Raw genomic sequence first — 57,671 nt, forward strand, 5'->3', positions numbered from 1 at the left:
AAAAACAATGAGGCAGGGACTGCCTTTTGAGCCTACCCATATCCATTCCCTCTGTCTGTAAAGACATACGCAGGCAAGGAAGGAGTTCGTAGGAAGCTCGCGACTTGAGTCGTGAGTAGTTCACAGGGTAAATTGCTTCATCCACATGGATCATATTCGCTTCCACCTTTCTGCTTCCATTCATACGAACTTGCGCTCACACAAACAGATGAAGTGGCTAAAATCCATTTCATCTATTTGTGTGAATTAGATGGTATAAGAGTGCACTATCCGGGCGTTTTCTTGGACAAAGCAGGTGCGCCTTTGGGTTGCAAATTGAATTTTGGTACAGTATAATAGCAGACAATGGAATCATGCAATAATAACAATGTTAAAAGAGGCCGCGTGCATTAAGAGTAAAACAATTTGTTTGAAAGGGATGTTCGCCGAAATACAGAGAAAATCTGCATTGGGACTAGGTTAAATAAGCCTAGCACTGTCTGTTCGATTTGCCCAAAATCGTCCGTGAAGTACTTTTAATGTTGTGGGCAGAAGGAAGCTAGATTATAGAGCCTTTTGCTTTATAGTCTATTTTTTGCGTTTCGGGAGAAATTAGGCTGTTATTGGTTCGGTGATCACTATGCTTGGAGGGATGGGGAACGATATAATACGCTGGTTATTTTTTTGATGACATAAAGAAAAATGCATATACTATTAGGAGGAAAAAAGATGACAGGAAAAACATTCAAAAAAACGTTCGCAGTATTGTTTGGCTTATTTGTATTGGCGGGATGCGGAAATGGAGCGACTAAAGACTCATCAGCCACAGCCGGTACAAGCTCCGCTGGTTCGGAAAAGTTTGTCGTAGGTATGGAAGCTGGGTATCCGCCTTTCAACTGGACCCAAAACGATGACAGCAACGGTGCAGTGAAAATCGATGGCGCGGATGGCTATGCCGGTGGTTATGACGTCCAAATGGCTAAAAAAGTTGCTGAAGGACTGGGCAAAAAATTGGTCATCGTCAAGACGGAATGGGACGGATTGGTTCCGGCCTTGGTTTCATCGAAAATCGATGCCATCGTAGCAGGGATGTCTCCGACTGACGCGCGTAAGGAAGCCATTGACTTTACGGATTCTTATTACACGACTGAATTGGTTATGGTTGTGAAATCAGATGGCGCTTATGCCAATGCGACAAAATTATCCGACTTCTCGGGAGCAAAAGTGACTGCCCAATTGAATACATTGCACTACGATGTGATCGATCAGATCAAGGATGTTAAAAAACAACCGGCAATGGATAGCTTCACATCCATGCGTGTAGCCTTGGAATCAGGCACCATCGATGCGTATGTATCAGAACGTCCGGAAGCCTTAAGTGCTTCGGCTGCCAACCCTGCATTTAAAATGATTGAATTGGACAAGGCTGATACTTTTGAATTGGCACCGGCAGATTCGGAAATCGCCATCGGATTGATCAAAGGCAGTGAATTGAAAGACAAAATCAATGCAATCTTGAGCGGCATCACAGCAGAAGAACGCGTTCAAATGATGAAAGATGCTGTTTTGAATCAGCCGTCAGCTAAGTAAGGCAAGCAAAATAGGTCGTTAAGAGGGAGTTTAAGAAATGGATTTTAGTTGGGTTATCCGGATCGTCGAAGAAAACTGGAGACAGTTTTTATCCGGTTCGTGGACAACGTTATATATTGCTTTAACAGGGACAATCATCGGATTGGGTATCGGATTGTTGATTGGTGTCATCCGGACGATTCCGGTTGCGGAATCCGGATGGAAAAAACCTGGATATAAAATCGTTAATTTCCTGTTGTCTTGTTACATCGAGATTTTCCGTGGGACTCCGATGATTGTGCAATCCATGGTCATCTATTACGGAGCCGCATTGGCATTCAATATCGACATGAACCGTATTGTTGCCGCACTTCTGATCGTGTCCATCAATACGGGTGCCTATATGTCTGAAATTGTGCGCGGGGGAATCATTTCGATCGATAAGGGACAATTTGAAGCGGCGCAGGCAATTGGTATGAACCATTTGCAAACTATGAGGAATGTCGTCATGCCCCAAGTGATCCGCAATATTTTACCGGCAACCGGTAATGAATTTGTCATCAACATCAAAGATACATCGGTGCTGAATGTTATTTCCGTTTCGGAATTGTTCTTCACGACTAAATCCATCGCAGGGAATAATTTCCGCTACTTTGAATCATTCTTCGTAGCCTCCCTGATTTATTTCGTCATGACTTTTACGATAACACGCATCTTGCGTGCGCTTGAAAGGAAAATGCAAGGGCCGGACAACTATCTTATGATGGGTGCTGGGCAAGATCAATTGACGACACCGGAATCGTTGGCCGTCAAAAAGCAAGCTGGAAGAGACAGAGCAAATTAATTGGGATAGGAGGGGTAACGCGATGGGAAAAGTAATTGATATACAGCATTTAAAGAAAAACTTCGGTCAGCATGAAGTATTGAAAGATATTGATTTCAGCGTCAATAAAGGGGAAGTCGTGTGTATCATCGGCTCATCCGGTTCCGGGAAATCGACCTTATTGCGGTGCATTAACCTCTTGGAAAAACCGACAGCTGGCGAAATCATCTACAATGGCGAGAATATTTTGGACTCCAAACATGACATTTTTGCGTACCGCAGCAAATTAGGCATGGTTTTCCAACAATTCAACCTATTCAACAACATGGATGTTTTGCATAATTGCACGGTAGGACCTGCCAAAATATTGAAGCAACCTGAGGAGGCAGCGAAGAAAATCGCGATGGGTTATCTCGAACAGGTCGGGATGGAGAATTTCATCAATGCCAAACCAGAACAGTTATCGGGTGGGCAAAAACAACGTGTCGCAATCGCGCGAGCATTGTCAATGAAGCCGGATGCGCTGCTGTTTGATGAGCCGACGTCCGCGTTGGACCCCGAGATGGTGGGGGAAGTATTGAAAGTCATGAAAGATTTGGCGAACAGCGGTTTGACCATGATTGTGGTTACCCATGAAATGGAATTTGCGAAAGAAGTTTCTGACCGCGTGATTTTCATGGACCAAGGAGTCATTCTGGAACAAGGTTCTCCGGATGACATCTTCAATCATCCAAAAGAAGTCCGCACCAAGCAATTCTTGGAAAGATATTTGTCGAAATAGAAAAAAGAAGAACGGATAGGTATTGAAACCCTATCCGTTCTTCTTTTTTTGCATCACTGCTCATTCGATGATGATGACGTCGTCATCGACCGAGAATGGCGATTCTGCGTTGATGTGGTCATAAAACATGATGCCGTTCAAATGATCGATTTCATGCTGGACTACAATCGCATGGTAACCCTTGTAGCGGGCTTTACAGCTATTGCCTTTTTCGTCCTGGAAAGTTACGGTGATCCGGCTATGCCTTACGACAAAACCAGGAACTTCGCGGTCTACAGATAGACAGCCTTCACCGCCTTTTAGACAGGCGCTTTCGATGGCGTGGCTGATGATTTTGGGGTTGAACATCACTTTTTCCAATTCCGGCGGATCGTCTTCGTATTCACCGGGTATCAATAAGGCGATTATGCGTTTTGAAACGTCGATCTGCGGCGCTGCCAATCCAACACCAGCGCGTAAGTCCAGCTCTTCAGCAATTTTTTCATCTTGGCTGTTCCTCAGGAATTGCATCATTTCTTCTGCAACCTTTTTATCAGCATCAGACAACGGGAAAGAAACTTCATCAGCGACTCTTCTTAAAGTCGGATGCCCTTCACGGATAATATCGTCCATGGTAATCATGCGTGCATTACTCCTTTGTATCTTTATAGTAGCGAAATGATTAAACGGACAAACCTTAAAACACTTCATATGTAATAGTACACGTTACGAAAAAAAAAAGCCAGTGACTTATTTCTTGTCAATCCTCACATTAGTGTGTAAAATGAGAAAATGAAAAGAATGGTTATACCGCTATTGGTATTACAGTGCTTTTCTGAAAAATTGATGCCGAAAGAAGAGATGAAAATATGACAGCAGCAAAAAAATATATCGAACAAGTCTACAAAAAGGTAGAAGACAGAGGCCCACACCAAACTGAATTCCTACAAGCAGTAAGAGAGTTATTTGATACCCTTGAACCTGCTTTAGAAAAGAATCCGCAATACATCAAGTGGAATATCCTGGAAAGACTGGTCGAACCAGAGCGCATCATCACATTCCGTATCCCGTGGATGGATGACAAAGGCGAAGTTCAAGTCAATAAAGGATTCCGTGTTCAATTCAACTCGGCAATCGGACCTTACAAAGGCGGCTTGCGTTTCCATCCGACTGTCAATGAGAGTATTTTGAAATTCTTGGGTTTTGAACAAATTTTCAAAAACAGCTTGACCGGATTGCCTATCGGGGGCGGTAAAGGCGGTTCCGACTTCGATCCTAAAGGGAAAACGGATGCTGAGGTTATGCGTTTTTGTCAATCATTCATGACGGAACTGCAAAAACATATCGGGCCGACTATCGATGTTCCAGCCGGCGATATCGGGGTAGGCGGACGCGAAATTGGCTACTTGTATGGCCAATACAAGCGCCTGAACGGTGCCGAAGCGGGTGTATTGACCGGTAAACCGGTTGTTATGAACGGCAGTTTAGCACGTACCGAAGCTACAGGATATGGTCTGGTGTATTACACACAAGAAATGCTGAAAGCGAACGGGAAAGCATTCAAAGATCAAAAAGTTGTTGTTTCAGGAAGCGGCAATGTTGCTATCTACGCAATCGAAAAAGTTCACGAATTTGGCGGCACCGTTGTGGCGTGTTCCGATTCAAACGGATATATCTACGATGAAGCAGGTATCGATGTGGCCTTGTTGCAGGATATCAAAGAAGTTCGTCGGGAACGTCTGACAGCGTATGCTGCTGAAAAAGAGACAGCGACTTACTATGCAGGTAGTGTTTGGGACTTCGATTTGGCATATGATATCGCGTTGCCGTGTGCTACACAAAATGAAATCGGTAAAGAGCAAGCGGAAAGATTGGTTAAGGCAGGCGTTTATTGTGTCAGCGAAGGGGCAAACATGCCGAGTACGCTTGAAGCCGTTCATATCTACGCAGAAAACAACGTCTATTATGGACCGGCTAAAGCGGCCAATGCAGGTGGCGTAGCAACTTCAGCGCTTGAAATGGCGCAAAACAGTGCGCACAGCCACTGGACGTTTGAAGAAGTGGATAATAAGCTGAAAGAGATCATGGAGAACATCTTTAAAACAGCAGAAAAAACAGCTGAAGCATACGGAATGGCAGGGAATTATTTGGCTGGCGCTAATATTGCTGCTTTTGTACAGGTTGCAGATGCTATGATGTATCAAGGATTAGTCTAAAAAAATGATGAGAAAAAGCTATTTCAGTTCTGAAATAGCTTTTTTTTTTCGCCTTTTTTGGGCTTATTTCAATGTTTCATTTTTTTGTAACAATTAATAAGATTGTGATTTCATGAATGAATTAAATTTTTAGGGGGGGGCGGAAAAAAGATGATTGTCTTTATTTTGAAAGTGCGAAAACAGCATGCGTGAATGGGAATGAAATTCAGAAAAAACTGTTATAGCTTTGAAAGCCTATTCTGTCAATCGTTTTAGTTTAAGGTATAATACAGAATATTTCCGTATATAATACAGTTTTATTGGAGTTGATAGATGGATGATAATTGGAAATATAATAGAAACGGATAAATAAGCAGATGATATTGCTGTTCCGGGTTCGTTAAACAATGAGCATTTAAATTAATTGGAGCGCTTACAAATAAGCGGTAATCGATTTTCTGGATGTGGGATGTGAAGCGGAGCTTTTGTCCTTGCATAAATTTCTTTGGCATGGTAAATTGTTCGTGTAATAGCTGAGGGCTGATACAGTTCAACTCAGCTGTATAAACATCATTCGATGGATATGAAATTTTTAAGGAAAAGAGAGGAATGTGTTAGCATGGCTACGAAAAAAACAACTATTGATCTTGACGCATTATTAAGCAGCACAAACACAGATTTTCGCATGGTTCAAATCATGGACGAAGAAGGGAACATTGTAAATCCTGACCTTATGCCAGATTTATCTGATGAACAATTAGTTCAATTCATGACAGATATGGTATGGTCCAGAATTTTACACGAACGTTCAACTGCTTTAAACCGTCAAGGTAGATTAGGGTTCTATGCTCCAACTGCAGGACAGGAAGCTAGTCAATTGGGAAGTATCGCAGCAATCGAAAAGGAAGACGTTTTGCTTCCTGGTTACCGTGATGTTCCGCAATTAATCAAACACGGCTTACCTTTAGCGCAAGCATTCTTATGGTCAAGAGGCCATGTTGATGGAAATAAATATGCAGCAGACCTGCAAGCCTTGCCTCCTCAAATCATCATCGGTGCACAATATGTACAATCTGCTGGTGTAGCTTTAGGATTGAAAAAACGTAACAAGAAAAATGTTGCAATCACTTATACAGGTGACGGCGGTACATCACAAGGGGACTTCTATGAAGGAATCAACTTTGCTGGTGCTTACAAAGCTCCTGGCATCTTCGTTGTCCAAAACAACGGTTGGGCAATTTCGACACCTCGTCACGTGCAAACTGCAGCTCCAACATTGGCTCAAAAGGCTGTGGCTGCCGGTATTCCTGGTATTCAGGTTGACGGTATGGACTTCCTGGCTGTTTATGCTGTTACGAAAAAAGCGAGAGAATATGCTGTGGCCGGAAATGGCCCTGTGTTGATCGAAACAATCACTTACCGTTTTGGACCGCATACTTTATCTGGTGATGATCCAACGCGTTACCGTGACACTGCTGAATTAGAAGGTTGGCAAGCAAAAGACCCTCTAATCCGTATGCGTAAATACTTGACTGCAAAAGGACTTTGGTCTGAAGAGAAAGAAAATGAAGTCATCGAAGCTACTAAAGAAGAAATTAAAGAAGCCATCAAAGAAGCTGACCAAGCACCGAAACAAAAAGTTTCTGATTTCTTGAAGAGTATGTTTGAAGAACCAACGATAACAATCGCAGAACAAATCAAACAGTTTGAAGCAAAGGAGAATAAATAATCATGGCACAACTTACAATGATTCAAGCCATCACTGATGCACTTGCAATTGAACTTGAAAACGATCCTAACGTCCTGATATTTGGGGAAGACGTAGGTAAAAACGGCGGCGTATTCCGCGCCACGCAAGGACTTCAAGAAAAATTCGGTGAGGACCGTGTATTTGATACTCCTTTAGCTGAATCTGGTATCGGCGGATTGGCATTTGGTTTAGCTTTGGAAGGGTTCCGTCCTGTTCCGGAAATCCAATTCTTCGGTTTTGTCTTTGAAGTAATGGATTCAATCGTGGCACAAGCTGCACGTACGCGTTACCGTATGGCTGGAACACGCAATATTCCGATCGTAATCCGTTCACCATTTGGCGGAGGCGTTCATACTCCTGAATTGCACTCGGATAATTTGGAAGGCTTAATGGCTCAATCACCAGGTATCAAAGTTGTTATCCCTTCAAATCCATACGATGCAAAAGGACTATTGATTTCAGCTATCCGTGATAACGATCCGGTTATTTTCTTGGAACATATGAAATTGTACCGTTCATTCCGCGAAGAAGTTCCTGCTGAAGCATACACTGTCCCTCTAGGAAAAGCAGCTATCACAAAAGAAGGTACTGACGTATCTGTCATTACCTATGGCGCTATGGTCCGCGAAGCGATCAAAGCAGCAGAAACGCTTGAAAAAGAAGGTATCTCGGTAGAGGTTGTCGATTTGCGTACAGTATCTCCATTGGATATCGAAACGATCATTGCTTCTGTAGAAAAAACTGGCCGTGTTGTTGTTGTCCAAGAGGCACAACGTCAAGCTGGCGTAGGCGCTATGGTGATGTCTGAAATCGCTGAAAGAGCAGTTCTTTCATTAGAAGCTCCTATCGGTCGTGTGGCTGCTCCAGACACTATCTTCCCGTTTGGCCAAGCAGAAACGCTTTGGTTGCCGAATGCATCAGATATCGAAGCCAAAGTTAGAGAAACTTATAATTTCTAATCATTGAAAGTTCGGACAAATACAATTCCGTGCAATCAGAATTGTATTTGTTCGCTTTCGTATGGGAGAAACCAAAAATAGATATTAATGAAGGGAAGTTAACAAAATGTCTTTTAAATTCAAATTGCCTGCATTGGGCGAAGGTATCATGGAAGGTGAAATCGTTTCTTGGTCAATCAAAGAAGGCGACACAATCAACGAAGATGACACTTTATTAGAAGTACAAAACGACAAATCAGTAGAAGAGATTCCCTCGCCAGTGACTGGCAAAGTCTTGAAAATCGTTGCACCAGTCGGGACGGTAGCCGTTATCGGCGATGTATTGGTGGAAATCGATGCGCCTGGTTATGAATCTGATGCAACTCCAGCGGCAACGCCTGCAGTAGCAACACCTGCAACACCGGCAGCAACACCAGCAGCTACCGGCGGTTACTTCCAATTCAAATTGCCTGCATTGGGCGAAGGCATCATGGAAGGTGAAATCGTTTCTTGGTCTATCAAAGAAGGCGATACAATCAACGAAGATGACACTTTGGTCGAAGTGCAAAACGACAAATCAGTGGAGGAGATCCCATCTCCCGTAACTGGTAAAGTTGTTCGCATCGTTGCACCAGTAGGTACAGTAGCCGTCATCGGTGATGTATTAGTGGAAATCGACGCACCTGGTCATAACGGTCCTGCAGCAGCGGCACCAGCAGCTCAAACAGCCGCAGCGGTTTCAGCAGCACCAATGGTAAGCGGCGTGGTTGCGGCTTCAAACCCTAACAAACAAGTATTGGCTATGCCTTCCGTTCGTCAATATGCGCGTGAAAAAGGCGTTGACATCAGCTTAGTTGTTGCTACCGGCAAAGGTGGGCGTGTCGTTAAAGAAGACATCGATAACTTCGGTTCAGCAGCGCCAGCACAAACACAAGCAGCTGTATCTGCTTCAGCAACAACAGTTGCAGCGGCAACGACTTCGGCTTCAGCAGCACCTGCAGCGCCAGCGCAACCATTCACTTCAACAATGGGCGAAATGGAAACACGTGAAAAAATGTCTCCAACAAGAAAAGCAATTGCAAAAGCAATGGTAAACAGCAAGCATACGGCACCGCATGTAACTTTATTCGATGAAGTTGAAGTTTCTAAACTTTGGGATCACCGTAAGAAATTCAAAGACGTTGCTGCAGCGCAAGGAACAAAACTTACTTTCTTGCCGTACGTCGTTAAAGCGTTGGCGGCTACAGTCCGTGAATTCCCTATCTTGAATGCTTCTATCGATGATGCTGCACAAGAAATCGTCCTTAAAAACTACATCAATATCGGTATCGCAACAGATACGGATAATGGTTTGTATGTCCCTAACGTGAAGAACGCTAATACGAAAGGCATGTTCAAAATCGCTGATGAAATCAACGCAATGGCAGCCCAAGCACATGAAGGCAAATTAGCTGCAGCTGATATGAGAAACGGTTCTGTAACAATCAGTAACATCGGTTCTGTCGGCGGCGGATTCTTTACGCCAGTCATCAATTACCCTGAAGTAGCTATCTTGGGTGTAGGTACCATTGCACAACAAGCTATCGTTAACGCTGAAGGCGAATTAGCAGTTGGTCGCGTAATGAAATTATCATTGAGCTTCGACCACCGTATCGTTGATGGCGCTACAGCCCAGAAGGCAATGAACAACATCAAGAGATTATTGGCTGATCCAGAATTATTATTAATGGAAGGGTGAGGATAAACAATGGTAGTAGGAGATTTCCCGATTGATTTAGATACAGTTGTTGTAGGAGCAGGACCTGGCGGCTATGTGGCTGCCATCCGCGCTGCGCAATTAGGACAAAAAGTAGCGATCATCGAAAGAGAATGGATCGGAGGCGTTTGTTTAAACGTCGGCTGCATCCCTTCTAAAGCCTTGATTTCTGCAGGCCATCATTACCAAGAAGCTTTGGATTCATCTGTTTTCGGTGTGACAACCGAAAATGTGAAACTGGACTTCACAAAAACACAAGAATGGAAAGACAACAAGGTCGTTAAAACATTGACGAACGGCGTTGAATACTTGTTGAAGAAAAACAAAGTTGAAATCATCCGTGGAAATGCTTTCTTCAATGACGGCGAAACATTGCGTGTTTTCACTGCTGATGCAGCACAAACGTATACTTTCAAAAATGCGATCATCGCTACGGGAAGCCGCCCGATCGAAATCAAAGGCTTCAAATTCGGCGGACGCGTCATCGATTCGACTGGCGGGTTGAACTTGACGGAAGTTCCTAAAAAATTGGTCATCGTCGGTGGCGGTGTCATCGGAACTGAACTAGGCGGAGCATACGCTAACCTAGGCGCAGAAGTTACCATTCTGGAAGGCTCTCCACAAATTCTGCCTACATTCGAAAAAGATATGGTTAAATTCGTTGAGAAATCATTCCAAGAAAAAGGCGTTACGGTTGTTACCAAAGCAATGGCTAAAGAAGCCGTTGATAACGGAGACAGCGTAACCGTTAAATATGAAGCAAACGGTAAGGAAGAATCTATCGAAGCTGATTACGTTATGGTTACTGTAGGCCGTCGCCCGAATACGGATGATTTAGGTCTTGAAGTGGTCGGCGTTGAAATGACCGATCGCGGATTGGTCAAAGTCGACAACCAAGGCCGCACAAACGTGAAACATATCTTCGCAATCGGAGACATCGTTCCGGGTGCGGCATTGGCTCATAAAGCCAGCTACGAAGCTAAAATTGCTGCTGAAGCGATTTCTGGACATCCTTCTGCCGTTGATTACCGCGCGATGCCTGGTGTGGCATTCACGGATCCTGAATTAGCTACCATCGGCCTTACTGCAGCTGAAGCGAAAGACAAAGGGCTTGATGTCAAAGCATCTAAATTCCCATTATCCGGAAATGGACGTGCTTTATCATTGAATCAAACGGAAGGCTTCGTCCGTCTTGTTACAACCAAAGAAGGCAACGTTCTGGTTGGTGCACAAGTTGCCGGCGTCAACGCAAGCGAAGTGATCGCTGAACTCGGTTTGGCAATCGAAGCGGGAATGAACGCGGAAGATATCGCATTGACAATCCACGGTCATCCATCATTATCAGAAACGATTATGGATGCTGCTGAATTGGCATTGGGTATGCCTATTCACATCTAATCTCACATTTGAAATATTTAGGAGGGCCCGAAGCTTGTATTCGGGTCTTCTTTTTTTTATACTTAGGATTAATGAGGGAATACAATTGGAGGAAAGAAAATGCAAAACTATGATTATCCATTTGAAGTGGAATGGTCTCAAGAAGAAATAGTCAAAGTCATCAAATTATGGAATGCGGTCGAAGCCGCCTATGAGAAAGGCATCAAAAAAGCTGAGTTCATGCGGGCGTACCGCGAATTCAAAACAGTCCTCCCATCCACCGGCGAAGAGAAGAAATACGGCAATATGTTCGAAAAAGAATCCAGCTATTCGCTTTACAGAGTGCTGCAGGCAGTGAAGAACAGCGGCAAGGATACTATTTTTCTGGGTGAAGACAAAAAATAACGGGAAGGCCCGTTGATAGCCGACTATAGCGAAGGGAGCGGTTTCGTTGGATCGAATCGAAAAAAGAGATGGTCTCATTAAAATGTGGATGAGAGAAGCTGCAGGTTTGCTGAAGGCATCTTTTCATGAAAAATTGGAGATTCAAGAAAAAACTTCCCGCACAGATTTGGTCACGAACATGGATAAGACGATTGAACTGTTTTTATATGAAAAAATCAGTGCCGCTTTTCCTGATGAACGGATTATGGGCGAAGAGACCATAGGGCATGATATAACGGATTTAAAAGGGATTGTCTGGATTGTCGATCCGATCGACGGAACCTTGAATTTTATTAAACAACAATCGAATTTTGCCATCATGATTGGCGTCTATGAGAATGGGGAGGGTCGCCTAGGCTACATCTACGATGTCATGCATGATGAAATGTTTTGGGCAATCAAAGGTAAGGGCGCCTTTTGCAATGGCAAGCGCCTGAAAAAGATAGAAGATATTCCTTTGGCGGAAGGATTAGTGGCGATCAGCCATCGTTTGATCGCCGCTGATGAAGATGAGGCCCGTAAAATCGGGAAAGCGAGCAGCGGTCTGCGCATGGTCGGGTCAGCTGGCTTGGAGACGGCGTTGGTCGCTTCTGGGAAATTGGTGGCCTACATCGCACCTTCGCTGGCTCCGTGGGATATTGCTGCAGGCAAGATCATCGCGGAAGAGGTAGGCCTCGTATACAGACAGTTGAACGGGCAGTCAATCAATCTTTTAAAGAATAATGCGGTGATTGTAGCTACTCCCTTCACTTATCAAGAGATAATGGCCAACTTTTCTGTCGGGCAGTTATGAAATGTATTTTTTGGTTCCGGACAAGAAGAGCGTAATGTTAAATATTGCATTACGTTCTTTTTTGTTATCGCTAGCAATGTTATAAAATCTCGCATTGCATCTTGGATTGATGTTAACAATGCATCCCCCGTTTTTGCGAGCACAAAAAATAATTCACATGAAAATAATGTGAATAATCACAAAATGTGAACAAAATGAATAATTAATGAGAAAAATGAGTAAAAAAATGTGGAGTTAAACGGTTCAAAAAAAGAGGATGATATACGCGGGGAAATTATACAAGAGATGTATTTTTCGCAAATATGACATTAGGATGTGAGGATTTAACTAAAAATTTTTAGATGGATATTGGTAATATTAGCTGAAATGTTTACAATTAAAGGAAATATGAGTATAATTTCCGTATTCAATGAATTTGAAAGATGATAAAACGGGAGGTTATTTTGTGGAAAAGCATAATCAAAATGTATTGGCTTCTTTTAGTTTGGATAATCATCAGTATGATTACTATAAATTAAAAAAATTAGAAATAAATGAGAATATCGAAATCGGGAAATTACCTTTTTCCATACGTGTGTTGCTGGAATCTTTGCTGCGACAAGTTGGAGAAAGTGGCATCAAGCCAGAACATATCGTCAGCCTAGCTAACTGGTCAGCAACTGGGAAAAATGAAGGTGAAATACCTTTTAAACCGGCGCGTGTCATTTTGCAGGATTTCACTGGGGTTCCGGCCGTGGTTGATTTAGCCTCCTTAAGAAAGACGGTTTACGACTTGGGTGGGGATCCTGACTTGATCAACCCTGAAGTTCCGGTTGATTTGGTCATCGACCATTCGGTGCAGGTCGATTCTTACGGATCACCACAAGCCTTATTGGCAAATATGCGTATGGAATTTTTGCGCAATCAAGAACGGTATCAATTCCTGAGCTGGGCTCAAAAAGCATTCGATAACTATCGGGTTGTCCCTCCGGCAACGGGGATTGTCCACCAAGTGAACGTCGAATATTTGGCGTCCGTAGTTACAGAAAAAGAAATCAATGAAAATCAGTCTGTCCTTTATCCGGATACTTTAGTCGGTACAGACTCTCACACAACCATGGTGAATGCTTTAGGTGTCCTTGGTTGGGGTGTGGGTGGTATTGAAGCGGAAGCCAGCATGTTGGGGGAACCTTCTTATTTCCCGATTCCCGAAGTGGTGGGCGTCCGTTTTGTGAATGAGCTTAAAGAAGCGGCGACAGCTACCGACTTGGCTTTGAAAGTAACGCAGACATTGCGTGAATTAAAAGTGGTCGGAAAGTTTGTCGAATTCTTCGGTCCGGGATTGTCTTCCTTGACCTTGGCCGATCGCGCGACCATTGCCAATATGGCGCCTGAATATGGAGCTACTTGCGGTTTCTTCCCGGTCGATGACGAAGTGATCAATTACTTGAGATTGACGGGTAGAGATGAAAAACACATCCATGTTGTGGACGCATATGTTAAAGCAAACGATCTCTATTACAGTGCGGCGGATCCGGAACCGACTTATACGGTCGTGGTTGAGATCGACTTGAGTACAATTGAAGCGAACGTTGCGGGTCCAAAACGTCCGCAGGATCTAGTGCCGGTTTCAAAATTGAAAAAAGATTTCCAAACCGTTTTGCGGGCTCCAAAAGGAAATGCGGGATTCGGTTTGAATCAAGAAGAAATCGATAAGGTCGTTTCATTTGCCATCAATGATGAAACGGTCCAAATGAAGACTGGTGATATAGCCATAGCGGCCATCACCAGCTGTACAAACACCTCGAACCCTTATGTCATGTTAAGCGCCGGACTTTTGGCCAAACGTGCTGTTGAATTGGGCTTGACTGTCCCTAAATTTGTGAAGACGTCATTAGCGCCAGGGTCAAAAGTTGTGACGGCCTATTTGGATAATGCTGGGTTGTTGCCTTATTTGGAAAAACTTGGATTTGATATCGTAGGTTATGGCTGCACGACCTGCATCGGGAATTCCGGACCGTTATTGCCGGAAATAGAAGAGGCCATCAAAGCAAATGATCTGTTGGTTTCATCAGTCTTAAGCGGGAACCGGAATTTTGAAGGGCGCATTCACGCAGCAGTAAAAGCGAATTATTTGGCTTCGCCGCCATTGGTCGTAGCCTATGCTTTGGCCGGCACGATGGACATCGATTTGAAGACGGAACCGTTGGGACACAATCAGGATGGGCAACCCGTCTATCTTTCGGACCTATGGCCGGAAAGAAAAGCGGTTGAAGAGATGATTCAAGAATTTGTAACACCTGCATTGTTTAAAGAAGAATATTTGCATGTGTTTGATGATAACGCGGAATGGAATGCCATCGAAACGAATGACGATGCCTTGTACCAATGGGATGAGGAATCAACCTATATTGCCAATCCGCCATTCTTTGAAAATCTGTCACCCACTCCTGAACCAATAGAGGGATTAAAAGAACTGGCTATCTTAGCTAAATTTGGTGATTCGGTAACGACTGACCATATTTCGCCAGCCGGGTATATCGATGGCAGCACGCCAGCCGGTAAATATTTGTCTTCTAAAGGGTTGGGCGTTCGTGACTTCAACTCATATGGATCCAGAAGAGGAAACCATGAAGTGATGATGCGCGGTACGTTAGCGAATATCCGCATCCGCAACCAACTGGTTCCATCAAAAGAAGGCGGATTTACCGTCTACTGGCCGACGATGGAAGAGACGAGCATCTATGATGCATCAGAAAAATATCGTAATGACGGCACTGGTTTGGTCATTTTGGCTGGGGACGATTACGGGATGGGTTCTTCCCGCGACTGGGCAGCTAAAGGCGTAAAACTGTTGGGCGTTCAAGCTGTAATCGCGAAAAGCTATGAACGGATCCACCGCTCCAACTTGGTCATGATGGGAGTCTTGCCTTTGCAATTCAAAGAAGGCGAAGATGCGGATAGTTTAGGTCTGACAGGTTCAGAGAAAATTAATATTGCGTTACATGATGCTATCGGGATTCATGAGGAAGTTACCGTAGTAGCCGTGAAAGACAACGGGGAAGAGATTCGCTTCCAGACCGTTGCGCGTTTTGATTCTGAAGTGGATATGACGTATTATCGCCACGGCGGCATTTTGCCGATGGTTATTCGTAAAAAATTGGGTCATACAGTCTAAAGTGTATCCCTGAGCAGACGCTTATATTTTTTTTTGGAAGGGGAGTCAGACTATGGAAGTACATAAAGGGTTAGCGGACGTTGTTGTATCGGAAACGTCTCTGAGTGCCATTGTTGAGGGTAACTTATCTTATGTAGGATATAATATTGATGAATTAGTAGAAAAGAATGTTACTTTTGAAGAAATCGTGTTTTTATTATGGAACTTGCGGATGCCGACGCGTAAAGAATATGACCAGTTGTGTGAAGATTTACATGAACATATGGCCCTTTCGGAAAGCGTCGTTGCCTGTTTGAAAATTCAATGCCGCCAAAATCTTCATCCGATGAGTGTGCTGAGAACGACAGTTTCTCTGCTGGGAGTTTTTGATCCCTATGCAGAAGATACCGATAAACGATCGGTCTATATTCAAGCCGTATCGATTCAGGCGAAAATTCCGACAATCATCGCTGCGTTTGCACGTTTGCGCAGAGGGTTAGATCCGATAGCCCCACGCAAAGATTTATCCTTTGTCGCTAATTTTCTATACATGATGACGGGCGAAGAGGCGAATCCAGAACTTATCGAAGCTTTTAACCATGTCATGGTTCTGCATGCTGACCATGATTTGAATGCATCGACCTTTACTGCACGAGTTGCGGCATCCACGCTTACGGATGTGTATTCATGCATCACAGGCGCTATCGGCGCCTTAAAAGGCCCTTTGCACGGTGGAGCCAACGAACGCGTTTTTGATATGCTTTCGGAAATTTCCGAGTCGGATCCAATCGATGTTCCAGGCTATTTAAAGAAAAAACTGGACAACAAAGAAAAAATCATGGGCTTCGGGCACCGTGTCTACAAAACGGAAGATCCGCGCAAGAAACATTTGAAGCGCATGGCGGAACAATTATCAAAAGATTTCGGCAAAGAAGCATTGTATAGCTTATCGTGTGAAGTGGAAGAATATTTATTGAAAGAAAAAGGCTTGATCCCGAATGTCGATTTCTATTCCGCCACCGTGTACCATTGCTTTGGTATTGAACATGATTTATTTACTTTGCTATTCGCCATGAGCCGGGTATCGGGTTGGTTAGGACACGTTTTTGAACAACAACGCGAAGACACGCTGATTCGCCCGCGTTCAAAATATGTGGGACCGACCAATCTCTCATATACCCCGATGGATGAAGAAGAACATATTGGAGGAGATAGAAAATGACCGTTGGTGAAAAAATTATTCAGAGTGAGACGGGACTGCAAGTACCTGCTTTCCCGGTCATTCCATTCATAGAAGGGGACGGCATCGGCCCTGAAATTTGGCAAGCATCCAAGAAAGTATTTGAAGCGGCTGTCGAAAAGGCTTACGGAGACAAACGGAAAGTGGTTTGGACAGAAGTATTGGCCGGAGGGAAAGCTTTCGATACGACCGGTTCATGGTTGCCGGATGAAACGATGGATACCATCAGAGAATATTTAGTGGCCATTAAGGGGCCTTTGACGACACCAATCGGCGGGGGGATCCGTTCGTTGAATGTTGCATTGAGACAAACCTTGGATCTGTATGTATGCCAACGTCCGGTCCGTTATTTCAACGGCGTTCCTTCACCTTTGAAGCACCCGGAAAAAACAGATATGGTCATCTTTAGAGAAAACACGGAAGATTGCTATGCCGGAATTGAATTCGAAGCGCAAAGCGAAGAAGCGAACCGCTTGATCGAAATTCTGCAGACACAATTCGGGGTGAACAAGATTCGTTTCCCTGAAACATCGGCAATCGGCGTCAAACCGGTATCCATTGAGGGATCCCAACGTTTGATCCGCAGCGCAATCGAGTATGCGTTAGAAAACAACCGTACTTCGGTGACGTTGGTCCATAAAGGCAATATCATGAAGTTTACCGAAGGCGGATTTAAAAAATGGGGCTACGCTTTGGCGGAAGAAGAGTTTGGCGACAAGGTCTTCACCTGGAACCAATACGATGCCGAGAAGGCAACCAACGGGCGAGCAGCAGCCGATGCGTTGTACCAAAAAGCGGTTGACGAAGGCAAGTTGATCATCAAAGACCGTATCGCAGACATCTTCCTTCAGGAAATTTTGATGAATCCGGAAAATTATGATGTCATTGCCACCTTGAATTTGAATGGCGACTATATTTCGGATGCTTTGGCAGCTCAAGTCGGTGGTATTGGAATCGCACCGGGAGCCAACATCAATCCGGATACCGGGCATGCCATTTTTGAGGCGACACATGGAACTGCACCGGAATTTGCCGGGCTGGATGAATTGAATCCCTCTTCCTTATTGCTCTCTGGAGCGATGATGTTCGATTATCTCGGCTGGAATGAAGTCAGCGCTTCCATTGTAGCCGGCATTGAGAAAACGATCGCGAACAAGACAGTCACCCGTGATTTTTATTATTTGATGGATGATGAAAAAGCGCAAAAAGTCAGCTGTTCGAAATTCGCTGATTTAGTCGTTGAGAATATGTAAGGTAAATTGGATAGAACAAGGTAGAGAGTGAGATAAAAAGCGTTTAGATCCGCATCACTGGAGCGCATAAGCGGAGGTTGGTCACGGACCACCTGAGCATTATGCGTGAAGTGACGTCGGGTCTGCTTCTTGGAACACGTTTTTGATTAATTGCCAGGAAATAAGAACGAGTCTGGGACAAAAGCGTCCTGGACTCTATTTTTTTGGGGAATAGCATGAATTTGAATTTTTTCGCGGGATGATAGGGAAAATAAGGGTTTTACTTGATTTCGGAAAGAACGAGTATCCCGCCGCTTAGAACAGACATAAAAAACTTTTGAAAGAAAGCCGTTTCATAAAACATTTTTCTTTTCAAACTGTCGGATAGGTGATAGACTGGACAAGTTGATAGTTGTCTTCATGAGTTTTCAATGTATTTTCATTATGAATGCTGCGAAACTTATGAGAAGTCCAAGTACAGTATCGGGATTTAATATGTAGTAATATATGATGGCGTATCAAAGTAGCCCTGAAATAACAAGAAGAATTTTGGAGGAAAACAACAAATGAAATTTAGAAAAGATATTCGCAATGTTGCAATCATCGCCCACGTCGACCATGGTAAAACAACATTAGTGGATGAGTTATTGAAACAATCAGACACACTGAATGCTAGAACTGAGCTTATGGAACGTGCAATGGACTCCAATGATATCGAAAAAGAACGCGGCATCACTATTTTAGCGAAGAATACAGCTGTGCAATACAAAGGTACACGCGTAAACATCATGGACACACCAGGCCATGCTGACTTCGGTGGAGAAGTAGAACGTATCATGCGTATGGTTGATGGCGTAGTTCTTGTAGTCGATGCTTACGAAGGCACAATGCCACAAACGCGTTTTGTATTGAAAAAAGCGTTAGAACAAAAACTAATCCCAATCGTTGTCGTTAATAAAATCGATAAAGATACTGCAAGACCTCAAGAAGTAGTCGATGAAGTTCTTGAATTATTTATCGAACTTGGTGCCGATGATGAACAGTTGGAATTCCCAGTAGTTTATGCTTCCGCTATGAACGGAACATCTAGCTTATCAGATGATCCAAGCAAGCAAGAAGCAACGATGGATTACGTCTTTGATACAATCATTGAACATATCCCAGCTCCAATCGATAACTCAGATGAACCATTACAATTCCAAGTAGCTTTACTTGATTACAACGACTTCGTTGGACGTATCGGTATCGGCCGTGTGTTCCGCGGAACAATCAAAGTCGGCGACAATGTATCTCTACTTAAATTAGATGGATCAGTTAAAAACTTCCGCGTAACAAAATTATTTGGTTTCTTCGGCTTAGACCGTGTGGAAATCGATGAAGCTAAAGCAGGGGATTTGATCGCCTTGTCAGGTATGGAAGATATCTTCGTTGGGGAAACTGTTACACCAGTTGACCATCAAGAAGCATTGCCGATCCTACATATCGACGAACCTACTTTACAAATGACATTCTTGACAAATAACTCACCGTTCGCAGGACGCGAAGGTAAATGGGTTACTTCTCGTAAAATCGAAGAACGTTTGATGAAACAATTGCACACAGACGTATCTTTGCTTGTTGATCCTACCGACTCTCCTGATGCTTGGATCGTTTCCGGCCGTGGGGAATTGCATTTGGCGATCTTGATCGAAAACATGCGTCGTGAAGGCTATGAATTGCAAGTATCTCGTCCAGAAGTTATCATCAAAGTTATTGATGGCGTAAGATGCGAACCGTTTGAACGCGTTCAAATCGATACCCCTGAAGAATACATGGGTTCTGTAATCGAATCGATCAGCCAAAGAAAAGCTGAAATGCAAGATATGCAGAACAATGGAAATGGCCAAGTTCGTTTGATCTTCCTAGTACCTTCTCGTGGATTGATCGGCTATTCAACAGAATTCCTTTCTCAAACACGTGGTTATGGTATCATGTCTCATACTTTCGAATCTTACTTGCCTGAATTGACTGGTAAAATCGGTGGCCGTAGTAAAGGTGCGCTTGTTTCTACTGAAACGGGCAAAACAACAACTTACGGTATCATGGGTGTTGAAGACCGCGGAACAATCTTTATTGAACCAGGTGTGGAAATCTACGAAGGTATGGTTGTCGGTGAAAATGCTCGCGACAGCGACATCGCAGTTAATATTACAAGAGCTAAACAAATGACCAACATCCGTTCAGCCAACAAAGATTCAACCAACGTAATCAAACGTCCGCGCACGTTGACCCTAGAAGAATCAATCGAATTCATGGGTGAGGATGAGTATTGCGAAATCACGCCGAAAAGCATCCGTTTGCGTAAACAAATTTTGGATAAAAATGAACGTGAAAAATTTGCAAAACGCAAGAAAAAAGCAGAATAATTAACAGGATAGGTTCCATTGCTTAACAGGGGTCCGGGGGTAAACATCCCCGGGCCTTTTTTGGTTAAGCGGGCAGACCAATACTTTCGGCGGCTTTTAAAACCGGTTTGTTTTGTGTTATAATGAAATAACTTTTTAGGGGAGGAATAACAATGGAAAGCATTAATAAAACGGCTGCCTTAGAAATCCTGATGAAGGATGCTGAGAAAATTTATACATTGATCAACAGTCAAAAAAAACATCTATGCTTTGCAAGCTGTCCCGCATTTGAAGACGTTGTGGATACGCAGATGTATGGTTTTTCACGTGAAGTCGCCTTTGCAGTCAAATTGGATATCATTTCCGAAGAAGCGGGTCAGAAGATTCTGAGCGACCTGGAGTCTTCTTTGAATGTCATGTACAATGATTTCTTTGATCAGACAAAGAATGATTCCTCTAATAAAGGGGTTTAATGGTTCATATGATTAAGAAAAAACTGGCTCATATGGATTGGAAACTGCTTATCCCCTATTTCATCCTTTCGGGAATCGGGATATTGATGGTCTACAGTTCAAGCAGCTATCGCGCTATGACGGAGTATAACAATTCGGAGCACTTCTTCTATAGGCAAATCGTTTTTGCCGTCTTAGGAATGTTCAGCATGTTTTTTATATCTCTGCTATCGAATCGTTTTTTTAAACGGAAAAATATAATACATGCAGCCCTAGTGCTTTTGTTTTTGGTCATGTTTTATCTGATTGTGGCGGGCACTTCGACGAAAGGTGCGCGAGGGTGGATATACATATCATCCTTTGGCTTTCAGCCTGCAGAATTCATTAAAGTTGTGTTGATTATGTACTTAGCACTCTTTATTTCGGGTAATCAAGCCAAAATAAAGGATGATTTTTGGCAGACGATAAAGAAACCCGGCATCGTATCGCTTTTGGCCATTGCTCTTATTTTTATCCAACCGGATCTTGGCGGAGCCGCCATCATCTCATTCATCTGTTTGGTTTTGTTTTTGCATAGCGGTATCCCGTTGAAGTATGGGGTAGGGGTTCTCGGCTTCATTATGGCAAGCTATTTTTCGCTCATCGCACTTGTGAAGGCTTTCGGGGACAGCATTCCGCTTTTCCAGTCATACCAGATGGCACGGATTACTTCCTTCATCAATCCCTTTGCCGATAGCCAGAACTCGGGCTATCAAGTGGTCAACTCTTATTATGCATTGAGCAGGGGTGGACTTTTTGGCGTCGGAATCGGTGAGAGCATCCAGAAATCAGGCTATTTGCCCGAAGCCCATACAGACTTTATCTTATCCATTATTGGCGAAGAACTGGGGTTGCTCGCCATCATCGTCGTTTTGTCGATCTTTTTCTACATGGTCTACAGAATGTTCAGGAATGGTCTGAAAATGAAAGATCCGTTTGCGCAACTTGTCTGCATCGGGACAGGGACGATGTTTTTGATCCAAGGAGTCATCAACATCGGCGGGGCAACTGGAGTGATGCCCTTAACCGGGGTGACCTTCCCTTTTGTCAGTTATGGCGGTTCAAGTATGCTGGTATCAGCCGTATCGATCGGTATCGTCAACAACATGTACATCAATGATCAGGTAGCGAAAGAAGAAAGATTAAAAAAATGATTAATGAGAGGGGAGAGGCAATATTTTTGTTTCTCCTTTTTTTTAAATATTAAAATATGACAGTATAATGGAATCGTCACGCTAGGGGATCAGTCAGGTGGCGGGAAGGGGAACGGTTGATGAAATTTTTTTGGAAGATAGCCTTATCATTTTGCATCCTTATTGTTGTTGCCTATTCTTTGCCGGTTGTATTAAACCCTGCGGAAAAGATTCATCAGCAGCCGGGATTCCCGAATCCCGAAGCTAGCTCCACTGATGCCGAAAAAGGGTATCCGTTGCCTGTAACGGGCTATGAATTTTATATAGGGCAACCGATCGAAGCCTATACAGCAAAACATGGAGAACCCTTGAGGAAAGGGACTGCCTATGGCGGCAGTGAGTGGTGGACGTTTGGGGACACTGCCCAAGACTTCATTCAAGTAGGTGTAAAGGATGGCGTCATCCGGTCGCTGTTCATTTTAGGCGATAGAATCGATACGGGAATGTTTACGATCGGAATGAATCGGGACAACATATTGGATGAAGGCTATTTGGCTAAAGATTTCCATCTATCCGTCGGGAAGCAAGAGTATGCGTTGGAGGTAACGGACCAGCAGCAAATGTTGACGCCGTTGCTCCAATTTGAAAATGATAGTTTTTTGATGCTCCTGTTTGATGTCCAGACGCAGACGGTATACGGCATGTATTTCCTCTCGAATGAGGCTTTGATGGATATGGAATATTACCCTGTCAGTTCAGACAAGAAATACGAAGTGAAGAAACAGGAGTGGTTAAGGGACGCCGCCAGCGATGCCGAAAACGCACTTCAAATAAAGGCTGCTTTAGCGGTGATGCGCACGCACCACGGGGTGGAACCGTTGCAAGCCAATGAAGAACTGCAGGCTGTCGCGGATCAGATTATCCCGCGCAATGAGGAAATCAATGATTTTACGGCCAAATTCGCCCTTTCAGAACAGCGTATTTCCAATAAAATAAGCGAACTGCTTCCGGATAAAACCGTCTATTTCCTGTTCAATGAACCGTTCTATGATGTGCCGCAATTATTCATTGCAATGATGCAGGATGAAAAAATTTATCCGTTCCTGCAGGACGAGCGGATAAAAAACAGCGCTGTTGCCTGCAACCGGCAGTATCACCTCATTGTTTTCGGTGGACAACCGGAATGAAAAAGTATTGAGTCCGTAACAAATTAAAGCTATACTGAATGGTAGGCAACGCCAAAAAGATAAAGCAGGGGATCGTATGATTATCAATGAAGAGTATTTTGCGTTAGAAAATCAAGCTTATCGGTTGGCAAATGCAATTTGCGCCAGTAAGGTCATGCAGACGTATTTGGATGCAAAAAAAAATCTGAATGAGAATGCAACTGCTCAAGATAAAATCAGGAAATTCAAAGAAGCAAAAGCCGGATACGCGGGAGTCGAGGCTTATGAAGCGTATGCTCCGGACTTCCAGGAACTAAAGCAAGCCGCTTACCGAGCGAAGCGAGCAATGGATCTGGATGAAACGGTCTATCGATTCCGAAAGGCTGAGCGGGATCTGCAATTGCTTCTGGATAGTGTTTCAGACAAAATCGCGCATGCCATTTCTCCGAATATTTTAGTGTCTGCCGGGGATCCGTTCTTTCAAACGGGGGAGGCCGCTTTGCCGGCAGCCTGCCAGACGCACATTTTAAGTAGGGAGGTCATCAAATGAGTCTAGAACTGACAAAAAGACAGGGAATCATCGTCTGGGTCTACACGTTAAGACAGATAAAAAACTTGAAGCGATTTGGCTATATCCATTATGTTTCCAACAGGTTAAAATATGTCGTTCTGTACGTTGATCAAGAGGATGCACAAGAAACAGTCGATAAATTAAACGGACTTCATTTTGTCCGTAAAGTTGAATTGTCCTACCGTCCGGATATTGACATGACTTTCGCACATGCCTTGCCGGATAAAAAAGGGGACTCCTTTGATCCAAATGAATTTGGAGTACATTCTTTCGAAGAAAAAACATATACTTTTTAAGAAGCGCTGAGGGTAGCTGTAAAAATATACTATAGGATATATGGGTGATGTCAGATGCGGGTTATCGCAGGAGAATACAAAGGCCGCAGGTTAAAAAGCGTCCCAGGAAGCAATACACGTCCGACAACGGATAAAGTGAAAGAATCATTATTTAATATCATAGGACCATTTTTTGATGGTGGCGTCAGTTTGGACATGTTTGCCGGCAGCGGCGGCTTATCGATTGAAGCCGTCTCGAGAGGGATAGGCAGAGCAGTCTTGTTTGAAAAAAATCGCAAGGCGATCGACACCATCAAAGAGAACATCGCCATCACAAAAGAGGGTGGTAAATTCACAATCTATCCCGGGGATGCGCGCAGAAATCTGCAGGTATTCGCCGCGGAAAACCCCGGCGTCCAATTTGCTTTGGTTTTCTTGGATCCTCCTTATGCGGAAGCAAAATATGTAGCCGATATTGAAGCGATGATCGGCCTAAAACTAGCCAATGAAGATACAGTCTTTGTCTGTGAAATGGCGAAGGAAAATGAGCTGCCTGAAACCATACAGCATTACGGAAAAATAAGACGGGCGACATATGGAACCATTGCAATAGAAATATTTGAGTTCCAAACTGAGGAGTGATTGGATGAAGAGAGTGGCCCTGTTCGCCGGTAGCTTCGACCCATTGACGAATGGACATGTAGATACAATCAAACGTGCCCTGATCGTCTTTGATGAAGTTATTTTGGCGGTATCGACGAATACGACAAAACAGTCCTTGTTCGATGGGGATGAACGCATTTCTTTAACGGAAGAGGCTCTGAAGGATATCCCGTCTGTCCGGGTGGTCAAACATACCGGCGGCCTGACGATTGATATGGCGAGAGAACTGGGAGCTTGTGCTTTGCTGCGTGGCGTCCGCAATGTAAAGGACTTTGAATATGAGCACAACATCGCCTCCATGAACAAACTGCAGGCGCCTGATTTAGAAACGGTCATCCTTTTGTCCTCCGAAAACTATCGGTATCTCAGCTCCAGCCTGATAAAGGAAGTGGCGATGTTTGGGGGCAATGTTTCCACGCTGGTTCCGACAGTCGTAAATGAGGCTATCGTAAAAAAATATCAGGACAGCGCCTATCTGAAGAAAAAATGAATAGTTGAATTCTGAGAAGTTTCCTTGAGATGAAAATCCTAGGAGGCTTTTTTTGCTTATAGGAATTTATAAAATATTTTAATCTCAGTAGTGCATCACCGGAGGTGTTTCACACATTTGTAAAATGTTCCACGTATCAAAAGGGTTGGCTAGCTTCACGGGTTAGCCCTTCGGAAAAGGGATTAAGGGTCCTCTTGGCTCTACGAGCCAAGACATACTGTTCGACTTGTCATGGTTCTTGTCATCTTTGCTATCTAAAGAAGATTCCAAGAAGCACCTCAAACGTCGCACTGTGACGTTTGAGTAACTGACCGGTACGGTCACGTTGATTCCTTTATTTTTGGAAGTCTCTCAGCAATTGCGCTCTACGATGCTCATTTGCATGGGACTCTTAGGGATTCATCCCTTAGAGCCCCAGTATAAGGTGAACGTAGGGGAAGTTGCAGGGCACGATTTCCTAAATTGTCATGATTCTTGCGATTTCAATCGCTTAGTCCTGTCAACTGGATATCCAAAATATATAGCAGTAAGGCCCTCTGATGTCGCACTGTGACATCAGAGTACTTGACCGACTAGGTCACAGTGTTTCCTTAATCAGGGCTGAACGAACCCGTTCAGCTTTTCTTGCTTCCGTAAATGAAATCATCCGATTATGGCGTATTTTAGAGATAGGTGCAGAAAGGGGTGATGGTTTGCTTTTTTTCAAGGATTGGATAAGGATTCACCAAAAACTAGCGTTGCTTTTGGTCACGGGCGTTCTTCTGCTGTTCGGCATCCTTGGCTTCGCCCTGCTTGCGATGGGAAGCGAGGGGGAGGATGACGCTGAAGAATTATTGTTGGACCAGACTTATTTAGCGGAAAGCGGGAAGAAGGCTGTTGCTGATACAACAGCCTCCCTTCCAGGTGAAGGGATTGATTCTGGTACAGACGTAATCGTGGTGGTGGACATCAAGGGGGCCGTACAAAACCCTGGCGTTTATCAGGGAGATGAAAATATGCGTGTCGTGGACATGATTGCTTTGGCAGGTGGGCTGCTCGAAACAGCTGATGACAGGGCGGTCAACTTGGCGCAAAGGATTACTGATCAGATGGTCATTTACATCCCGACAATCGGGGAAGATCCGGGTACGGTTGCCGACGGAAATGAAGTTTCCCAACAATATACGGGAACGGAAGGCGAAACCGGGTCGGAAAAAGTGAACATAAATACTGCCGACGCTGCCCAACTGCAGACACTGACAGGCATCGGCGAGAAAAAAGCGGAATTGATCATTGCCTATCGCAAGGAGAATGGCTCTTTTCAGACGATTGAGGATATCATGGAAGTTTCAGGAATTGGAGAAAAAACGTTCGAGGGTTTCAAAGAGGCGATAACGGTCGGTTCAAAATAAAATTGAAACAGCGGGGAGGCTCTTGTATACTTATTTTATAAATAGGTGGAGGTTAGCGCATGGAAAGAATTCCTTGGAATCAATATTTTATGGCACAAAGCGTACTATTGTCATTAAGAAGTACCTGTAAACGGCTGGAAGTCGGTGCCACAATAGTCAGAGATAAGCGCATCATAGCGGGGGGGTACAACGGCAGTGTTTCCGGAGATGTCCATTGCATCGACGACGGCTGCTATATGGTGGACGGCCATTGTGTCCGGACGATACATGCAGAAATGAACGCCATCCTGCAGTGTGCGAAATTCGGTGTCCAAACACAGGATTCTGAAATATACGTTACCCATTTTCCTTGTTTGCAGTGCACAAAAATGATTCTGCAGGCCGGCGTCAAGAAAATCTATTATCTGGAAGATTACCACAATGACCCGTATGCCCTACACTTATTAGAGACAATGAATATACCCTACGAACAGGTACCGTTAGATCCGGATTATTTTTTCCAATTGTTGAAACATAAAAAACGAAATGATGATGGTGAGCATAAACATACCGACCAGTGTGAACATCATCATGATGGCTAACCATTAAGGGGTATTTACTTTTACCCGCCTTGATCGTCTTTCCGATCACCACGCTCAGCGACAGTCCCGGAGATGGAATGGCCTGGCTGATGTTGGGGTTATTGGTGTTGCGGCTAGTGATGTTCCGCTCCAAACAAGGACTGGCCATCGCCTGCGGCATCGTCTTGATCAGTTTAGGCAGCCTGCGATTCCATCATCTGACAACTGTATCTGAATTTGATGCGGCAAGCGCCGCTGAACCGAAAACCGTCCTGTTGGAGATTGATCCCAATCGGATGCGGATCAACGGCGATCTGCTTTCGGGTGATGCGATGCTGCGGTGGCATGATGCCGAAGAAAAAGTCGTCTATTATTATAAATTGAAGACCGAAGAAGAAAAAATACAGTGGGAGCAGTCGGCGGTTCCGCAAAAACTTGTCGCAAAAGTGGCATTTGAGAAACCGGAAGGAGAAAGCAATCTTTTTCAGTTCGACTATGCGGACTATCTTGAACAAAAAAAGGTCCATTGGATCGTAAACATCCAAACCATCGAGCATAGGGCAGAGGACCGTTCAGTCTGGAAGGCTGTTTCCATTCTGCGCAGGAAGATCATTCTCCTGTTGGAAAAATTGCCGTCGCCAAAAGCGGCCGATTATATCCAGACTATGCTGTTTAATCAACAACATACGATTGCCGCAGAGGCCTTGGACAATTATAGGGAAATCGGATTATTGCACTTGTTTTCCATTTCGGGGATGCATATCCAATTGTTGCTGGTTCAGATCGGCTATATCCTTTTAAGACTTCAGGTGACGCATGAAACGACAAATAAATTATTGGTGGTCTTTTTGATCGGTTATGGGCTTCTGACCGGTTGGGGAGTCGGGATTTTCAGGGCCATCTGCACGCACTTTATTTTATTGTTCGGCAGGATCTTTCATCAACAGCTAGAAGCCAAGGATGCTTTTGCGATAACGATCTTATTGGCGGTCTGGATGAATCCTGCAACGATTTACACAGCCAGTTTCCAATTAAGCTATCTGTTATCCGGTGTGCTGTATTTCATTGCGCCGGCCTGCAGCAATTGGAAAATGCAACCTGTCCTAAAAGATATTTTGCTCACGCTCATCATGACGGTTGTATCCTTTCCGATTTTGAGTTACCATTTCTTTGAAGTATCCTGGATGGGTGTTTTTGTGAACGTGGTTTTCTCCTTCTGTTTCTCGTGGGTGCTTTTCCCTTTGTTTTGGGTGCTTTTCAGCGCACTTCTGTTCTTCCCTGGGACGGAGCTTCTGAGGTTCTTCGCAGGGGTAACAGACGCTGTTTTGACTGTTCTGGAGGACTTTTCCGGTTGGTGCGGCGATTTCCGGGTGTCTCAAACGATAACAGGCCGACCGGCCATGCTGTATTTTGTCATGGTCGGATTATTCATCCTTATTTTATTGGTTCAGATTGAACAGAATCGAAGAGGGTATAAGGCGGTTGCTGGAACAGCTTTGGCGATTCTCATCTTTTCATCATCCGTGCATCTGAATCCGTTTGGGAAAGTCGTCATGTTGGATGTGGCCCAGGGGGATTCCTTCCTGTTCATAACCCCTTACCAAAGGAAGACGGTTTTGATCGACACGGGCGGAACCGTCGCGTTTAAAAAGGAAGAGTGGCAAATCAGGGATGAGACCGCCACTGCCGGAAAAAAACTTCTTTCCGCCATAAAAGCCGAGGGGGTAAAGAAATTGGACAGGGTCTTTTTGACGCATGCGGATAGCGACCATGTCGGTTCTTTGCTGGAATTGTCCCAAGGGATAAAGGTTGATGAACTTTATTTTCCAAAAGGGACGGAGCAAAGTGCGGAGCTCAACAAGGTATTGCTGAAACTTCAAAAAGCTGACGTACGGCTGTATCCGATCATAGGGAAAAAAGATATAATCATAGAGGCAGATATGACCCTTCAGGTTTTGGCGCCCCTCGAAAAGGGGGAAGGCGGTAATGAGGACTCAATGGTCATCTTCACCGAAATCGCTGGCTTCAGGTGGCTGTTTACCGGTGATCTGGGCGAAGCGGGGGAGAAGAAGTTGCTTGCGGCCTACCCCTTGCTGGAAGCGGACGTTTTAAAAATCGGCCATCACGGCAGTTCCTCTTCCAGTTCGGAAATGTTTCTTAACCGCCTAAAACCTAGGATTGCGCTTATTTCAGTGGGGGACAACAACGCTTATGGTCACCCCGATGCTACCGTGTTGGGCAGGCTTGATGGGCGTAATATACGCATATTCAGAACGGATCAGCAAGGTGCAATCCATTTTACGTATGGGCCAGGGAAGTCCGAATGGCAGACGATAATGACGAATCAAAAATTTGAGTAACGGATTGTGGTGTGAATTTGAATTATACAGTTGAAATGACAAAAATAAAAAAAGGCGAATTTCAGCAAGTTTATTTGTTTTTGGGAAAAGAAGATTATTTTATAGAGGAAGCAAAGCAGACATTGCTGAAGTCGGTTGTGGATGAAGCGGACCAAGAATTGAATACCGGCATTTTCAACATGGAGGAAGTTCCGTTGGACCGAGCCTTGGAGGATGCGGAATCGCTGCCTTTTTTTGGGGACCGGAGGCTGGTGATCATCGAGAACCCCTATTTTTTAACGGCGGAAAAGTCAAAAAATACGCTTGAACATGACGTGGCATGGTTGGAAAACTATTTGGATCATCCTTCAGAATTCACCGTTTTGGCCATCTTCGCGCCGTACGAAAAATTGGACAGCCGGAAAAAAATATCCAAATTGCTGAAAAAAGCGGCTGTGACGGTCGATGTTTCTCCCTTGGAAGAAAAGGACGCCCGTAAATTTTTAGCGGAAATGATCAAGAACGAAGGGTACCAAATCAATCGGGAAACCCAGGAACTGTTCTTTGGACGCGTGGATAATCAATTATCACGCGGGATAAGGGAGCTGCCGAAACTATTCCTGGCAGGGGCGGAGGAGAAGAAAATCACCAAACAGATGGTGGTCGATCTGGTGTCCCGGAATCTGGAACAAAACATTTTTGAATTGGTGACGCAAGTGCTGCAACGCGATACGTATCAGGCTATTCAAATCTATCGTGATCTGTTGCTTCAAAAAGAGGAACCCATCAAAATTAACGCCATATTATTGGGACAGTTCCGTCTGTTGCTGCAGGCCAAATTGCTGTTGAAAAAAGGGTACCAGCAGACCGATATCTCAAAGGTGCTGAAGGTGCATCCTTACCGGGTGAAATTGGCCGTACAACAAGTCCGGAATCTCTCGGAAAGCGTTTTGGCGGATGCTTTCCAGGGGTTGGTGGAGACGGAATATAAAATGAAAACGGGACAGGGTCTGAAGGAAATCCAATTTGAATTGTTTTTGATCCAATTCGCGAATGCGGCCCAAAGAAAATAGCGCGGAAAGACCCGTTTCATCGGCGAATACGGAAACAACAAAACAAAAAAGTGCAGTGCCTGATAAGTCAGGAACTGCACTTTTTATTCTTTTAAAATAGTTCATTTCAAAGGAATTATTTAGCTAATTTTTTAACTAAACGTGATTTGTCGCGAGCTGCTTTGTTTTTGTGAATTAAACCTTTAGAAGCTGCTACATCGACAGCTTTAACTGCTGCTTTTAATAATTCTTCGCTGTTTTCAGCGCTTTCTGCTGCAGCTGCTTCAAATTTCTTGATAGCTGAACGCATAGCACTCTTTTGAGCGTTGTTTTGTAGGTTAGCTTTTTCGCTAGTACGAACACGTTTGACTGCTGAATCGATATTTGGCATTGGGTTCACCCCTCTTTCCGTATTTCTGTGACTATCAGGCAGATTTGCCAACACGCCATATTATACATAACTTTGAAACATTATGCAATAAAAATTCAAACAGTTTATTTTTAGCGACGGAAATGTTGTCACCATGAGAGCGGAAGTCTGCAAAGTGTACGAAAGTATGTTTGGGTGATAGAATAGTGATATAAGTAAGCAAAGAGGAGCAGCAGAGACCTATGATAAACGATCATTTTGAATTAGTTTCCCATTACCAGCCGAGCGGCGATCAACCGGAAGCCATCTTGCAGCTTGTCAATCGCTTGAATCAAGGGGAACGCGCCCAAACGCTGTTGGGCGCCACCGGTACTGGAAAAACCTTTACGATTGCCAATGTCATCCAACAAGTCAATAAGCCCACCTTGGTCATCGCCCACAACAAAACGTTGGCCGGCCAACTGTATGGTGAGCTGAAAGAATTTTTCCCCAACAACGCAGTCGAGTATTTCGTGAGCTACTATGACTATTACCAACCGGAAGCCTATGTCCCATCCAGTGATACCTATATCGAAAAAGAATCCAGTGTGAATGATGAAATCGACAAATTGCGCCACTCAGCCACCAGCTCCTTGCTGGAACGCAGGGACGTCATTGTGGTAGCCTCCGTTTCATGTATCTATGGGTTGGTCAACCCGCTGGATTATAAGGAACACGTGCTATCGATCCGGCAAGGCATGGAGATGGACCGCAATGAATTGCTGCGCCGTCTGGTGGACATGCAATTCGAAAGGAATGACATCGACTTCCAGCGGGGAAGGTTCCGTGTGCGGGGGGATGTCGTCGAAATTTTCTTGGCTTCCCGGGATAGTGAAGCGATACGCGTCGAATTTTTTGGGGATGAAATCGACAGAATCCGTGAAGTGGATGTCCTGACCGGCGAAATCAAGAACGATGTGGAGCATTTCCCGATTTTTCCGGCGACCCACTTCGTTGCGAACGAAGAAAAAACCTTGCACGCCATCGACACCATCCGCGCAGAACTAAAGGAGCGTCTGAAGGTGTTGCGCGAAGAGAATAAACTATTGGAGGCCCAAAGATTGGAGCAACGGACCAATTATGATCTGGAGATGCTGATGGAGATGGGGTATTGCAATGGGATCGAAAACTATTCCAGGCATATGGATGGCCGCGAACCGGGTGAGCCGCCTTACACCTTGCTGGATTTCTTCCCGGATGATTATCTGACTGTGGTCGACGAATCCCATATCACCATGTCCCAAATACGCGGGATGTATAATGGTGACAGGGCTCGAAAAGAGCATCTGGTCGCATATGGTTTCCGATTACCGAGTACATTGGATAACAGACCGCTGATGCTCTCGGAATTTGAAGAGAGGGTCAACCAGATCATCTATGTTTCAGCGACTCCGGGACCGTATGAATACGAACAGAGCCCTCTTATTGCGCAGCAAATTATCCGGCCGACCGGGTTACTGGACCCTATCATTGAGGTGCGTCCAATCAAGGGGCAAATCGATGATTTGATCAGCGAAATAAATATCCGTTCCGAGCGCAATGAGCGGGTATTCATCACGACCCTTACGAAAAAGATGTCGGAGGATTTGACCGATTATTTGAAGGAAGTCGGCATCAAAGTGAAATACCTGCACAGCGACATCAAAACGCTGGAAAGGAGCGAAATCCTTCGGCAACTTAGGTTAGGCGAATTCGATGTCCTGATCGGAATCAACCTGTTGCGGGAAGGCCTGGATGTGCCGGAAGTATCGTTGGTCGCCATTTTGGATGCGGATAAAGAAGGCTTCTTGCGCAGCGAGCGGTCACTGGTGCAGACAATCGGACGGGCAGCCCGAAACGAAAACGGGCGAGTGATCATGTATGCCGACAGGATAACCGATTCAATGGCGCGGGCCATCGAGGAAACGAATCGGCGCCGCACCATCCAAGAGGCCTATAACAAAGAGCACGGCATCGTGCCGAAAACGATCATCAAGGAAATCCGTGACCGCATCAGCATCAGCCATGCCGCCGAAGGCATCGAAGCCGAAGCCAGTACCGTAGATGTATACAAAAAGATGACGATGGAACAACGCCGGGCTGTCGTCGAGGAGCTGGACAAAGAAATGCGTGTGGCGGCCAGGGACCTGAACTTCGAAAGAGCGGCTGAAATCCGTGATATCGTATTGGAATTGAAAGCAGAGTACAAAGGTTTGTAAGCAGTCGGCAAAAACAAGAATTAAGCCTTGCAATCTTACAAAAAATACGTTACTATTTATTTTGTATTAGACATACGACCTTCAACTTGGTTAAACGATTCACCAACGTTTTACTCAGTACAAGGTAACTATAAGAAAGAGGTGAAGAAAATGGCAATTTCAAAAGAACTTAAGAATGAAATCATCAAAGAATACGCTGTTCATGAAGGAGATACTGGATCCCCAGAAGTGCAAATCGCAGTTCTTACGCATGAAATCAATCACTTAAATGAACACGCACGCGTTCACAAAAAAGACCACCATTCATACCGTGGTTTAATGAAAAAAGTTGGTCACCGTCGTAACTTGTTAGCTTACTTACGTAACAAAGATGTTGCACGTTACCGTGAATTAATCCAAAGATTAGGCTTACGCCGTTAATTTCGTCGCTAAGACTGTTAAAGCGAGATTCCTAGGTGAATCTCGCTTTTTTTTTTAGAATTTTTTTGAATATATGCAAAAAATGAGTGCAATCAGATATAATAGGTAGTGGCTCCCGCTCTACAAACCACTACTATGCAAATGTGAGTTTATTAAACCGGTAAATTGACATTTGTTTAGTAGTAGGTAGATGGGAAGCATTTTAAAAGGAGATTGATAATATGTCAGAAAAAAAAGTATTCCAAATGGACTGGGCAGGACGATTACTGCAAGTTGAAATTGGACAAATGGCAAAACAAGCTAACGGTTCCGTTTTAGTAAGATACGGGGATACGGTCGTGTTGACAGCGGCGGTAGGATCAAAAGAACCGAAAGATACAGACTTCTTCCCATTGACAGTGAACTATGAAGAAAAAATGTACTCCGTCGGTAAGATTCCGGGAGGATTCATCAAGCGGGAAGGACGCCCGAGCGAAAATGCAACGTTGACAGCGCGTCTGATCGACCGTCCGATCCGTCCTATGTTCCAAGAAGGATTCCGCAATGAAGTACAGATCACAAACATCGTCATGTCCGTAGAACAAGACTGCTCACCAGAATTAGCCGCTATGTTCGGTTCATCCCTTTCATTGGCCATTTCCGATATTCCTTTCGCAGGACCAATCGCTGGTGTAAACGTAGGACGTGTAGACGGCGAATACGTGTTGAACCCAACGCCGGCGCAAAATGAAGTTTCGGATATCGAATTGACCGTTGCCGGTTCAAATGATGCCATCAACATGGTCGAAAGCAGCGCGGCGATGGTCAATGAAGAAGATATGCTGGGAGCATTGATGTTTGGCCATAGAGCTATCCAAGAATTATGCGCATTCCAAAATAAAATCGTTGCTGAAGTCGGCAAAGAGAAAATGGAGATTAAGCTGCTAGCTTTAAATCCAGAATTAGTTGCAGAAATAAACGCTGCCTATGCCGAAAAAATGAAGGCAGCCATCCTGACGGAAGAAAAATTAGCGCGCGAAGATGCTATCGAAGCCGTCAAACAGGAAGCAAATGAGTTCTTCACCGAAAAATATATGGATTCTGAAACAATCGTTCCAGTCGTGAAAGAAATCCGCCAAATCGTTGAAAACATGGAAAAAGATGAAGTCCGTAGTCTGATTACGGTGGATAAAATCCGCCCAGACGGACGTAAGGTCGACGAAATCCGCCCCTTGGCATCTGAAGTCGGATTATTGCCACGCGTTCACGGATCCGGTTTATTCACTCGTGGACAAACACAGGCCCTATCAGCATGTACTTTGGCACCGTTGGGAGAACATCAAATCATTGATGGCTTAGGCTTGGATGAAAGCAAACGGTTCATCCATCACTATAACTTCCCGCAATTCTCCGTTGGGAGCACAGGTAGAGCAGGCAGCCCGGGACGTCGTGAAATTGGTCACGGTGCTTTAGGCGAGCGCGCATTGAAACAGGTCATTCCTACTGAAGCGGAATTCCCATATACAATCCGTTTGGTTGCGGAAGTGTTGGAATCAAATGGTTCTTCTTCGCAAGCCAGTATTTGTGCTGGCACCTTAGCCTTGATGGATGCTGGTGTTCCAATCAAAGCGCCAGTAGCCGGCATCGCAATGGGCTTGGTTATGGAAGGCGAAAACTATACGGTATTGACAGACATCCAAGGCCTTGAAGACCACCTGGGCGATATGGACTTTAAAGTTGCCGGTACAAGCGAAGGTATCACTGCGCTGCAAATGGACATCAAAATCCAAGGCATCACTGAGCAGATCCTGACAGAAGCATTGATGCAAGCGAAGAAAGCACGTATGGAAATCCTTGCGGAATTGACAAACACCATACCTGCTCCACGCGAAGAGTTATCTCAATATGCACCTAAGATCGAAATGATGCAAATCAAACCAGAAAAAATCAAAGTCGTTATCGGTAAAGGCGGAGACACAATCAACAGTATCATCGACGAAACAGGCGTTAAGATCGATATCGATCAAGAAGGTAACGTCAGCATCGCCTCAGCTGACGCAGCGATGATTGCGCGCGCAAAACAAATCATCGAGGAATTGACTCGTGAAATCAAAATCGGCGAAATTTATGAAGGCACTGTAAAACGCATCGAAAAATTCGGAGCTTTTGTTGAAATCGCCAAAGGTAAAGATGGGATGGTCCACATCTCTGAATTGGCGAATGAACGCGTCAAAGAAGTTGAAGATGTTTTGGCCATCGGAGATAAAGTCAAAGTCAAAGTCATTGAAATCGACAGACAGGGCAGAATTAATCTTTCCCGCAAAGCACTATTGAATGCGGACGAAAAAGGAAATGCTGTTCAATAATAATGAAGTTAAGCGAGGATGGCGCATAATCATGCAAAATGATTATGCGCCATCCTTGTTTTTTCTGCATCTGAAAACATAGCTGGTAAAATATTTTTGGTATGCTGACCTATTTGAAACTTTATTGATTGAATTGCAGATTTTGATAGAATATGAATGAATTTTTTCGTAAAAAGGTTTATCATAAGGTAAGGGTTTACGCGCTTGGGGTCTCCTGGCTTTCTTTGACGGCAGGGCACGTTAATAAAAGACATTCCATACAGCAGGAAATGCAAGCGCTTTCTTATGTGGGGGAGCTTCGTTATTTTAAGCTGGATAAAGGAATAACGGTTTATTATTCCTACTGTAATCAGATTGGTGGAGGGGTGCAGGGAAATGAGCTTATTTGGTTGGTTTCAAAAAAAAGAAAATAGACAGCAAACGACAAATCCAGTCGAAGCGGCATATGAACAAAAAAATGATCCTGATCGTTCGGAAATCAGTGAAGCAAACAGACTCGTGTTTTTGGTCCCTGTCAGCGAAGAAGAAAAAGAACTTGTATCCGTTATAGCATCGGGCATAGCCGCCGGTGATCATCCAGATTCAAAAATCAGAGTGAAAAACGTAATGGCCGTCGATGCTGAAAAGGAAATCGTTGCTGTCATCGCAGCTGCGCTAGCGGCAGAAGACTATCCGAATTCACATTTTCACTTAAAGAGCATCAAACGAATAAATTAGACAGAGAAAAGGGGGACTACATATGTTAAGAAAATTCCGCATCAAAATCAATGAAAAAGAGTACATGGTGGAAATGGAGGAATTAGGGGTTGAGAGGGGAACGCCCGCTTCGGCTCCCTTAGCAGGGCCGGTTCAAGCTGCAGCATCCGTTCAGGCTCCGGTTCCGACAAGTGCACCTGTTCCGGTACGTGGTGAAGGGGATCCTGTGACAGCACCAATGCCGGGCACCATTCTGGACATCAAAGTCAGTGTGGGTGATGTGGTCAAGGAGAACCAAGTGTTGGCGGTTCTGGAAGCGATGAAGATGGAAAATGAAATTGTGGCTCCTAGGGCAGGCACCATTACGGCAATCCCTGCGATGAAAGGTGCACCAATCGATGTCGGCAAAACGATCGTAGTAATCAAATAAGGATTTTTGGGAGGCGTTGATAATTGGAAACTATCGTTCAAGGGATAACATCAGTTACACCCGGACAACTGATTATGATGGCAATTGGCGGTTTACTCATGTACTTAGGCATCAAAAAGGAGTACGAGCCGACGTTGCTGGTTCCGATGGGCCTTGGGGCAATCTTGGTCAATTTCCCCAATTCGGGATTGGTGACGCAAGCCGGAAGCACGACAGAAGGCGTATTAAGCGTCCTCTTCAAAGCGGGGATTGAGACGGAATTATTTCCATTATTAATTTTCATCGGTATCGGCGCAATGATCGATTTTGGCCCGTTGTTGCAAAATCCGTTCATGTTCCTTTTTGGTGCTGCCGCCCAATTCGGTATATTCTTCACGATCATTTTGGCGGTATTATTTGGATTTACCTTAGAGCAGGCCGCTTCCATCGGTATCATTGGTGCAGCAGATGGCCCGACCTCGATTTTCGTAGCAAACGCATTGGCTCCGGAACTGTTGGGGCCCATAACGGTTGCCGCTTATTCCTATATGGCCTTGGTGCCGATCATTCAGCCGTTCGCAATAAAATTGGTGACGACAGAAAAAGAGCGGAAAATAAGGATGCCCTATAAAGCAGCGCAAGTATCGCATCTGACGCTTATCTTCTTCCCGATAATCGTAACCATCGTTTCCGGCTTTATTGCACCGGCATCTTTACCTTTGGTAGGCTTTTTGATGTTCGGGAATCTGTTGAGGGAATGCGGCGTATTGAACCGCCTGAGTCAGACCGCCCAAAATGAATTAGTGAATCTGATTTCTATTCTTTTGGGATTGACGATTGCCGTAAAAATGACGGCCGATCAATTCTTGAATGTAAAGACTTTGATGATCATTGCATTCGGTTTAATCGCATTTATCATGGATACGATCGGCGGAGTCTTATTCGCCAAATTACTGAACCTCTTCCGCAAGGAGAAAATCAATCCGATGATCGGGGCGGCCGGTATATCGGCATTTCCGATGTCAGCGCGGGTTGTTCAAAAATTGGCGGTTGAAGCTGATCCTCAGAATTTCGTCCTGCACTATTCCATCGGCGCGAATGTCGCCGGGCAAGTGGCGTCCGTTATCGCCGGAGGATTGATTTTATCATACTTCGTATAGCTATACGAAGGTATGCTTGGAGAGGAGAATCATAATGACAGTTGACTTAGCAGCATTGAAAGGAGCATTCGAAATATTGGCATTTGGATGGGCGGGGGTATTTTTAGTCTTATTTATCCTCTATTTAACCAGCATGGCACTGCTTAAGTTCTTGCCCGTCAAGAACGAGCAATGAGAGCCAGAAGTTCGCAAAACAAACATTCCGGGATAGCGTCAACCACCTACCTCTGCATTCACGTGTATCCACACTTACCTCTGTTGAAATGAAAAAATCCATAAGAATAAAAGCAGTAAAAATGACATAGACAAAGGAATGAGTTTTTATGGGAACAGAATCATTTTTTTTACAAGGTCAAATGCCGACACTCAGGGAAGTGCTGGCATCCAGAGAGCAACGTGCTTTTTTTGAAGAGGAAATCAGCAAAGCGAATGTCAACCAAACTTTGGTATCTTTAAAATGCAATATTCCTGGTCCCGTCAAATACAATTCCATCGTGAAACAAATCGCTGATATCGGGGTACAGGAAGTCAAGAATGCGATTGCGCATAATGGGTGGCAAATCACCTATGAAAAATTAATGGATTTAGCAACGGGGCCTGAGTATTTTGTGGTGGTGGATACGTATCCGACCGCAGTGAAACAGGCCACTATCCTGATCGAAGACAGCACACCCATGGGGCAGCTATTCATCATCGATGTATTCTATCTGGAGGAAGGGAAGATGATAGAAGTCCAACGCTCTGAACTAGGTTATGAACCTCGCAAATGCCTGGTCTGCGGAAAGGATGACGATGAAGAGTGTGAAAATGAAGAGACGCATAGCGTGCAGGAAAGGTTCAAAATGATCGAGAAAATTTTACGGGAAGATGGGCGAGTGAAGCTAACATGACAAAAAAAGTCCAATTCATGGATACTGTCCTTCGGGATGCGCACCAAAGTTTGATTGCAACAAGAATGTCCACAGAGCAAATGACACCCATTTTGGAGACCATGGATGGTGCCGGCTATTTTTCATTGGAGGTTTGGGGCGGAGCGACCTTCGATGCTTGTCTACGCTACCTGGATGAGGACCCATGGGAACGTCTGAGGACGATCCGAAGACATGTGAAGAAGACAAAACTGCAAATGCTGCTGCGCGGCCAAAACCTATTGGGATATAAACACTATCCGGATGATGTAGTCGAAAGTTTCATTGAAAAATCAATCGAAAATGGCATTGACGTCATCCGTGTGTTTGATGCCTTGAACGATTTGCGCAACCTGATAACATCCGTCAAAGCGATCAAAAAATATGGCGGCCACTGCCAATGCTGCATTTGCTACACAATAAGCGACATCCATACAAATGAGTATTATGTGGAACTCGTGAAAGGTATGGACAAGATGGGGGCCGATTCCATCGCGATCAAGGATATGGCCGGCATCTTGACTCCGGCCCATGCCTACTCCTTGATCAAAGCAATCAAGGAGGTGACGGATTTGCCGATTCAAGTACATACGCATACGACCAGTGGCATCGCCGAAATGACCTACTTGAAGGCCGTTGAGGCGGGGGCCGATATCATCGACTGTGCCATCTCCCCCTTCTCTGGAGGCACCAGCCAACCGGCTACGGAATCCGTGGCAATCGCCTTGGAAGAATTGGGTTATGATACGGGTCTGGATTTGGAGAAGCTGAAAGAAATCGCGGACTATTTCCGTCCCATCAAGGAGGAATTCCGCGGCAACGGCCTTTTGAATCCAAAGGTGATGGATGTTGAGCCGAACACATTGCTGTATCAAGTGCCGGGCGGCATGTTATCCAACCTGCTCGCGCAGTTGAAAGAAGCACACAAAGAAGATAGATACGAAGAGGTGCTGAAGGAAGTGCCGATTGTAAGGGCAGAGCTGGGGTATCCGCCTTTGGTGACGCCGCTATCACAGATGGTGGGGACACAGGCGTTGATGAACGTCATCAGCGGTGAACGCTACAAGATGGTGCCCAAGGAAATAAAAGACTACGTCAAAGGTTTGTACGGCCAATCACCAGGCCCGATTTCTGAAGAAATAAAAGAAAAAATCATCGGTGATGAGGAAGTGTTGACGGTTCGTCCGGCTGATCTGCTGGAACCGAAAATGCAGGATTTTGCTGATGAATTGGGCGATCTGGCTGAATCGACGGAGGATGTATTGATGTATGCCTTGTTCCCGCAACTGGCCGTGCCTTTCTTGAAGAAACGCAAAGACCCGTTCTATGATGTGCCGGTTCAAATGGTTACGGTAACCTATGCGTAGACTATGGCGAAGAGGGAACCGTCTTTACGCTGGGGGAATGATTTCCCTTCGGAAAACCGATAATGAGAGCTGCCCTGAATCGAGCGTAAACGTGTTCCAAAAAGCAGACCCGACGTCACTTCACGAATAATGCTCAGATGGTCTGCGACCATCCTACGCGTATTCGCTCCAGTGATTCGGGTCTAAACGCTTTTTGTCACACTCTCTTTCTTTTTCCAGCCACGATATTTTCGGTAATCCGTTTCAATGGGATTTCCTTGCCGGAAAGTGCCGCGTTCCGTATTGCAAAACAGGTGCTTATCGAGTATGATAGCTAAAATATAATAAATGTCTCGGTCAAGGGGATGAATCGGCTGCCAAGGCAATGACGGAAGCATTTTCTGAACGATTAGAGCATTTTTTTATTTTTAAAGGAAACAAATTGAAAAAAGATTAAAACTTTCTAATGAAATGTGGTAAAATGTTTTTGGAAAACATAGGAGCAATCCTATATAAAGATAAACTATATAAATAATTGAGCGAGGGATTATGGATGAAAGAATATAATGTTGCGATTGTCGGAGCTACAGGTGCGGTTGGAGAAAAAATGTTAGGGCTATTGGAAAATGCTTCTTTTCCGATCAAAAGTTTGAAATTGTTGGCATCTAAACGATCTGTCGGAAAAACAAAAACATTCCGGGGGCAAGAATTGGTCGTTGAAGAAACGACCGATGCCTCATTTGAGGGTGTAGACATTGCTTTGTTCAGTGCCGGCGGCGGCATTACAAAACAATTCTCGCCTGCAGCCATCAAAGCTGGCGCCATCGTCATTGATAATACGAGCGCGTTCCGCATGGATCCTGAAACGCCTCTTGTCGTACCGGAAGTTAACCCGGAAGACTTGAGAAAAAATCACGGACTTATCGCAAATCCGAACTGTTCCACGATCCAGATGGTGGTCGCTTTACAGCCGATCCGTGAAAAATTCGGCTTGGATCGTATCATTGTTTCGACTTATCAAGCAGTAAGCGGAGCTGGGTTGCACGCATTGGAAGAACTGAAAACGCAAGCACAAGCAATCTTGGACGGAGAAGAACCCGTTGCGAACATCCTGCCTTCTGGCGCGGATAAGAAACATTTCCCAATCGCATTCAATGCCTTGCCGCAAATCGATGTGTTCAGTGAAGGCGGCTATACCTACGAAGAATGGAAAATGATCAACGAAACGAAAAAAATCATGGGTGATCAAACCATCAAAGTGAGCGCAACATGTGTGCGTATCCCTGTAATGTCAGGCCATTCGGAATCGGTTTACTTTGAAGTGGACGATAAAGACGTGACAGTGGAAGATATCTGGGAAGTCTTGAAGGACGCGCCAGGCGTCATCCTTCAAGATGATACTGCAAACCAAGTCTATCCGACCGCTTTAACTTCCGTAGGTAAGAAGGAGACATTTGTCGGACGTATCCGCAAAGATGTGGATGTCGAAAACGGGTTCCATATGTGGGTCGTATCGGACAATTTATTAAAAGGCGCAGCTTGGAACTCAATTCAGATTGCTGAAAAAATGATTGAAATGGGATTAATCTAAAACTTGCTATCCTGTTGTCGGATAGTAACCGATAAAAGCAAATAGTGATTTTGTGAACAACGGATCTGTTCCTAAAAAATGGTATGATTAAGAAATAGAAATATATTCCTAAAAAGGGTATAATGAACTGTCTATTTCATTTCTCGTATTGTTATTTTGGGAAGGATCCGTTTTTTAATGGATGCGATTTAAATCTCTTGGGCAGTGGTTGTGTATAGGGAATGCGCTGCTGTTGCAACAGATTTGAACGCAGAAACGGCATAACGGCAGGATGTTTCAGTAAATAGTACAAATTTGGCAATAATCATGTATAATGTATCTGATGGAACATCCGTAAAGCCTTCGTTTGGCGAAGCCATCGTATGTTGGCTGATTTCGGATATTGTTGCAACTTAGTCCTTGACGCGTTGCAAATAATCGATATAAAAAAAGAAGAATGTTTGACAGCAGGCAATGGCAGAAAACATACATATCCATAGGGGCCTTCTTCCAGATGCTGAAGAGGAGTTCGCCTGGATTCGTTGTGTCTACCATCAGCCTCCTGAAAAAATAAATGAATGACAGCAAGATAATGCTGAATAATAAGAGGTGGTACAATGAGTAAAGTTAAAATTATTTCTCTTGGAGGTGTAAGGGAAAACGGGAAGAATATGTACTTAGTCGAAGTAGATGACATGATTTTTGTGTTGGACTGCGGACTTTTATACCCTGAAAATGAATTGTTGGGTATCGATGTAGTTATTCCTGATTTCACTTACCTTGAAGAGAATAAGAACAAAATTGCAGGTGTTTTCTTAACCCACGGGCATGCGGATGCAGTAGGGGCATTGCCTTACCTATTGCAAAACATCGATGTTCCTGTTTTTGGCACGGAATTGACGATTGCATTAGCAAAATTATCGGTAGAATCAGCAGGATTGGCTGTAGGCTTCAATGACTATCACGTCATTGATGAAAATACGGAAATCGAATTTGATAAGGTGGTGGTGCGTTTCTTCAGGACAACCCACACGATACCTGATTCCGTAGGGATCTGTGTCGTGACCGAAGAAGGCAGTGTCGTTTACACCGGGGATTTCAAATTTGATCAAAGCGCTTCGCCGATGTACAGAACCGATTACGGTAAAATTACCGATATCGGCGAAAATAAAGTATTGGCGCTTTTAAGCGATTCCGGCGATGCCGAATCGACAGTCGAAAATGTAAGTGACCGCAAAGTAGCGGAGGAAATGTTCGATACATTCAAAAATGCTGAAGGCCGCATTATTGTTTCCTGTGTTGCAAGTAATATTCTGCGTATTCAACAAGTTTTCGATGTGGCACAGCAGGCGGATCGGAAAATCTTTTTGACCGGTCCCACATTGGTGGAGACCGTTGATGTTGCGATGAAATTAGGCAAGCTTGTGTTGCCGGATCCGGATTTATTGGTCAGCATCAAAAATATCAATTCATACCGTGACGACCAAGTCATCATTCTGGAAACAGGGAACAGCGGGGAACCGTTGGAATCGCTGCAAAGAATGTCAAAAGGGAAACATAAGCAAGTCAACTTAAAAGAGGGTGACTTGGTTTACATCACAACAACCCCTTCGACGGCGATGGAAACAACCGTTGCAAAAACAAAGAACATGATTTACCGTGCCGGTGCTTCCGTAAAAGAAATTTCGGGCACATTTAAGGCCTCAGGGCATGCTTCGCCAAATGACTTGAAGTTGATGATCAATTTGTTGCGCCCAACTTACTTTATACCCGTTCAAGGGGAATATCGGATGCAGGCTGCTCATGCGAGATTGGCGAATGAAGTCGGCATTCCGTTCAAAAACATCTTCATCCCAGGTAAGGGTGATGTCATTGAATATGCAAAAGGACGTATGCATATGACCGGACAGGTGACTGCAGGGAATGTCTTGATCGATGGCATTGGCGTCGGCGATATCGGCAATATTGTATTGCGCGACCGTAAGTTGTTATCAGAAGACGGCATTTTCGTGGTGGTCGTAACGATTTCAAGAAGATTGAACAAAATATTGTCCGGTCCAGAAATTGTTTCCCGCGGTTTTGTCTATATGAAAGCCAGCGAAGATCTAGTAAATGAGAGTTCCGCAATCGTCAAAGAAGTTGTGGAAGCAAATCTGAATACGAAAGATTTTGACTGGGCCAAATTAAAACAAGAGATTCGTGATTCTCTGAGCCGTTATCTCTTCGAACAGACGAAACGTAAACCCGTAATCCTTCCGATCATAATGGAAGCATCAAACTATCAAAAGAAAAATTGATGCTTGGATAGCGATGTTTAGCGTAACGTTTTAAAGCGTAAAGGGGAGATTTATTCATATGGGTTCAAATAATGTCAAAGCTTGGGGCGAGGCCGTACTGTTTTCAGTGCTTGCATTTGCATTAACGTATGTGACCATCCCTGCAGGAGGCTACGCCATCGCATTAGCGATGCTTCCGCTTGTTTTCTTTTCTCTTCGCAGAGGGATACTGCTGGGGCTAGTGGCAGGGATCGTTGCAGGCGTTGTTCAGTTTTTTGTAGCTTCAGGCGGTTCGGATATCCTTGAAAATATCGTGACGAATATAGCGCCCTTTGCATTTGTCGGAATTTCAGGATTTTTTGCAAAGTTTACGCAAAGAACATTGAACAATAAACGTTTTTCTAATGCTGCACTGAATATCGTAACGGCTTCCTTCTTCGGCACAATCGTTTATTTTGTATGGAAATTGGTCATCGATCTATTCTTTCAAGAAGCTGCGGCGACTGGACAAGGGTCGGCATTCGAGCATTACTTTAGGCAGGACGGCATTTCATTTTTGATGACATTCGCCGTTACTGCTGTGGTCCTATTGATTGTGGCTAAAGTTGCGCCTAAAGCGTTCATTCCAAGAGACAGCCGTTTCCTGAGCAGAAAAGAAAAATCAAAACTATTGAATGACTGATGGTTTGCTGAAGAGGCTGGGACAAAAGTCCTAGCCTCTTTCCCATTTCCTAACAATTAATCGTAAACGTGTTCCAAAAAGAAGACCCGACGTCACGTCACGAATAATACTCAGATGGTCCGTGACGTGACAATCCTCCGCTTATTCGCTCCAGTGATTCGGGTCTAAATGTGTTTTGAATCCCAGAAATCTCCGCCTAAGTTGACTATCACACGCGGACAGAAAGCGTCCGCTTTGTGTTAGTCCTCTTAGTGCTCGATTTCTAAACGGGATTCATCGCACTCTATTTAAACGCTTTTTGTTGCACTCTCTTTTTTGTTATACTCGGGTGAGGTATGTTATGATTGCATTTAAAGGTTAAATGCCATTTTATTTTGAATTGAGGTGACAAGGTGAGTATTTGGGCCATGATTATTTTAGGCATCATCATTATGAATACAATCGGAGCAATCATTACGGTCTTCAAAGAAAAACGCGACGTCGCGGCAACTTGGGCATGGCTATTGACGTTGATCCTTTTGCCGGTGGCAGGATTTATCATCTATCTGTTCGTCGGTAAAAAGATATCCAAGGATAATATTTATGACTTGAAGACGCAGAAGAGTTTGGGGATGTCGCAATTGGCCGAAGCCCAGATAGAGATGCTGGAGGAAGAGGAACGGATACCGGGTATGGTTGAAACGGATTACGTCAAGAATACAGCCATCCTGTTTCTGGAGAGTGATGAGTCGATTTTGACGAAAGGCAACAAAATCGATATCATCAAAGATGGCGTGACGAAGTTCAACTCCTTCATCAACGATATCTACAAAGCGCAGAACCATATCCATCTGCTTTACTATACATTTCGTTCAGATGAGTTGGGCAAAAGAGTTCTCGAAGCCCTGGAAAATCGTGCGGCTGCAGGGGTGGAAGTTCTTATCATCTACGATGCTTTAGGATGCAGAGGGAATGACCCCAGATTCTTCCGCAAGCTCGAAAAGCTAGGCGGAAAGACGCAAGTGTTTTTTGGATCAAAACTGCCGTTCGTCAATTTGCGCACGAACAACCGCAATCACCGGAAAATTTTGGTCGTTGATGGAGAAATCGCCTATCTAGGTGGCTTCAACATCGGGAACGAATATCTCGGTCAAGGTAAATTGGGCTATTGGCGCGATACCCACATGCGGATTGAAGGGAATGCTGTGCTCACGCTGCAAAGTCGTTTCTTCATGGATTGGAATGCCGCAGCCAAAAAAGCGGACCGGAAAGATTATGCAGATCGCTATTTTCCCATTTCGGATAAGAAGGGGAATACCTCCATGCAAATTGTCTCGAGCGGGCCGGATGATGAAAATCAGACAATCAAGATGGGTTTCATTAAAATGATCAGCCAGGCAAAAGAATCCATCTATATCCAAACACCCTATTTCATACCGGATGAAAGTTTGCACGAAATGATCAAAATTGCCGCTTTATCCGGTATTTCCGTGAAAATCATGATACCGTCGAAACCGGATCATCCGTTTGTCTATCGTGCTACCGAATATTTCGCAAAAGATATCATTGAATATGGGGTAGAAGTGTATATGTATCAGAATGGTTTCCTGCATTCAAAAGTGGTGGTCATCGACAATGAAGTAGCTTCAGTGGGAACAGCCAATATGGATGTGCGCAGCTTCAAACTAAATTTTGAAATCAATGCCTTCATTTATGACCGTCAGGTTGCTCAGGAATTGATCGATAATTTTGAAGAAGATCAAAAAAAATGTATCCGTGCGACGCATGACTATTTTGCGAAACAGTCAAGAGGCCGCAAATTTAAGCAAACCGTATCAAGGTTGCTCTCTCCGATCCTTTGAAGTGGAACGAACATCAGAAAAAGCCGATTTCCAATGGTTTGGAAATCGGCTTTTTAATTGGGTTGAAGAGTCTCTGTATGTGAGTTGCTAAGCTTCTGTTTACTAAGCTAGTTGTATGGCTAAGATTTGGTCGATAATCAACAAGTAAGTCATTTTTTTATCTGATGAAGTGAACATAATTTGCCTGTTGGTGTTGACTCCGGTTTTGAAGGCTCCGGTAACGGCAGACCTTGTATAGGCTTTTGGCCCCATTTTTTGTTCGATCACAATGCAAACGGTCTTGTTTTTTTCGAATGCTTGATTTGCGAAACGAATGACTTGATGCACCGGCATCACTTTATCTAAAATTCTTTTATTGGCAGCAGGAACAGCTTTAACAGGATTCAAGAAAAATTTTTTCTTGTCAGAAGCGGGGGATTGATAGTTTTCCATTTTCTTTACCTCCGAACGTTTGTTTGCTCACTACCCATTATAAGAACGCACGTTCTTTTTTGCAAGAGTTTTATCTTATTTATGTCCAGAATAAGAAAATTGTTTTTATTTTTCTTCCTATTAAGTATGATAACGTGATTGTATCAATATAGTGAAACCGATTGGGAATACATTTGAATGGCGCTTCCAATAACGGTATAATAATAACACTGATGCATGAAAAGCATTTCTGTGAATCAGAAATGACAAACGATCGGAGGTGTAATGGGGAATGCATGTAATAGACGAAGTAAAGAAAATCGAGCGGGATGCAGTCAACTTGGAAGTGGACTACCAAAATAAGCTGCACAAGCTGGAACAAAATACGCAAGACAAGATTGCGGAAATGAAAAGAAACATAGAAAAGGAATTAGCAACCTTCCAATCAGATGAAATGGCAAAGAAAAAGGAACTGCTTGCTGTCCTGAAAAAAGAATCTTCTGAGAACGAAGCGCAAGAAATCGCGAAATTGCAAGCCCGTTTTGCAGCACGAAAAGACGATCTTGTAAATGCAGTGATTCAGGAGGTGATGAGAAAATATGGCAATAGCTAAAATGAAAAAAATTACACTCATTTCTTTTCACGAAAAAAGGGAACAGCTATTGATGGCTATTCAGACATTGCAAAGTTGGGAAGTCATTGATTTGCCATCAGCGACAGATACTCGCACAGCTTCATCGCCGAAAGAACGCGAATTAATCGAGCAAAGTATCAAAAAATTGGATGCTCAGCTTGAAAGCGCCGATGAAGCGTTGGCTTTCCTGCAACCGTATTTGGAGAAAGATTCGATGCGCAAAAAGCTTACGACCAAGAAACAAGAATTGTCACTTGATGAATTGGAAAAAGCTGCCCTTGCACTTTCACCTGAAACGGTAATCGCGGAAGTTTCCGGATTGAAAGATGAATTGAAAAAATTGGAAGATTCAAAGAAACGGTTGTACGAAGAGGAATCCTTCCTTTCTCAATGGAGAAATCTTTCCTTCAACCCAAATGAAACAAGGAAATTCGAGCATATAGCCGTAAAAGTCGGCACAGTCCCCCAATCAGTCACGAACGAATATAGTGAGCTGTTGAAGGCAAGCCCATTTGCGTATGTCGAAGAAGTTTTTCAAAACAAAGAATCGGTTGGGGTCATGCTCATTTTTGAGCCGGCTGCAGAGGCCGATGTGAACCAACTGTTGGAAAAAACGCATTTCCAACCGCTGGCTTACAATTATGCAAAGGCACCGAAAGAAATGCTTGAGGATGTGCAGGCTGCCATTCAGCAAAATAATGAGCTGAATGTGCAGACCCGAAAAAATCTATCAACCATGAAGACAGAAGAGTGGCAACTTATGCTGCTTTCTGAATACTACTATGCTAAATTGCAACGCGTGAAGAGTCAGCTCATGTTTTTGAATGAAAAACATTTATTTGTTATGCAAGGCTGGCTCGAAGAGGATAGGGTTGAGGGAATCAAAGCCACTTTAGCGAAGGAATTCCCAATCGATACCTATGCCTTGCTGGTCGAGGATGTCCAAGAGGATGAAATCAAGGACGTTCCGACAGTATTGAAAAACAATAAAATCGTTGCGCCTTTCGAGTCGGTTACCGCCATGTACAGTATGCCAAAATACGATGAAATCGACCCTACACCTCTGCTGACGCCATTCTATTTATTGTTTTTTGGAATGATGGTAGCGGATTTCGGGTATGGCCTGTTGCTTTTCATAGGGACATTCATTGCGTTAAAATTCTTGCAGGTCGGCAAAGGCATGCGCAATAATCTTAAATTTTTCCATCTCTTGTCATATCCGTCGATGTTATGGGGATTGGTCTATGGTTCATTCTTCGGTATCGAGATGCCTGTTGTCCTGTTATCGACAAGCAATGATGCCAACACTATCTTACTGATTTCTGTCATCTTTGGAATCATCCAAATCATGTTCGGTTTGGGCATCAAGGCTTATCTGCTTTTGCGGGACAAAAACGCTTTGGGCGCCATTTCCGACAGCATCGGTTGGTTGGGTATCCTGCTAGGGATCATCCTGCTTTTAATCGGCAAGATGATCTTGCCGAGCCAGATCCTGTCCACCGTCGGAGCAGCATTGGCGATCACAAGTGCTGTCGGCATTGTCCTGGCTACGGCGATGGCTTCGGACAATAAGGCGTTAGGATTTGGTGCTGGCCTGTACAATTTGTACGGCATCACCAGTTACATCGGCGATATCGTCAGCTACACAAGGCTGATGGCATTGGGTGTTTCAGGCGGCAGTATCGCAGTCGCCTTTAACCTGATCATCGATTTTATGCCGGCATGGGCAAAATTCACAATCGGTGCCGTTTTATTCGTCGTTCTGCATTCGATCAATTTCGGTCTATCGATGTTGAGCGGCTACGTTCACGGAGCCCGTCTGACATTCGTCGAATTCTTCGGGAAGTTTTATGAGGGCGGCGGAAGAGCCTTGAATCCGCTCAAAGCTACTGAAAAATATATTGATATTAAGAAATAAAAAAGAAACGCAGACATAGGAGGAATTATTAAATGGAAAACATGACTTGGATACAATATTTCATCGAAAATAACGGAGGAATGATCTTCGCTGCTTTAGGGGTCGCTTTAGCAGTCGGAATGGCTGGTACAGGTTCAGCAAAAGGAGTCGGGATGGTAGGGGAAGCTGCTGCAGCACTTATCAAAGAGCAACCCGAAAAATTTGGTAAAACGTTGATTCTGCAATTACTTCCAGGTACACAAGGCCTTTACGGCTTCGTTATCGGTTTTTTGATTTATTTGAATATGTCACCGGATATGCCTCTATCACAAGGTATGTATTACCTGATGGCCGGTCTGCCGATCGCCATCACAGGTTTGACTTCAGGAATCGCACAAGGACGCGCGTCTACAGCAGGGCTACAAATCCTGGCTAAGAGAGAAGAACACAATACAAAAGGGATCATATACGCAGCCATGGTTGAGACGTACGCTATCCTAGGCTTCGTTACATCCTTCTTACTCGTTCTGAAAGGCTGATTATCTTGCGTTTAAAATAAGCGATTAGGTGAGGAGATGAGAGAACGTGGAAGATTTACAAAATTTGTCTGAAAAAATATTGACGCAGACAAAGGAAAAAGGGCAGATCAAACTGGAAGAAGCTGAAAAAAATTCGGTCGCAAAAATCGAAGAAAGCAGATTGAAATTGGTTGAGCAACAAAAGAACCGCAAGCAAACCATTTTGAAAAAAAGCGCAGATGACTTTGACCGTGAACGCCAAACTTTGAAGAATAAGGAACGCAATGCGGTATTGAGCGAAAAACAAGTGATTTTGAACGCCATTTTTTCAGAGGCAGCAGAAAAAATGAAGCAATGGGATATGGATCAATTCAATAAGTTTTTGGATGACGTCCTATCTCAGCTGGATGCTTCCAAAGAGCATTCGGTGGTGCCAGGAGACAAATCCCTCAGCCATTTCCAAGGTGAACAACTGAAAAGGCTAAACAAAAAATTCCCGGATATCCAGATATCAAAAGAAACAATCCCGAATCAATCAGGCTTCATCATTGAAGAGGGCGGCGTTGATTACAATTACTGCTTTGATGCGTTAATCGCAGAAGTGAAAATGGAGTATGCTGCAAAATTGGCATCTTTAGCATTCCGTGAGGCAGAGTAAGAGGAGGGGGAGAATATGCAAGATATTGATTATAAAGGCGTCAATACCCTTCTAAGGACTTATGAACTTCAGTTGCTGACGGAAGCGGATTACGAGCGTATGTTAAAGGCTCCTTCTTTGAAAGAGGCCTTGGATGTCCTGAAAGGCACGGGTTATCAATTTGATGCCAAGGAAGTATTGGTAGACAAAGCATTCGAAAAGTTTTTAATGCGCAATTTGGCGGAAATGTACGAGGAGCTGTTCATGGCTACCCCTGAGGTGGAGGTCGTTGAGATATTCTCGCTCCGCTACACGTACCACAATTTGAAGGTCTTGTTGAAGCAACGTTTTTCTGGTGAAAATCTGGAGCACCTCCTGATTCCGATCGGAAAGTATTCACTTGAAAGCTTGAAGAAATTGGTTGATACGGGCGAAGGCGACGACGAGGACCCGATATTGATTGAAGGCGTCCAGGAATCCATTCGTGATTTCGAGGAAGCACACAGGCTGGAAGCTGCGACTGTCTTTATGGATACGTACTATTTCAAACACCTGCGAGCCATCAGCACCAGAGTCAATAATCCTACCATAACAACAATTACGGATGAAATGGTTGATCTGTATAACCTTTCGACGATCGTCAGAAGTCTGAAACAAAAGAAACCGAGGGGCTTCCTTTATACAGTCTTATCCAGTTCCGGAACCATTCCGAAACAGGATTTGATCGAAGAGGCAAAAAATGGTTCGGCAGCTGTGATCCGCAAGTATTTCATGGGTAAGACATACAGTTCCCGTCTGGCCGATTTGATATCGGATTCCAGCAATGAAATCGATGCGCTTCAATTGGATAAATTGATGGATGCCTTGACCTATGAGCAGGTTGCGGCAGGATTGTACCAACCGTTCGGCCCGCTCCCGCTATTGGGGTATTTATTTGCAAAAGAAAAAGAAGTAACGAATATCCGATTGATCTTGGTCGGCAAAGACAATCAGATTTCAGAAGAAATCTTAAGAGAGAGGATGCGTCCCGTATATGGCTCATAATATAGCAGTAGTAGGAGACAAAGATTCCATCCTTCCTTTCAAAATTTTGGGATTTGAAGTCTTTGCCTGTCACAATGCAGCGGCTGCCCGCGAGACGGTCGATCGCTTAGCCGCCCAGAACTATGGCATCATTTATTTGACCGAAGCGATGGCGAAAGAAATTCCGGATACAGTGAAAAGATATGATTCAAGAGTTCAACCGGCTATTATTCTCATTCCGAATCACAAAGGTTCGTTGAATATAGGCAAAAATCGTATCCAACAAAATGTAGAAAAAGCGGTTGGACAGAATATTTTATAAGAGGAGGGGACTTGTTTGAAAAATGGAAAGATAATAAAAGTTTCCGGTCCTTTAGTTATGGCGGAAGGTATGGAGGAAGCCAATATCCAGGATATTTGCCGTGTCGGGGAATTGGGATTGATTGGTGAAATCATTGAGATGCGCAGAGACGTCGCATCCATTCAAGTATACGAAGAAACTTCCGGCATTGGACCGGGTGAACCGGTCGTTACAACCGGTGAAGCTTTATCGGTTGAATTAGGACCTGGCATCATCTCGCAAATGTTCGATGGCATTCAACGTCCATTGGATACATTCCGTGAAGTAACACAAAGTAATTACTTAGTAAGGGGAACAAATATCCCCGCTCTTAACAGAACGAACAAATGGGATTTCAAAGCAACCAAAAACGTTGGCGATTACGTCCAAGCCGGTGATATTGTAGGGACGGTCAAAGAAACAAAGGTAATCGAACACCGCATCATGGTTCCTTTTGGCGTATCAGGCAAACTTACGTCCATTCAAGACGGTAGCTTTACTTTAGACGAAACGGTTTACGTCATTGAAACGGAGAACGGCTCAAAAGAATTGACGCTGCTGCAAAAATGGCCGGTCCGCCAAGGCCGTCCCTTCAAGAAGAAAATGAATCCACATACTCCGATGGCGACCGGTCAACGCGTCATCGATACCTTCTTCCCGATCACAAAAGGCGGAGCCGCTGCGGTTCCGGGTCCTTTCGGCGCAGGGAAAACCGTTGTGCAACACCAAATCGCGAAATATAGCGATGTGGATATCGTCGTCTATGTTGGCTGCGGTGAACGCGGAAACGAAATGACGGATGTTCTGAACGAGTTTCCGGAACTTGTTGACCCAAGCACCGGCGAATCAATCATGGAACGGACTATCCTGATCGCCAACACCTCAAACATGCCCGTAGCGGCACGTGAAGCATCCATCTATACAGGAATCACCATTGCGGAATATTTCCGTGATATGGGCTACAGCGTTGCAATCATGGCCGACTCGACTTCCCGTTGGGCTGAGGCATTGCGTGAAATGTCCGGTCGTCTGGAAGAAATGCCCGGCGATGAAGGGTATCCTGCGTACTTAGGAAGCCGCGTAGCGGAATATTACGAACGTGCAGGCCGTGTCTTGGCTTTGGGTTCGGAAGACCGCGAAGGCAGCATCACCGCAATTGGAGCGGTATCCCCACCAGGCGGAGACACCTCGGAGCCGGTTACCCAAAATACGTTGCGCGTCGTTAAGGTATTCTGGGCGTTGGATGCCACTTTAGCGCAAAAAAGACATTTTCCTTCCATGAACTGGCTATCTTCTTATTCGCTTTACAGCACAGAAGTCGGCGAATACATGAATGATTTTCTGCAAACGAATTGGTCAGAAATGGTGCAACATGCGATGAATCTCCTGCAGGAAGAATCGGAATTGGAAGAAATCGTCCGTCTGGTCGGTGTCGAATCATTATCCGAAAAAGACCGCATGACGATGTCCATTGCAGAGTCCATCCGTGAAGATTATCTGCAGCAAAATGCCTTTGACGATGTGGATACATACACTTCCCGCAACAAACAACTGGCTATGTTGGACTTGATCCTGAGTCTGGAGACGGAAGCCCGCGAAGCGATGCGTTTGGGTGCCTATTACCAAGAAATCATCGATGGCACGGTTGAACTAAGAGACCGCATCGCGAGAAGCAAATACATTCCGGAAAGCAACCTTGCCGAAATAGAAAACATCAAAAATGACATGAAGAAAAGAATGCACGAAATCGTTGCTGAAGGAGGTATGACGAAAAATGCTTAAGGAATATAAAACAGTAAGTGAAGTCGTTGGACCTCTTATGGCAGTGGAGGGCATCGAAGGCGTCAAATTCGATGAACTCGTGGAAATCCAGATGCAGAATGGCGAAATCCGTCACGGACAAGTCCTGGAAATCAGCAAAGACAAAGCCTTGGTCCAAATCTTTGAAGGCCCGAGCGGCATCAACATCAAAGATACGAAAGTGCGTTTCAGAGGAAAACCTCTTTCCATCGCTGTATCGGAAGATATGGTCGGCCGTGTATTTGACGGAATGGGCAACCCGATCGATGATGGTCCGGCAATCATTCCTGAAATGGATCTGGATGTCAACGGACAAGCAATCAATCCTGTTTCCCGTGATTATCCGGATGAATTCATCCAAACCGGCATTTCAGCGATCGACCATTTGAACACCTTGGTAAGGGGACAAAAACTGCCGGTGTTCTCCGGCTCCGGATTGCCGCATAAAGAATTGGCAGCGCAAATTGCCCGCCAAGCGACAGTTTTGAACAGCGATGAAAAATTCGCGGTCGTTTTCGCGGCCATGGGCATCACTTTCGAAGAAAAAGAATACTTCATGGAAGATTTCCGTAAAACGGGCGCCATCGATCGTTCCGTCATGTTCATCAACTTGGCGAACGACCCTGCCATCGAACGTATCGCAACACCGAAGATGGCGTTGACGGTTGCGGAATATCTTGCTTATGAAAAAGACATGCACGTATTGGTCATCATGACGGATATGACAAACTATTGTGAAGCGTTACGTGAAATTTCCGCTGCCCGCCGGGAAGTGCCTGGCCGTCGCGGCTATCCCGGGTACTTGTATACAAACTTGTCTACCCTGTACGAACGTGCGGGACGTCTGAAAGGTAAAAAAGGATCGGTAACTCAGATTCCGATCCTTTCGATGCCTGAAGATGATATTACCCACCCGATTCCCGATTTAACAGGTTACATCACCGAAGGGCAAATCATTTTATCGCGTGAACTGAATAATTCGGGCATCAAACCGCCGATCAATGTGTTGCCGTCCTTGTCCCGTCTGAAAGACAAAGGGACAGGCGAAGGCAAAACAAGAAAAGACCATGCGCCGACGATGAACCAACTCTTTGCAGCCTATGCAAAAGGGAAACAGGCAAAAGAACTGGCGGTCATCTTAGGGGAATCGGCTCTTTCGCCAACCGACAAATTGTACGTGAAATTTACGAAGCGTTTCGAAGAAGAATACATCAATCAAGGCTTCTATACGAACCGCAGCATTGAGGAGACTTTGACCTTAGGTTGGGAATTGCTTTCCATCCTGCCTAGAACCGAACTTAAGCGAATCAAGAACGACATGATCGACGAGTTTATGCCGAAGGGAGAGTGATCGTCCATGGCTAGATTAAATGTTAAGCCGACACGGATGGAACTATCCAATTTAAAGTCACGTTTAGTCCTATCGACGCGTGGCCATAAACTATTGAAAGATAAGCAAGATGAGTTGATGCGTCAGTTCATCAGTTTAATTCGTGAGAACAACGTGCTGAGAGATGAAGTAGAAAAAGAACTGACACAAGCTATGCAATCTTTCGTAGTGGCAAAATCACTTTTAAATGAAGCCTTCATCGAAGAACTGTTTGCGGTGCCGAGTACTGCAGTTGCATTGGATATTCAGGAAAAGAATATCATGAGCGTAGTCGTGCCCCAAATGAACTTCTCGATCGTGGCTGAAGGTGAAAAATCATCAGATTTGCAATACGGTTATCTTAACTCAAATAGTGAATTGGATGATTCTATTAGCAGCATTGAAGAGATTTTACCGAAACTTTTGAAGCTTACTGAAATCGAAAAAACATGCCAACTACTTGCCGACGAAATCGAAAAGACAAGAAGACGTGTAAACGCATTGGAATACAACATGATTCCTCAGTTGGAAGAGACGATTCGTTATATCCAAATGAAGTTGGAAGAAAATGAACGTTCCGGCATCGTTCGGATGATGAAAGTGAAAGATATGGGTGGATCCAAATAAAGTGCCAAAGGAAAGGCGGGGACAACAATCCCTGCCTTTCTTTGGTTCTCTAAGGATTTTGGCGGATTATCCCCCATTGAAAACATATTGCGTAAAAAGCCTGAAGGGTTTTATCCTTGAGGAAATTGTGTTAAACTATGGAATAATAAACAGAACGGCGCATGTGGATGTACTTTACTGTAAAAATATAAATGGATGGTGGGCATTAAATGACTGAAAAAGGATTGTTGATTGTCTTATCTGGACCTTCGGGAGTTGGAAAAGGCACAGTCAGACAAGCAATTTTTTCCCGTGGTGAACGAGAGTTCACGTATTCAATTTCAGCGACTACCCGCAATCCCCGCGAGGGCGAAGTGGATGGAGTAGATTATTTTTTCAAAGGAAGAGAAGAATTTGAAGAAATGATTGCTGAAGACGGACTGTTGGAATATACCGAGTATGTTGGCAACTACTATGGCACTCCAATCGATTATGTCAGAAAGACATTGGATTCCGGAAAAGACATTTTCTTGGAGATAGAAGTCCAAGGTGCGATGCAAGTGAAGGAACGGATGCCGGAAGGAATATTTATTTTCTTGACACCTCCTGATATGACGGAATTGGAATCACGTATCGTGAACCGCGGCACAGATGAGTCCCCCATTATTAAGCAAAGAATGGAAAAGGCTATTGAAGAGCTCAGTTTAATGCGGTATTATGATTATGCGGTTGAAAACGACACAGTGGAGAATGCAGTTCAAAAGGTGCTTGGCATCATTCAAAGTGAACATTTGAAGGTTTCGCGTATTCTGGATACCATTTGTGTAGACGAAAGGGAGTAAAATATTATGATGTTATATCCTTCGATTGATAAACTATTAGAACAAATAGATTCAAAATATTCAATGGTCATTCTTTCCAGCAAAAGAGCACATGAATTGCATGAGCATTCCCAACCCTTATTGGATGAATACCAATCATTCAAAAATGTAGGACGTGCCTTGGAAGAAGTCGTTGCCGGAGAATTGGAAATCGATCCGGATTCAATCATTCCAGAAAGATAATAAAATAGCCAGCACAGATAGACTACTGTTTTTGAATTTCAAAATCAGTAGTTTTATTTTTTTTTGAGTCTTCCGTAAATGGAAAGTACTGCAAGACTTTCCCCATTTAATTTAGTAAAATATAGCGTAGAACCAGAAAGGGAGGGCTGTTGTTGATGCAAGTAGCAAAAGTGATTGTTGATATACCTGCCATGCAGACAAATCGTCCCTTTGATTATGCGATACCTCCCGAGATGAATGAAAAATTAGGGAAAGGGATGCGTGTGGAGGTTCCTTTTAACACTCGGGTCATACAAGGCTTCATAACCGATATACAAGATCATTCAGATTTCGAGGGCGAATTGAAAGAAATCATCCAGCCGCTGGACATCGAACCGGCGCTGACCGAAGAATTGATAGCGCTCGGCGAAGATATGGCCGAAAAAATATTCTCCTACCGCATCCATTGCTATCAGACCATGCTTCCGACCATGTTGAAAGCCAAGTATGATAAGGAAATAAAGATTGTGGATGAAGTGAGCGAGGACATTTTTTTCGACCTTTTTCATGGGAAAGATACGCTGAGCTGGGATGAAGCTGTTTCGAGAGGGATCCTTCCGAAGTTG

General features: G+C 44.3%; 51 protein-coding genes, 1 pseudogene and 1 riboswitch (1 of these 53 running past the window's edge). Of the genes and pseudogenes, 49 read left to right on the plus strand and 3 right to left on the minus strand.

What is annotated here, in order from left to right; genetic code table 11:
- The first annotated feature begins 366 nt into the window (after positions 1 to 366).
- Positions 367 to 523: riboswitch (Lysine riboswitch) on the plus strand.
- 185 nt (positions 524 to 708) lie between these two features.
- Positions 709 to 2,392, plus strand: a pseudogene (locus BM101_RS14335) (ABC transporter permease subunit).
- A 22-nt stretch (positions 2,393 to 2,414) separates the two neighbouring features.
- Positions 2,415 to 3,152 (plus strand): amino acid ABC transporter ATP-binding protein, encoded by a 738-nt coding sequence (locus BM101_RS02580; RefSeq protein WP_087030343.1) that lies wholly within the window; start codon positions 2,415 to 2,417, stop codon positions 3,150 to 3,152.
- Positions 3,153 to 3,212: 60 nt separating this feature from the next.
- Here the strand turns inward: BM101_RS02580 and def are convergent, their stop codons facing one another.
- Positions 3,213 to 3,773 (minus strand): peptide deformylase, encoded by a 561-nt coding sequence (gene def / locus BM101_RS02585; protein WP_087030346.1) that lies wholly within the window; start codon positions 3,771 to 3,773, stop codon positions 3,213 to 3,215.
- A gap of 227 nt (positions 3,774 to 4,000) precedes the next feature.
- On the opposite strand from def, the gene gdhA reads away from it, so the two are divergent.
- The 22 genes from gdhA (at position 4,001) to holA (ending at position 30,528) form a co-directional block, all read left to right on the plus strand.
- Positions 4,001 to 5,347, plus strand: a complete 1,347-nt coding sequence (gdhA, locus tag BM101_RS02590) for an NADP-specific glutamate dehydrogenase (RefSeq protein WP_087030349.1) — start codon at positions 4,001 to 4,003, stop codon at positions 5,345 to 5,347.
- A 598-nt stretch (positions 5,348 to 5,945) separates the two neighbouring features.
- Positions 5,946 to 7,055, plus strand: a complete 1,110-nt coding sequence (gene pdhA, locus BM101_RS02595) for a pyruvate dehydrogenase (acetyl-transferring) E1 component subunit alpha (RefSeq protein ID WP_087030351.1) — start codon at positions 5,946 to 5,948, stop codon at positions 7,053 to 7,055.
- A gap of 2 nt (positions 7,056 to 7,057) precedes the next feature.
- The gene (locus BM101_RS02600; protein ID WP_087030354.1) at positions 7,058 to 8,035 is read left to right on the plus strand and encodes an alpha-ketoacid dehydrogenase subunit beta; all 978 of its coding nucleotides are present in this window, start codon (positions 7,058 to 7,060) and stop codon (positions 8,033 to 8,035) included.
- A gap of 106 nt (positions 8,036 to 8,141) precedes the next feature.
- Entirely contained in the window at positions 8,142 to 9,752 is a 1,611-nt protein-coding gene (locus tag BM101_RS02605; protein ID WP_087030357.1) for a 2-oxo acid dehydrogenase subunit E2, read from the plus strand.
- A 9-nt stretch (positions 9,753 to 9,761) separates the two neighbouring features.
- Positions 9,762 to 11,168: a dihydrolipoyl dehydrogenase gene (gene lpdA / locus BM101_RS02610; protein WP_087030360.1), complete on the plus strand. Its 1,407-nt coding sequence runs from the start codon at positions 9,762 to 9,764 to the stop codon at positions 11,166 to 11,168.
- Between the two features lie 99 nt (positions 11,169 to 11,267).
- Complete coding sequence (locus BM101_RS02615) at positions 11,268 to 11,552, plus strand: UPF0223 family protein (RefSeq protein ID WP_087030363.1); 285 nt, start codon at positions 11,268 to 11,270, stop codon at positions 11,550 to 11,552.
- Positions 11,553 to 11,598: 46 nt separating this feature from the next.
- The gene (locus BM101_RS02620; protein WP_245825574.1) at positions 11,599 to 12,384 is read left to right on the plus strand and encodes an inositol monophosphatase family protein; all 786 of its coding nucleotides are present in this window, start codon (positions 11,599 to 11,601) and stop codon (positions 12,382 to 12,384) included.
- A gap of 445 nt (positions 12,385 to 12,829) precedes the next feature.
- The gene (gene acnA, locus BM101_RS02625; RefSeq protein ID WP_409373489.1) at positions 12,830 to 15,541 is read left to right on the plus strand and encodes an aconitate hydratase AcnA; all 2,712 of its coding nucleotides are present in this window, start codon (positions 12,830 to 12,832) and stop codon (positions 15,539 to 15,541) included.
- Positions 15,542 to 15,593: 52 nt separating this feature from the next.
- The gene (locus tag BM101_RS02630; RefSeq protein ID WP_087030368.1) at positions 15,594 to 16,742 is read left to right on the plus strand and encodes a citrate/2-methylcitrate synthase; all 1,149 of its coding nucleotides are present in this window, start codon (positions 15,594 to 15,596) and stop codon (positions 16,740 to 16,742) included.
- The gene (gene icd / locus BM101_RS02635) at positions 16,739 to 18,013 is read left to right on the plus strand and encodes an NADP-dependent isocitrate dehydrogenase (RefSeq protein WP_087030371.1); all 1,275 of its coding nucleotides are present in this window, start codon (positions 16,739 to 16,741) and stop codon (positions 18,011 to 18,013) included. Before BM101_RS02630 ends, icd begins: the two co-directional genes overlap by 4 nt.
- A gap of 545 nt (positions 18,014 to 18,558) precedes the next feature.
- Positions 18,559 to 20,397, plus strand: a complete 1,839-nt coding sequence (gene typA, locus BM101_RS02640) for a translational GTPase TypA (RefSeq protein ID WP_087030373.1) — start codon at positions 18,559 to 18,561, stop codon at positions 20,395 to 20,397.
- Positions 20,398 to 20,549: 152 nt separating this feature from the next.
- Positions 20,550 to 20,849, plus strand: coding sequence for a DUF1507 family protein (locus tag BM101_RS02645; RefSeq protein ID WP_087030376.1), 300 nt, complete (start codon positions 20,550 to 20,552; stop codon positions 20,847 to 20,849).
- Between the two features lie 8 nt (positions 20,850 to 20,857).
- Positions 20,858 to 22,021, plus strand: coding sequence for a putative lipid II flippase FtsW (gene ftsW / locus BM101_RS02650; protein WP_177194334.1), 1,164 nt, complete (start codon positions 20,858 to 20,860; stop codon positions 22,019 to 22,021).
- A gap of 119 nt (positions 22,022 to 22,140) precedes the next feature.
- Positions 22,141 to 23,187 carry a CAP-associated domain-containing protein gene (locus BM101_RS02655; protein WP_087030382.1) on the plus strand — a complete coding sequence of 349 codons (1,047 nt, stop codon included), beginning with the start codon at positions 22,141 to 22,143 and terminating at the stop codon, positions 23,185 to 23,187.
- Positions 23,188 to 23,263: 76 nt separating this feature from the next.
- Complete coding sequence (locus BM101_RS02660; protein ID WP_087030385.1) at positions 23,264 to 23,716, plus strand: YlbF family regulator; 453 nt, start codon at positions 23,264 to 23,266, stop codon at positions 23,714 to 23,716.
- A complete protein-coding gene (locus BM101_RS02665; protein WP_087030388.1) occupies positions 23,713 to 24,033 on the plus strand; it encodes a YlbG family protein in 321 nt (106 codons plus the stop codon). The genes BM101_RS02660 and BM101_RS02665 overlap by 4 nt, the downstream gene beginning before the upstream one ends.
- 54 nt (positions 24,034 to 24,087) lie before the next feature.
- Positions 24,088 to 24,654, plus strand: coding sequence for a 16S rRNA (guanine(966)-N(2))-methyltransferase RsmD (gene rsmD / locus BM101_RS02670; RefSeq protein WP_087030391.1), 567 nt, complete (start codon positions 24,088 to 24,090; stop codon positions 24,652 to 24,654).
- Between the two features lie 4 nt (positions 24,655 to 24,658).
- Complete coding sequence (gene coaD / locus BM101_RS02675; protein WP_087030394.1) at positions 24,659 to 25,165, plus strand: pantetheine-phosphate adenylyltransferase; 507 nt, start codon at positions 24,659 to 24,661, stop codon at positions 25,163 to 25,165.
- Between the two features lie 692 nt (positions 25,166 to 25,857).
- Complete coding sequence (locus tag BM101_RS02680; RefSeq protein ID WP_177194335.1) at positions 25,858 to 26,556, plus strand: helix-hairpin-helix domain-containing protein; 699 nt, start codon at positions 25,858 to 25,860, stop codon at positions 26,554 to 26,556.
- 59 nt (positions 26,557 to 26,615) lie between these two features.
- Complete coding sequence (locus BM101_RS02685) at positions 26,616 to 27,137, plus strand: ComE operon protein 2 (RefSeq protein ID WP_087030399.1); 522 nt, start codon at positions 26,616 to 26,618, stop codon at positions 27,135 to 27,137.
- A 77-nt stretch (positions 27,138 to 27,214) separates the two neighbouring features.
- Positions 27,215 to 29,476 carry a DNA internalization-related competence protein ComEC/Rec2 gene (locus BM101_RS02690; protein ID WP_143084411.1) on the plus strand — a complete coding sequence of 754 codons (2,262 nt, stop codon included), beginning with the start codon at positions 27,215 to 27,217 and terminating at the stop codon, positions 29,474 to 29,476.
- A 17-nt stretch (positions 29,477 to 29,493) separates the two neighbouring features.
- Complete coding sequence (holA, locus tag BM101_RS02695) at positions 29,494 to 30,528, plus strand: DNA polymerase III subunit delta (protein ID WP_087030945.1); 1,035 nt, start codon at positions 29,494 to 29,496, stop codon at positions 30,526 to 30,528.
- Between the two features lie 115 nt (positions 30,529 to 30,643).
- Here holA and rpsT read toward each other — a convergent pair whose 3' ends face one another.
- Positions 30,644 to 30,898 (minus strand): 30S ribosomal protein S20, encoded by a 255-nt coding sequence (gene rpsT / locus BM101_RS02700; protein WP_087030405.1) that lies wholly within the window; start codon positions 30,896 to 30,898, stop codon positions 30,644 to 30,646.
- 221 nt (positions 30,899 to 31,119) lie between these two features.
- Here rpsT and uvrB point away from each other — a divergent pair, with 221 nt between their 5' ends.
- The 13 genes from uvrB to cls all read left to right on the plus strand — a co-directional run bounded on the left by uvrB (position 31,120) and on the right by cls (position 46,767).
- On the plus strand, positions 31,120 to 33,114 hold the full coding sequence (gene uvrB, locus BM101_RS02705; protein WP_087030408.1) for an excinuclease ABC subunit UvrB: 1,995 nt from the start codon (positions 31,120 to 31,122) through the stop codon (positions 33,112 to 33,114).
- Positions 33,115 to 33,264: 150 nt separating this feature from the next.
- Positions 33,265 to 33,534: a 30S ribosomal protein S15 gene (rpsO, locus tag BM101_RS02710; protein WP_087030411.1), complete on the plus strand. Its 270-nt coding sequence runs from the start codon at positions 33,265 to 33,267 to the stop codon at positions 33,532 to 33,534.
- Positions 33,535 to 33,755: 221 nt separating this feature from the next.
- Complete coding sequence (gene pnp, locus BM101_RS02715) at positions 33,756 to 35,879, plus strand: polyribonucleotide nucleotidyltransferase (RefSeq protein WP_087030414.1); 2,124 nt, start codon at positions 33,756 to 33,758, stop codon at positions 35,877 to 35,879.
- A gap of 375 nt (positions 35,880 to 36,254) precedes the next feature.
- A complete protein-coding gene (locus BM101_RS02720; RefSeq protein ID WP_087030416.1) occupies positions 36,255 to 36,596 on the plus strand; it encodes a hypothetical protein in 342 nt (113 codons plus the stop codon).
- Positions 36,597 to 36,618: 22 nt separating this feature from the next.
- Complete coding sequence (locus tag BM101_RS02725; RefSeq protein WP_087030419.1) at positions 36,619 to 37,005, plus strand: biotin/lipoyl-containing protein; 387 nt, start codon at positions 36,619 to 36,621, stop codon at positions 37,003 to 37,005.
- A gap of 23 nt (positions 37,006 to 37,028) precedes the next feature.
- The gene (locus tag BM101_RS02730; protein ID WP_087030422.1) at positions 37,029 to 38,144 is read left to right on the plus strand and encodes a sodium ion-translocating decarboxylase subunit beta; all 1,116 of its coding nucleotides are present in this window, start codon (positions 37,029 to 37,031) and stop codon (positions 38,142 to 38,144) included.
- Positions 38,145 to 38,178: 34 nt separating this feature from the next.
- Positions 38,179 to 38,319 (plus strand): OadG-related small transporter subunit, encoded by a 141-nt coding sequence (locus BM101_RS14005; protein ID WP_177194338.1) that lies wholly within the window; start codon positions 38,179 to 38,181, stop codon positions 38,317 to 38,319.
- 148 nt (positions 38,320 to 38,467) lie between these two features.
- Positions 38,468 to 39,034 carry a citrate lyase holo-[acyl-carrier protein] synthase gene (gene citX / locus BM101_RS02735; RefSeq protein ID WP_087030425.1) on the plus strand — a complete coding sequence of 189 codons (567 nt, stop codon included), beginning with the start codon at positions 38,468 to 38,470 and terminating at the stop codon, positions 39,032 to 39,034.
- Positions 39,031 to 40,419, plus strand: coding sequence for an oxaloacetate decarboxylase subunit alpha (locus BM101_RS02740; RefSeq protein WP_087030428.1), 1,389 nt, complete (start codon positions 39,031 to 39,033; stop codon positions 40,417 to 40,419). The genes citX and BM101_RS02740 overlap by 4 nt, the downstream gene beginning before the upstream one ends.
- Before the next feature lie 532 nt (positions 40,420 to 40,951).
- Positions 40,952 to 41,989: an aspartate-semialdehyde dehydrogenase gene (locus tag BM101_RS02745; RefSeq protein ID WP_087030432.1), complete on the plus strand. Its 1,038-nt coding sequence runs from the start codon at positions 40,952 to 40,954 to the stop codon at positions 41,987 to 41,989.
- 596 nt (positions 41,990 to 42,585) lie between these two features.
- Positions 42,586 to 44,265: a ribonuclease J gene (locus tag BM101_RS02750; protein WP_087030434.1), complete on the plus strand. Its 1,680-nt coding sequence runs from the start codon at positions 42,586 to 42,588 to the stop codon at positions 44,263 to 44,265.
- A gap of 58 nt (positions 44,266 to 44,323) precedes the next feature.
- Entirely contained in the window at positions 44,324 to 44,926 is a 603-nt protein-coding gene (locus BM101_RS02755; protein WP_087030437.1) for an energy-coupled thiamine transporter ThiT, read from the plus strand.
- A gap of 392 nt (positions 44,927 to 45,318) precedes the next feature.
- Positions 45,319 to 46,767: a cardiolipin synthase gene (gene cls / locus BM101_RS02760; RefSeq protein WP_087030439.1), complete on the plus strand. Its 1,449-nt coding sequence runs from the start codon at positions 45,319 to 45,321 to the stop codon at positions 46,765 to 46,767.
- A 102-nt stretch (positions 46,768 to 46,869) separates the two neighbouring features.
- Here the strand turns inward: cls and BM101_RS02765 are convergent, their stop codons facing one another.
- Positions 46,870 to 47,199 (minus strand): hypothetical protein, encoded by a 330-nt coding sequence (locus tag BM101_RS02765; protein WP_087030441.1) that lies wholly within the window; start codon positions 47,197 to 47,199, stop codon positions 46,870 to 46,872.
- A gap of 271 nt (positions 47,200 to 47,470) precedes the next feature.
- On the opposite strand from BM101_RS02765, the gene BM101_RS02770 reads away from it, so the two are divergent.
- The 12 genes from BM101_RS02770 to priA all read left to right on the plus strand — a co-directional run.
- Positions 47,471 to 47,791, plus strand: coding sequence for a hypothetical protein (locus BM101_RS02770; protein WP_087030443.1), 321 nt, complete (start codon positions 47,471 to 47,473; stop codon positions 47,789 to 47,791).
- Positions 47,778 to 49,730 carry a V-type ATP synthase subunit I gene (locus BM101_RS02775; RefSeq protein ID WP_087030445.1) on the plus strand — a complete coding sequence of 651 codons (1,953 nt, stop codon included), beginning with the start codon at positions 47,778 to 47,780 and terminating at the stop codon, positions 49,728 to 49,730. Before BM101_RS02770 ends, BM101_RS02775 begins: the two co-directional genes overlap by 14 nt.
- Positions 49,731 to 49,771: 41 nt before the next feature.
- Positions 49,772 to 50,248 carry a V-type ATP synthase subunit K gene (locus BM101_RS02780; RefSeq protein ID WP_409373491.1) on the plus strand — a complete coding sequence of 159 codons (477 nt, stop codon included), beginning with the start codon at positions 49,772 to 49,774 and terminating at the stop codon, positions 50,246 to 50,248.
- 46 nt (positions 50,249 to 50,294) lie between these two features.
- A complete protein-coding gene (locus tag BM101_RS02785) occupies positions 50,295 to 50,885 on the plus strand; it encodes a hypothetical protein (protein ID WP_087030451.1) in 591 nt (196 codons plus the stop codon).
- 15 nt (positions 50,886 to 50,900) lie between these two features.
- Complete coding sequence (locus BM101_RS02790) at positions 50,901 to 51,908, plus strand: V-type ATPase subunit (RefSeq protein ID WP_087030456.1); 1,008 nt, start codon at positions 50,901 to 50,903, stop codon at positions 51,906 to 51,908.
- Positions 51,898 to 52,209 (plus strand): V-type ATP synthase subunit F, encoded by a 312-nt coding sequence (locus BM101_RS02795; protein WP_087030459.1) that lies wholly within the window; start codon positions 51,898 to 51,900, stop codon positions 52,207 to 52,209. Before BM101_RS02790 ends, BM101_RS02795 begins: the two co-directional genes overlap by 11 nt.
- Before the next feature lie 15 nt (positions 52,210 to 52,224).
- On the plus strand, positions 52,225 to 54,009 hold the full coding sequence (locus tag BM101_RS02800; RefSeq protein WP_087030462.1) for a V-type ATP synthase subunit A: 1,785 nt from the start codon (positions 52,225 to 52,227) through the stop codon (positions 54,007 to 54,009).
- Entirely contained in the window at positions 54,002 to 55,378 is a 1,377-nt protein-coding gene (locus tag BM101_RS02805; RefSeq protein ID WP_087030465.1) for a V-type ATP synthase subunit B, read from the plus strand. The genes BM101_RS02800 and BM101_RS02805 overlap by 8 nt, the downstream gene beginning before the upstream one ends.
- 6 nt (positions 55,379 to 55,384) lie before the next feature.
- Positions 55,385 to 56,023, plus strand: coding sequence for a V-type ATP synthase subunit D (locus tag BM101_RS02810; RefSeq protein ID WP_087030468.1), 639 nt, complete (start codon positions 55,385 to 55,387; stop codon positions 56,021 to 56,023).
- A 209-nt stretch (positions 56,024 to 56,232) separates the two neighbouring features.
- The gene (gene gmk, locus BM101_RS02815) at positions 56,233 to 56,844 is read left to right on the plus strand and encodes a guanylate kinase (RefSeq protein WP_087030471.1); all 612 of its coding nucleotides are present in this window, start codon (positions 56,233 to 56,235) and stop codon (positions 56,842 to 56,844) included.
- Between the two features lie 6 nt (positions 56,845 to 56,850).
- Positions 56,851 to 57,066 carry a DNA-directed RNA polymerase subunit omega gene (gene rpoZ, locus BM101_RS02820; RefSeq protein ID WP_087030474.1) on the plus strand — a complete coding sequence of 72 codons (216 nt, stop codon included), beginning with the start codon at positions 56,851 to 56,853 and terminating at the stop codon, positions 57,064 to 57,066.
- A gap of 152 nt (positions 57,067 to 57,218) precedes the next feature.
- On the plus strand, positions 57,219 to 57,671 hold the beginning of the coding sequence (priA, locus tag BM101_RS02825) for a primosomal protein N' (RefSeq protein ID WP_087030476.1). 1,956 nt of this gene lie beyond the right edge of the window; only the first 453 of its 2,409 coding nucleotides appear in the window; it begins with the start codon at positions 57,219 to 57,221; its stop codon lies off the right edge, out of view.

The sequence above is a fragment of the Trichococcus palustris genome (genome assembly GCF_900114465.1).
In the GTDB taxonomy this organism is placed as follows: domain Bacteria; phylum Bacillota; class Bacilli; order Lactobacillales; family Aerococcaceae; genus Trichococcus; species Trichococcus palustris.

Excerpts from the sequence above, each read along its gene's own strand:
- BM101_RS02720 (WP_087030416.1), top strand. The coding sequence starts at position 36,255 with ATGAGCTTATTTGGTTGGTTTCAAAAAAAAGAAAATAGACAGCAAACG.
- BM101_RS02750 (WP_087030434.1), top strand. The coding sequence starts at position 42,586 with ATGAGTAAAGTTAAAATTATTTCTCTTGGAGGTGTAAGGGAAAACGGG.
- BM101_RS02630 (WP_087030368.1), top strand. The coding sequence starts at position 15,594 with ATGGAAGTACATAAAGGGTTAGCGGACGTTGTTGTATCGGAAACGTCT.
- def (WP_087030346.1), bottom strand. The coding sequence starts at position 3,773 with ATGATTACCATGGACGATATTATCCGTGAAGGGCATCCGACTTTAAGA.
- BM101_RS02580 (WP_087030343.1), top strand. The coding sequence starts at position 2,415 with ATGGGAAAAGTAATTGATATACAGCATTTAAAGAAAAACTTCGGTCAG.
- BM101_RS02795 (WP_087030459.1), top strand. The coding sequence starts at position 51,898 with ATGGCTCATAATATAGCAGTAGTAGGAGACAAAGATTCCATCCTTCCT.
- BM101_RS02605 (WP_087030357.1), top strand. The coding sequence starts at position 8,142 with ATGTCTTTTAAATTCAAATTGCCTGCATTGGGCGAAGGTATCATGGAA.
- BM101_RS02775 (WP_087030445.1), top strand. The coding sequence starts at position 47,778 with ATGGCAATAGCTAAAATGAAAAAAATTACACTCATTTCTTTTCACGAA.
- BM101_RS02810 (WP_087030468.1), top strand. The coding sequence starts at position 55,385 with ATGGCTAGATTAAATGTTAAGCCGACACGGATGGAACTATCCAATTTA.
- BM101_RS02600 (WP_087030354.1), top strand. The coding sequence starts at position 7,058 with ATGGCACAACTTACAATGATTCAAGCCATCACTGATGCACTTGCAATT.
- BM101_RS02665 (WP_087030388.1), top strand. The coding sequence starts at position 23,713 with ATGAGTCTAGAACTGACAAAAAGACAGGGAATCATCGTCTGGGTCTAC.
- BM101_RS02745 (WP_087030432.1), top strand. The coding sequence starts at position 40,952 with ATGAAAGAATATAATGTTGCGATTGTCGGAGCTACAGGTGCGGTTGGA.
- ftsW (WP_177194334.1), top strand. The coding sequence starts at position 20,858 with ATGATTAAGAAAAAACTGGCTCATATGGATTGGAAACTGCTTATCCCC.
- BM101_RS02660 (WP_087030385.1), top strand. The coding sequence starts at position 23,264 with ATGATTATCAATGAAGAGTATTTTGCGTTAGAAAATCAAGCTTATCGG.
- BM101_RS02770 (WP_087030443.1), top strand. The coding sequence starts at position 47,471 with ATGCATGTAATAGACGAAGTAAAGAAAATCGAGCGGGATGCAGTCAAC.
- pnp (WP_087030414.1), top strand. The coding sequence starts at position 33,756 with ATGTCAGAAAAAAAAGTATTCCAAATGGACTGGGCAGGACGATTACTG.
- pdhA (WP_087030351.1), top strand. The coding sequence starts at position 5,946 with ATGGCTACGAAAAAAACAACTATTGATCTTGACGCATTATTAAGCAGC.
- BM101_RS02755 (WP_087030437.1), top strand. The coding sequence starts at position 44,324 with ATGGGTTCAAATAATGTCAAAGCTTGGGGCGAGGCCGTACTGTTTTCA.
- BM101_RS02765 (WP_087030441.1), bottom strand. The coding sequence starts at position 47,199 with ATGGAAAACTATCAATCCCCCGCTTCTGACAAGAAAAAATTTTTCTTG.
- typA (WP_087030373.1), top strand. The coding sequence starts at position 18,559 with ATGAAATTTAGAAAAGATATTCGCAATGTTGCAATCATCGCCCACGTC.
- BM101_RS02740 (WP_087030428.1), top strand. The coding sequence starts at position 39,031 with ATGACAAAAAAAGTCCAATTCATGGATACTGTCCTTCGGGATGCGCAC.
- BM101_RS02615 (WP_087030363.1), top strand. The coding sequence starts at position 11,268 with ATGCAAAACTATGATTATCCATTTGAAGTGGAATGGTCTCAAGAAGAA.
- coaD (WP_087030394.1), top strand. The coding sequence starts at position 24,659 with ATGAAGAGAGTGGCCCTGTTCGCCGGTAGCTTCGACCCATTGACGAAT.
- BM101_RS02645 (WP_087030376.1), top strand. The coding sequence starts at position 20,550 with ATGGAAAGCATTAATAAAACGGCTGCCTTAGAAATCCTGATGAAGGAT.
- BM101_RS02725 (WP_087030419.1), top strand. The coding sequence starts at position 36,619 with ATGTTAAGAAAATTCCGCATCAAAATCAATGAAAAAGAGTACATGGTG.
- rpsO (WP_087030411.1), top strand. The coding sequence starts at position 33,265 with ATGGCAATTTCAAAAGAACTTAAGAATGAAATCATCAAAGAATACGCT.
- BM101_RS14005 (WP_177194338.1), top strand. The coding sequence starts at position 38,179 with ATGACAGTTGACTTAGCAGCATTGAAAGGAGCATTCGAAATATTGGCA.
- BM101_RS02790 (WP_087030456.1), top strand. The coding sequence starts at position 50,901 with ATGCAAGATATTGATTATAAAGGCGTCAATACCCTTCTAAGGACTTAT.
- lpdA (WP_087030360.1), top strand. The coding sequence starts at position 9,762 with ATGGTAGTAGGAGATTTCCCGATTGATTTAGATACAGTTGTTGTAGGA.
- BM101_RS02685 (WP_087030399.1), top strand. The coding sequence starts at position 26,616 with ATGGAAAGAATTCCTTGGAATCAATATTTTATGGCACAAAGCGTACTA.
- gmk (WP_087030471.1), top strand. The coding sequence starts at position 56,233 with ATGACTGAAAAAGGATTGTTGATTGTCTTATCTGGACCTTCGGGAGTT.
- BM101_RS02780 (WP_409373491.1), top strand. The coding sequence starts at position 49,772 with ATGACTTGGATACAATATTTCATCGAAAATAACGGAGGAATGATCTTC.
- citX (WP_087030425.1), top strand. The coding sequence starts at position 38,468 with ATGGGAACAGAATCATTTTTTTTACAAGGTCAAATGCCGACACTCAGG.
- icd (WP_087030371.1), top strand. The coding sequence starts at position 16,739 with ATGACCGTTGGTGAAAAAATTATTCAGAGTGAGACGGGACTGCAAGTA.
- uvrB (WP_087030408.1), top strand. The coding sequence starts at position 31,120 with ATGATAAACGATCATTTTGAATTAGTTTCCCATTACCAGCCGAGCGGC.
- BM101_RS02805 (WP_087030465.1), top strand. The coding sequence starts at position 54,002 with ATGCTTAAGGAATATAAAACAGTAAGTGAAGTCGTTGGACCTCTTATG.
- BM101_RS02690 (WP_143084411.1), top strand. The coding sequence starts at position 27,215 with ATGGCCTGGCTGATGTTGGGGTTATTGGTGTTGCGGCTAGTGATGTTC.
- rpoZ (WP_087030474.1), top strand. The coding sequence starts at position 56,851 with ATGATGTTATATCCTTCGATTGATAAACTATTAGAACAAATAGATTCA.
- gdhA (WP_087030349.1), top strand. The coding sequence starts at position 4,001 with ATGACAGCAGCAAAAAAATATATCGAACAAGTCTACAAAAAGGTAGAA.
- rsmD (WP_087030391.1), top strand. The coding sequence starts at position 24,088 with ATGCGGGTTATCGCAGGAGAATACAAAGGCCGCAGGTTAAAAAGCGTC.
- rpsT (WP_087030405.1), bottom strand. The coding sequence starts at position 30,898 with ATGCCAAATATCGATTCAGCAGTCAAACGTGTTCGTACTAGCGAAAAA.
- BM101_RS02655 (WP_087030382.1), top strand. The coding sequence starts at position 22,141 with ATGAAATTTTTTTGGAAGATAGCCTTATCATTTTGCATCCTTATTGTT.